This is a genomic window from Sedimenticola thiotaurini, from assembly GCF_001007875.1.
Lineage (GTDB): Bacteria > Pseudomonadota > Gammaproteobacteria > Chromatiales > Chromatiaceae > Sedimenticola > Sedimenticola thiotaurini.
The window spans coordinates 2129525-2185959 of record NZ_CP011412.1 but is presented as its reverse complement, the minus strand read 5'-3'; the positions used below and the strand labels follow the sequence as shown (position 1 = coordinate 2185959).

Below are 56435 nucleotides of genomic sequence, written 5' to 3'. Positions count from 1 at the left end.
CCCGAGGGCGGAATGTTCTTCAGAATCTATGACAGCCACGAAGGTGGTGCGAAAGAGGTGCTGGGCACGGCCCGTCTGATGACCGCCCGTTGAGAGTAACCGTTGTAAAAGCGAGGAGAGTATTTATGCAATTCAGTCCCTGTAAAGGTGGAGATTTTTGTAGCAAGGAGGGTAGCCACTGCTCCGGCTGCGGACGCAGCCATGAAGAGATCGCCAAGACCCGGGATCTGGTCTTTGCCATCACCCGGTTTGCGGTGGAGATGGGCTATGAGAATGTTGAGGATTTTACCGCGTTCGTGGGTGACAAGGCGGCAAAAAATGTGCGCAAACAGCAGCAGTTGGGCCAGATGGGTGGTATTGGTATCCCGGTCGGCAAGTGAGATTGGCAACCGGCCGTGCCGGTGATGCTCCGCGCTTGTCGAACGACCGGTTTGCCCGGCTTGTTCCGCCGCCGTCAGCGTTGGCAGCGGCTGCAGTAGACGCTGGAACGCTGGCCGATACGCTGCTGCTTGAGCGGGTTCCCGCAGCCGGGACAGGGGCTGCCGGCCTTACCGTAAACCAGTAGTTCCTGGGCGAAATAGCCCGGTTTGCCATCCTCCTGCTGAAAATCCCGCAAGGTGGTGCCGCCCTGAATAATGGCGGCCGCCAGCACCTGCTTGATCTCCTCCGCCAGCCGGGCGCAGCGTGCCAGCGAGATCCGGCCGGCCGGCCGGGCCGGATGGATGCCGGCTCGGAACAGCGCTTCGTTGGCGTAGATATTCCCCACCCCCACCACTACCCGGCCATCCATGATCAGGTTCTTTATTGCCACCCGGCGCTGTTGCGCCTGACGGTGCAGGTAGACACCGTTGAACTCTTCCGACAGGGGCTCCGGACCCAGGTGGGCTATCAACGGGTGTTGCTCCACCGGCTGATCGGTCCAGAGTACGGCGCCGAAACGGCGCGGGTCGCGCAGGCGCAGGCAACACTGCTTGAACAGCAGATCGAAATGGTCGTGTTTACCCGGAACGGTGTCCCGGGGCAGGATACGCAGGCTGCCGGACATGCCCAGGTGCAGAATCAGGCTGCCGTTGCTGAGTCTGAGCAGGAGATATTTGGCCCGACGCTCCACGGCACGAACCGTTCTGCCACCCAGCAGGTCGCCCAGGTTGCCGGGAATCGGCCAGCGCAGTCGTGGCTGACGCACCACCACCCCGCTGATGCGCTGTCCCTGAATATGGGGCGCAATGCCGCTGCGGGTGGTCTCGACTTCGGGTAGTTCCGGCATGTCAGGGTCCCTCTCCGGGTGGTTTCAGCAGGTTATCGTTGTCGAGCCGATAGGCTAACCCCAGCACCGGGTTGATCAGCAAAATACCTGACCCCTGGCGGATCAGTCCCAGCCGGATCGGGTGTGGCTGGTTCTGTAGCCGGATGCTGAGCTGCTGTTCCGGGACTGTGTCGGGTGCGCGGCTCACCCCACCGGCCTGGACCTGCTGCCAGTCGGTCACTTTCTGCACCAGCTGTGACGGATCAGTCCCGGTGGGGTCAGGGTCCAGCACCCAGCGCTGCTGTTGCCGGTAGAGGCGCCAGTCGGGCAGGTTGACTTCGCTGATCTGTGCACCCGGCGGAAACAGGTTGGGGCTGATGAACTCTTCCGCCCGGGCGGTGGCATGGTGGGGGAAGATGTCCTTGATCAGGTAGAGCTGGTCATCGATACGCAGATAGCGACGGTGATTGTAGGGATGGGTGCCACCAAAAATGATCCGGGTCTGGTCGAAGGTGAGTTCGGCAAGGGGCTCCTCCAGGCCGAATTCCGCCAGTCGATCGGCCGGCAGAGGGAAGGATTCGATGGCCGGCGTGGTAAGCAGACCCAATAGTTTCTCGATACGCGCTCCATTGGCGGCCACCCGGTAGGGTTCGGTCATCTGCCAGCCGGCGGCCTGCCGTTGCAGGATGAATCGGGGTGCCTTGCCATTGTGGATGGTGATCTGTTGCACAGCGGCCGGATCGAGCCGGGTCAGGGGGCGGGTCGCGGGACCGTCCTGCCGATCCGGGGTCAGCCAGACAGACAGGGCCAGTCCCCCTACCAGCAGCAACAGGAGCAGATTGATCAGACTCGCTCTGCGCATATCGGCATCTCCCTAGGCCTGGCGGCGGCGCCACCAGATCAACAGACCGGTGGTGATGAGCAGTAACGGCACAACAAACAGGAAGCCGAGCCCGATGACAGCGCCGGCGTTCCGGCTCAGGTTAAGACGGGTGTCAGGGGCGGTGCGGGCCGGGATGTCCAGCAGGTTGTGGTCACCACTGAGCCAGCGCACCAGGTTGAGCCCCAGGTCCAGGTTGCCGCCATTGCCCAGGTAGGCGTTGGAGAGGAAATCCCCGTCGCCCAACACGATCAATCTCTGCGTGTGGTCGGACTGTTGGCGACTGAAGGCGTATCCCAGGGTCAGGGGGCCGGGCCGTTCGCCCAGATCGCCATCCCGTTGCAGTTCGCCGACCAGCTCACTGGTTTCGTTCCAGCTGCCGGGGGCGGTCTGTAACAGTGGCGTGGCCTGCCAGTCACCGGTCGGGTTGGCCTCCAGGGCGGCGGCAAACGGATAGATGGTCACCAGTCGGAACTGGTCGGTGGCCGGATGATCCGGGAACTTGCTGACCAGGGCGAAGGCGGGATTATCCAGCCCCAGCCTGGCGGCGTTGGCATCCACCACCGTTCCGGGCAGGATGTTGAGTTGGAGTTCGGACAGCAGATCCGCAATGCCGTGTTGCGGACCGGGGTCGGTGAGCCAGAGCAGATTTCCGCCCCGGGTAAGATAATCCCGGATCAGTGCAGTTTCGCTGGGCAGGTAGTCGATGCGCGGCCCGGCGATGACCAGTAGGGCGGTGTTGCGCGGAATCATCGGTTGTGTGCTCAACTGCAGGGGCTGTATCCGGTAGCCCTTGCGCCGCAGGGCAGTACCGAAATCCCCCAGGTCATGGTTGGCCTTGCCGTTCAGCCGGCGTTCGCCATGCCCTTCGAGGGTGGCGATCCAGCGCTGGCCCTGCTGGATCAGTCGCTGAATGGTGTTGCTGATCTGCTGTTCATTCAGGATGGAGAGGTTCTCGCTGCGGCCCTGGTAGCTGAGGTGCAGCTCACCGGATCGGCGAATCCCCAGCTCCCGGGTCAGTTCCGGCTGCAGTGAGGGGTTGATGAACTCCAGGGTGATATCGGGACGCACCCGTTGATAGGGTTCGATGACCGCCCGGATGCGCTGCCGCAGTTGTGGTTCGTCGGGGGCAAAGGAGCGGATCTGCAGTGGCCCCTCCAGCCGCTCCAGCAGTTGCTGACTGGCACTGGTGAGGCTGTTTCTGGAGCGGTCACTCCAGTCGAACACGGACTGGTAATGTTGGCTCAGCCAGCCGGCCAGGCCGATGGCGGTTGCCAGCAGCAGATAGAACAGCAGTCCCTCCAGGCGCTGCCCGAGGCGTTTGCGAGGTTTCCGGGTGATCGCTTCAGTCACCATGACGCCGACGCTCCAGACGGTGGATGGTCATCAGCAGAGAGCCGATAATCAGCAGCAGGAAGTAGGCTACATCCCCGCTGCGTACCAGGCCATCGAGAAAGGGCCGGTAGTGGCTGGCCAGGGAGAGCCATTCAAACAGGCGACTCTGCTGGTCGGAACCGGACAGGTTGGCGATCCAGAGAAACAGCAGCACACCGTAGGTGCTGACGGCCGCCACCGCGGGTTGTGCGGTCAAGCTGGAGAGCAGCAGCCCGATTGCTCCATAGCAGCCCAGCAGCAGCGCCAGGCCGAGCAGACTGCTGGCCAGCCGGCCCATGTCCAGGGTGCTGCCCAGCAGCAGTGACAGGGGCAGCAGGGCGATCAGCAGCAGCAACAGGCCAAACACACCCATTACAGCCAGGTATTTGCCGAGCACGATACGGGTGCTGGAGAGTGGCGCAGAGAGCAGCAGCCGGATGGTGCCGCTGCGGTACTCGTCGCACAGCAGACGCATGGTCAGCAGGGGTGTCAGCAACAGCAGTATCATGGCACCGGAATCGAACAGGGGGGCTATCACCAGGTCGGTGACACCCAGCTCGGAGGCCCCGGCCACCAGCTTGGGTTGCAGTCGCATGAAGCTCTCAATCTGCACCAGAAACAGCCAGGCCAGAAGCAGCATGGCGATCCCCAGCAGGCTCCAGGCGAGCGGGGAGAGGAACAGGGCGCGCAACTCTCTGCCGGCGACTACCCGGATCATGGCACGCTCTCCCCGAGTGTCACCTGGGTGAAGATCCGCTCCAGATCGTCCTGATCGGTGCGCAGCTCACAGAGTCGATCCCCCTGGCCCACGATGGCCGCGGCGATCTCACCCGGTTGATGGTTGCTGTCCAGAGTCAGGCAGTATTGCTGCGGACCGATTGGTTCCACCTTCACCACATCCGGCAGTGTGGCCAGATAGTCTCTGTCCCGCGACTCCGGGGCCAGGGTCACCAGCAGCCGGTTCTGCTGCTGCCGGCTGACCGGTCCGGAATAGACCAGCCGACCCTGATGCAGGATCAGCACCCGGTCACAGACCGCCTGCACTTCGGGCAGGATATGGGTGGAGAGCAGGATACCGCATTCGCTGGCCAGGCTGCGGATCAGTTGCCGGATCTCCCGCACCTGGTTCGGATCCAGGCCGCTGGTGGGTTCGTCCAGAATAATGGTGCGTGGGTTGTGGATGATCGCCTGGGCGATACCGACCCGTTGCTGGTAGCCCTTGGAGAGGTTGCCGATCACCCGCTTTCCCATGGACTCCAGTCCGCAACGCTGTTTGGCCTGGCGGACCGCCTGGTTCAGTTCGGACGAACCGACCCGGTGCAGCCGGGCGCAGTAGTGCAGGTACTCGTCCACCCGCATCTCCGGGTAGAGGGGGGGTACTTCGGGTAGATAGCCCAGGGCCCGTTTGGCCTGGATTGGCTCTTTCTGCAGATCGAAACCGTTCAGTTGCACCGTGCCGCTGCTCGGGGCCAGGACACCGCTGATGATCTGCATGGTGGTGGATTTGCCGGCGCCGTTGGGGCCGAGAAATCCCAGTACCTCACCCGGTTGCAGATCGAAACTGATGTCCGCCACCGCACAGTGATCGGCGTAGTGTCGGGAGATATTTTCGATGTGGATTAATGCAGCCATTGGGGCTGCAAGGTACAGGAGATCGGGGCCTCAGATCAAGGTATCAGATCCCGTTCCCAGGCGGGAGTGACAGGCCGGCCTGATCGGCGTGGAGACGTCACTCCGGGCGGGTCTCCAGCAGCATGGGTGGGTTCAGAAAGAAACCGGTCGGTCCGCTTCACGAAAGGTCCGGACAAGACCGCTTAATGGTATTGGGCTGCCTCCGGTAACGTGGCGGCTGCTCCCCGGTTTAGCGGGAGAGTTGGTCCGGGGTCCGGGGTTGCTGGCAGATGCAGTTGGCGGTCCAGCGTGCGAAGGTGTGCTCGGACGGCGGTGTGACCCCGATGTAGTCTGCCGAGAGTGCAATAAAGTCGGCTATCCGCTCCCGCTCTTTGCATTGGCTGGTTTGATGTTCCATGGGATCTCCTTCTGTCAAATGGTGATTGGGTAATACCTTACTGTTACGCTTGGTTATTATCAACACACATATTGCGCTGGTATTCACCTGTTAAGCGGATGTGGTTTTCGGTGTCACCCACCGGTCCCGGTTGGACTGTATTGGTGCTTGCTGTGAGTCACTGTCCATCGGAAGGGGGCCGTTCAACCACCCTGCTGTGTGCGGCATCAGTATCGGTGCGCCGTGTTGCACTGATATTAACTATTCGGGAAGCTTCGGTTGCCGTTGCAGGATGCCCGGCGGTCAGGGCTTCTGGGGGTCGGTGTTCTGCTTTATCCAGTCGGGCTCTATCTGGTGCCGGGCCAGCAGATGCCTGAACTCAGCCGCCGGGATCGGCTTGCTGATCAGATAGCCCTGAATCTTGTCGCAGCCGCAATTTTTCAGGAATGTCATCTGCTCTTCCGTTTCCACGCCTTCGGCGATGATGTCCAGTTTCAGACTTTTTGCCATGGCGCCGATGGTGGTGGCGATGGCGCCGTCATCTTCGGAGCGGGTGATGTTACGGATAAACGCCCGGTCGATCTTGATCTTATCGAATGGGAAACGCTGCAGGTAGGAGAGCGAGGAGTGGCCGGTGCCGAAGTCGTCCAGGGCCAGCCGCACATGGAGTCTCTTGAGGGCGTCCAGGGCCTCGATCATCCGCTCCGGGTCTTCCATCATGGTGCTCTCGGTGATCTCAATCTCCAGGGTGGCGGGGTTGATTGCCACCTTGTCCAGTACCCGCTTGATGATCTCGGTCATGTCCTGGCCCTCCAGTTGGCGTACCGAGACATTGACCGCCACCATCAGGTCCGGGTAGCCCTCCCGATGGAACTGTCTGAGCTGTCGGCAGGCGGTCTCCAGCACCCACTCGCCGATCGGCAGGATCAGCCCGGTCTCCTCGGCCAGGGGGATAAAGCGGTCCGGTGTCACCAGGCCACGGCGCGGATGGTGCCAGCGCAGCAGCGCCTCCATACCGATGATCCGTTTCGCCACCTGGTCATACTGGGGTTGGTAGTAGACTTCCAGCTCGCCGTTGCGCAGCGCGTTGCGCAGGTCGTTTTCCATCTCCATGCGCTGCTGAACCTGGTTGCTCAGGGCCTCGGTAAAGAACTGCAGTTTCTCCCCATGGCGCGTTTTTGCCTGGTACATGGCGGCGTCCGCGTTGCTCAGCAGTTTGTCGAGGGTCCTGCCGTCCCGGGGATAGAGCGCAATACCGAGGCTGCAGCTGACGTGCAGCAGTCGTTTATCCACTTTTACCGGCTGGCTGATTGTCCGGCTGATGCGCCGTGCCAGATCGGTGACTGCGTCGACTGATTGCATTTTCGACACCAGAATGACAAATTCAGCCCCGCCGTAGCGTGAAATGGTGTCGTCGGGATGGATCAGCTCTTTCAGGCGGTTGGCAATCTCGACCAGGACCCGGTCACCGGTGTCATGTCCCAGGCTGTCATTGATCAGTTTGAAGCGGTTCAGATCCAGGATCAGCAGGGCGCCCTGGTGAGTACTGGATTGGAGGCGATCGGTCATCTGGTCAAACCGGTCGGTCAACAGCCTGCGATTGGCCAGGCCGGTCAGTTCGTCGTGGTAGGCGAGAAAATTAAGCTGCTGCTCCATCGCCTTGCGGCGGCTGATGTCGTGTTGAATACCGATGAAATGGCTGATCTTACCCTGTTTGTCCCGCACCGGTGAGATGCTGACCAACTCCCAGTAGAGTTCGCCATTGCGTTTCCGGTTGAGCAGCTCGCCTTCCCAGATGTTGCCCGATCTGATGGTGTTCCACATCTCCTGGTAGAGCTCAGGGGGTATCTGCCCGGAACGGGTCTTGTTGAATTTGCGGCCGATGATCTCGTCCTGGCGGTAGCCGGTGGTCAGTTCAAAACGGTGATTGACATACTCGGTAACCCCTTCGGCATCGGTGATCACCAGGGAGCTGACACTCTGCTCCACCGCCTGGTGCAGTTTGCGCAGCTCCTGCTCCGCCAGCTCCCGCTCCTTGCGATCCGCCAGCAGGCTGAGCCGCATGGACTCGAAACTCTGGCCCAGCTGGCCGAACTCATCCTTTGAATGGAGTTTAACGGGTTCCCCCAGATCGCCTGACTCGATGGTGCGGGCTGCCTGCTCCAGCAGCTTGAGGGGGGTGAGAATACGTCGGTAGGTGATGATGTAGGTGGTGGCAAACAGCAGGATAACCAACAGTATGGTGGCCAGCATACTCATGACTGTCTGATCGGCCTTCCGCTGGATGGCTTCAAGATCCTGCAGGTTTTGAACACTGGCCGCCTCAAACAGGGCGGACATGGTTGCGATGGCGCGGGATGCCTCTGAATACCAGGTCAGTTCGTCCACCGGGTAGGGTTTCCCCTGGCTGCTGGCATCCAGAACCTGGTTGCGCAGGTTTTCAAATTCACCGCGGAAGACCTCATGGTAGCGGGTGATGGCGGATTGGATGCCGTCGCTTTGCGGATAGGCGGCGAGGATTTCCAGGCAGCGGTTTTCACCGAACTTTATCGCCTCCCGGTACTTGAGCAGGGTAGGGTGCTGATCCATTCGGATCGGCTTCTTGGATGCGATGATGCTGCCGATGGTGGCTCTTTCGCGCCCGGTATACTCCATCATGGTGGACACCGCATCCCGCAGTATCTGGGCGTGATTCAGCAGGTGTCTGCCTTCTCGGTTGGATACAATAATGGAACGTTGCAGTTTGGCGACCTGTTCAATTTCGTTGGTTATCAGCTCGAACCAACGGGTAGCTGAAAGCCCCTGCTTCCTCTCCATCAGCGCCAGATCGGCATCGGTACGCAGTCGCAGCAGGCGTTGCCAGATCTGCTGCAGGACCGGGTCGGATTGATTGATGGGGATGGTGCTGGTGGGATCCAGGGTGGTGGGCAGTAGCTGTCTGAACAGGTGGTAGCTCTGGTCGGTCTGTTTGCGCTGGTTCTCCAGGAGCAGCAGCTGGGAGGTGGACAGCTGCTTGGATGTGGCCAGGAAAATCCCCGTGAGGCCCCGTTCGGCGGCCAGCTCCGTGTTCAGCTTGAGTGCCCGGTCCGCCAGCAGATTGGCCAGGCCCAGCTGGCTCGCGGTCTGATGTTGTCGTATAACATCGATACTGTTCCAGGCGATGGCGGAGATCGCGATACTGCACAACAGACCCAGCATCAGCAGCAGCAGCTTGCGTATGCGTAGACGGCAGATCAGATTGCGGAACTGGAACAAATTGATCTCTCCTTAGTATTTTGCACCCATATCCCCGGCGTGAAATAATGCCGGCCTGCCGGGTTGAGCTTATTATTCTGATGGTGCAGGTGGGCAGCCTGATGACTGCTATTATGATCATTATTTAACGGCATCGGCACCAACGGGCTATTCTTTAAATCCTTATACAACCGGTTACCTGTTACAGCAGTGTATCTGCGCTATCTCCCCTAACCTCCAACTTTTGAGATTATTCATGCAAATCAGTGATTTTAAAGCGGTTATCCTTGATTATGTGACCCGTGATCAGAGCGGCGAGATCATCGACAGTTCCGCCAACGATGGCTACCTGACCTATATTCACGGCACCGAGAGCCTGATTCCGGCACTGGAGCGGGCCCTCACCGGCCACAGCCAGGGCGAGAAGCTGTCGGTAACCATTCCCTGCGAAGAGGCCTATGGGGAGCGCGATGATAGCCTGATCGAAGGGGTGCCCCGGGAGAACTTCCCGGGTGTCGAGCAGATTGAAGTGGGTATGCAGTTCCAGACCGAAATGGACGAAGGTGTTCCGTTCCTGGTCACCGTGGTGGCAGTGGATGACAAGATGGTCACCGTGGACGGCAATCACCCGATGGCCGGCAAGGAGCTCAATTTTGATCTGGAGATCATCCAAGTGCGGGATGCCAGCGCGGAAGAGATCGAACATGGCCATGTCCACCACGACATGGACCATAGCCATACCCACTGAGTCGCCCCCTGTCCGATGGATTACCGGATTCCCCAGCGCCTGGAGACGCAGCGGTTGACGCTACGCACATTCCGGGAGGCGGACTGGCGTGATCTGCACGCCTACTACTCCGATCCCGAGTGCACCCGGCACACCGTGGGCAAACCGCTCAGGGAAGCGGCCACCTGGCAGGTGCTGGCGAGCATGATCGGCCACTGGGAGATGCGCGGCTACGGGCCTTATGCGGTGGTGGAACGGGCTTCCGGTCGGGTGATCGGTCCGGTCGGGCTCTGGTATCCCCTGGACTGGCCGGAGCCGGAGATCAAATGGGCTCTGGCCCGGGACTACTGGGGGCGGGGCTATGCTCTGGAGGCGGCCCTGGCGGTGCGGGAGATGGCCGCTGAGCAGCTGCCTGACATCCGCCTGATCAGTCTGATCCAGGCGGAGAATCGGGCCTCTATCGCCCTGGCGGAGCGGATCGGGGCAATGTTTGAGCGTACGCTGGCGTTTCGGGGTGGAGTATGGCACCTCTATCGGCATCAACAGCAGACAGCAGGGGAGGATAGCTGCAATGGCAGTGGAGCCACAGGAGATTATTGACTTCTGGTTCAGTGAGCCGGTTTCCCGCTACTGGTTTTCTGCACCTCCCGAGCTGGATCAGGAGATCGGCGACCGCTTTCAGGTACTCTGGGGGCAGGCGTGCACCGGACTGCTGGATCACTGGATGACCAGTGCCGACGGCTGCCTGGCGCTGGTGATCCTGCTGGACCAGTTCCCCCTCAATATGTTTCGCGGCCGGCCCGACAGCTTCCGGACCGAGGCCCAGGCCAGAGAGGTGGCTGGATTCGCCATCAAACGCCAGTTTGATCAGTGCCTGGAGAGTGGCCAGCGGGCTTTTCTCTATATGCCCTATATGCACAGTGAGGATCTGCAGGATCAGGAGCGGTCCGTCGCTCTCTATGCACAGGATGGTCTGCAGACCAGCCTCACCTTTGCGCGTCATCACCGGGAGATAGTGCGCCGGTTTGGCCGGTTCCCCCATCGGAACGCCATCCTGGGTCGTGCCAGCAGTGCGGCGGAGCTGGCCTACCTGGCCTCGGACGGCGCTTTTACCGGCTGAGTTTCCGGCAGGGCAGGCGGGCGCGTTTCACTGTCGGCTTATTCGTAGGTGCAGAGGTAGGCGGTCTCCACCGCCACCTTGAGTTGGAATTTCTCCCCCGCCTCCACCACGAACTGTTCACCCGCCTGATAATCCCGCCAGCTGTCACTGTCCGGCAACTTCGCGGTGAGGCAACCACTGACCACCGTCATGGTCTCCTTCTGGCTGGTGCCGAACTCATACTCACCCACTGCCATGACGCCGACTGTGGCCGGCAGGGTAGCGGTCTGAAAGGCGATAGAGGCGACTTTGCCGTCGAAGTACTGGTTGATCTTGAACATGGGGGTGACTCCCGGGATTGAAAAAAGGCGCTAAAGGTGACCCGATCCGTTGCCGGCGTCAACCCCTGATTGGAGCGCTGCCGGGTGGTGTGATGGGCCGTTCGCCGCTGCCGTGCGGGGCGGTCCGGTTCAGATCAGGAACAGGGTGGCCAGCCCCAGGAAGGCGAAAAAGCCGACAATATCGGTGACGGTGGTGAGCAGCACCGAACCGGCCAGTGCCGGGTCGATCCCCAGCTTGGCCAGGGCCATTGGCAGCACGGTGCCCACCAGGGCGGCCAGCAGCAGGTTGATACACATGGCAGTGGCGATCAGCAGGCCGATATTGGCATCGTGGAACCAGAAGCCGGCAATGACCGCCATCACCCCGGCCCAGATCAGGCTGTTCAGGCCGCCCACCGCCATTTCCTTGAGAATCAGCCAGCGGGTGTTCTTGGCGGAGAGCTGCCCCAGGGCGATACCGCGAATGGTCAGGGTCAGGGTCTGGCTGCCGGCGATGCCCCCCATACTGGCGACAATGGGCATCAGTACCGCCAGCGCCACCACTTTTTCAATGGTCGCCTCGAACTGTCCGATCACCCAGGAGGCCAGCAGGGCGGTGATCAGGTTGATACCCAGCCAGAGCGCCCGGCGCCGGGTGGAGATCATGACCGGGGCAAACATGTCCTCGTCTTCCGACAGGCCGGCCTGTCCCATGAACTGGTGCTCCCCCTCTTCACGGATGACATCGACCACGTCGTCGATGGTGATACGGCCGACCAGCTTGCCGGCCTCATCCACCACCGGGGCGGAGATCAGGTCATGCTGCTCGAAGCGGTTGGCCACCTTGCCGTCATCCCAGGTGGCGGGAATGCCCCGTACATCCAGGGACATCACCTCCGCCACGGTCTCGTCCAGGCCATGGGTCACCAGCACGGTGAGCGGCAGTACGCCCAGGTACTTGCCGTCCCGGTTGACCACCATGAGGATGTCGGTCTGGGGCGGGATCTTGTCTTTCAGGTGGCGCAGATAGCGCATCACCACGTCCAGGGTCACCTCCGGACGCACGGTGATGGCATCCGGATTCATCAGGCCGCCGGCAGTGTCCTCCGGGTAGGAGAGGACAGCCTCAAGCCGCTCCCGGCGCTGGTGATCCAGTGAATCGAGGATCTCATCGGTGATGGCCCGGGGCAGATCCTGGACCAGGTCTGCCAGGTCGTCGGTGTCCAACCCCTCGGTGGCGGCCAGCAGCTCTTCCGTGTCCATCTTGCTGATCAGGTCCGCCCGAACCTCGTCGGCAACCAGGATCAGCACCTCACCACCGTTCTCCTCGTTCACCAGCCGCCAGGCGATATCGCGCTGGGCCAGCGGCAACGACTCCAGCAGGTGCGCTATCTCACCCGGGTGCAGGGCGTTGAGCATGCGCCGGGATTGCTGCAGCGTACCGCTCTCCAGGGCCCTCTGCATACGGTCCAGGCGGGTACTGTCGTTGTGTTCGGGTGCCTGGTCAGACATGGCCGATAGGGTTCCTCGCCGGATGATGGGTCAATTGTGTGGACGGGGCCGATTCTAACAGCTGAAGATGACAAGCGGGAGACACCCGGTGTGAAAAATCGTTGTCAGGCTGGTGACCTTCAGGGTCGTTCCGCCGCGGTAATTCCTTTTGCCGGTATGGCCGGCTCAGTGCCGGGTACAGATCTGTTCCAGCAACGGTTCGTAGTCGCTCTCGCCGAGCCGCTTCATCAGTTTGCGGGTCTGTTTGGCCAGTTTATCCGCCTCCAGTTCTAGCAGTCGCTCCTTGGCAATCAGCAGTGAGCCCGGTTGCATGCTGAACTCCCGCAGCCCCATGCCGATCAACAGCGGGATGTAGCGGGGGTCGCCAGCCATCTCCCCGCACATACTGATCGGGATGCCGGCTCGCTGGCCGGCGTCGATAACCATCTGGATAAGACGCAGGATGGAGGGGTGCAACGGGTCATAGAGATAGTTGACCTCGTCGTCCACCCGGTCAATGGCCAGGGTGTACTGGATCAGGTCGTTGGTGCCGATAGAGAGAAAATCCAGTTCACGGGTAAAGGCGTCAGCAGCCAGCGCGGCGGCCGGTACCTCGATCATGCCGCCGATCGGAATATTTTTCGCAAAGGGTATCCCTTCCGCGCTCAGGGCCGCTTCCGTCTCCGCCAGTATGGCCTTCAGTTTGCGCACCTCCTGGAGCGTGGAGAGCATGGGGATCATGATGCGCACCGGACCGTGAACGGCGGCGCGCAGAATGGCCCGCAACTGGGGCTGAAACATTCTCGGCTCCTTGAGACAGAGCCGTATGGCGCGCAGGCCGAGAGCGGGATTGCAGCTCAGGGTGGTGCAGCCATCCACCTGTTTATCGGCCCCCAGATCCAGGGTGCGAATAGTGATCGGGATCCCGTCAAGACCCTCCACCACCTGGCGATAGGTCTGGTAGTGCTCCTCCTCGTCCGGCATCCCCTGGCGGTTCATATAGAGAAACTCGGTGCGGTAGAGCCCTACCGCGTCGGCCTGTAGTTGACGGGTGGTTTCGATATCCTCGGGCAGTTCGATATTGGCCATCAATTGTACCCGCACCCCTTCCCGGGTGGTGGCGGCCCGGCCGATCAGGTTGCGCAGCTGGATGGTCCGGTTGCGGGTGGCGTTGATGCGTCGTTGGTAATGGGCCAGGGTGTCCGGGTCGGCGTCCGCCAATACCACCCCCTGCTCCCCATCCACCACCAGGGTTTCACCCTGACGTAGCAGCCGGGTGATGCCGTGCACCCCGACAATGGCCGGGATATCGAGGCTGCGGGCCAGAATGGCGGTGTGGGACATAGGGCCGCCGAATTCGGTGATAAAGGCGGCGATTCCCTGGTGACGCATCACAATGGTATCCGCCGGGGTGAGGTCCTGGGCCAGGATCACCTTGCCTTGCAGGTCATCGCTCTCTTCCTCATCCAGCTCCTGCAGGGCAATCTGGATCTGGTTGACCACATGTTCCACATCATCCTTGCGGGTGCGCAGGTAGGGATCATCCATGGTATCAAACACCTGCACCAGGGACTCCCGCTGCAGTTGCAGTGCCCATTCAGCGGCGTAGGCGTGGCGACGAATCAGCTGGATCGGCACCTCCACCAGGGCGGCGTCATTCATCATCAGCAGGTGGGTGTCGATGAAGGCGATAATATCTGAGCGGGTGTTGTCGGGGATCTTTTTACGGGTCTGCTGAAGTCGTCCCCTGGCCCCGTTTACCGCCAGCTGGAAGCGCTGCACTTCGGCCGGAATATCGGCCGGGTCGATCTGGCGTGGGCCGATTTCCAGCAGGCCGGGGCGCAGAATATGGGCTTCGCCGATGGCGATACCCGAGGTTATGCCGATGCCGTTGCCGGCAAAGGTCATTCAGGTTCTCCGAAGCGGTCGTTGACCAGGGCTTCCAGGGCATTGGCGGCCTCGATCTCATCTTCTCCTTCGGTTGTCAGCGTCAACTCGGTTCCCTGGCTGGCGGCCAACATCATCACCTCCATGATGCTCTTTCCATTGGCAGGCTGACCATTGCGGATCAGCTGGATAGTGCTGCTGTATTGCCCTGCTTCGGTAATAAACTTGGCGGCGGCCCGGGCGTGCAGGCCCAGACGATTAATAATGGTTATCTGTTTGGTGACCATAAAAAAGCTCACATAGCCCCTGATCTGGAGAAACAATATCGCACAATGCACGCCAGTGACAAAATGCCCCGTCCGCACTTGGTGCAGGCCCCGGTTGCGGTAGTCACTGCCGGAAACGGAAGTTCTTTTCCTAATTCGTTACAGCTTAACCGGAATCGGCCGAGGCCACCCGGGGCAGATCCCGATGGCGGATCTGGCTCTGCCGGCCACAGGTACGGAAGTGGGCGGCCAACTGCTCCACCAGATAGACCGACCGGTGCTGTCCCCCGGTACAACCGATAGCGATGGTCAGATAGCTGCGACCCTCGGCTTCAAAGCGGGGTATCCACTGCTCCAGAAAGCGCACCAGATCCTCCTTGTAGCGTTGAACGTCGCTGTTTTCCCCGAGAAAGTGCTGTACCGGGCTGTCCCTGCCGGTGAGTGGGCGCAGTGCCGGCTGCCAATGGGGATTGGGCAGGCAGCGGGCGTCGTAGATGAAGTCCGCGTCCCGGGGAATCCCCTGTTTGAAACCGAATGATTGAAACAGCAGGGATATATTGGCGTCCAGCCGTTCCGTGATGCGGGAGCGGATCAGATCACGCAGTTCGTGCAGATTGGTCTCGCTGGTGTCGATGCGGATATTGGCGATGTTGAGAAATGGCGCCATTATCTCCCGTTCATAGCTGATCGCCTCCGCCAGGGGCCGCCCTCCACCGGTCAGTGGATGCCGTCGGCGGGTTTCGCTGAAACGCTTGATCAACGTCTCGTCCCGCGCCTCCAGGAAGATAACCTCATAGCGGATCTTCTTGGCCTTAAGGGGGTGGAGCAGGGTGGAAATGTTCTCGAACTCGGCCGGCGTGTTGCGTGAGTCGATACTGATGGCGACCAGTTGGAACCGTTTGTCCTGATCCTTGACCAGTTCACCGGCCAGGGCCGGCAGCAGGAACACCGGCAGATTGTCTATGCAGTAGTAGCCCTCATCTTCCAGGGTATGCAGGGCGACACTCTTTCCGGAGCCGGAGAGTCCGGTGATGATTGACAGCTTCATGGGGTCTCCGTTACCTCCGGTCAGATGCACAAAAGGGGTCAATCGTATGGGCCTTGAAGCGAACTGCGTCGTCGGCCCTCCGGGTCAGCCGCTGGCGCTGATAGGCATGGGTTCCTGCAGAATGAACTCCTGTAGCAGGCTGGCGCTGTCCCGGGCCTTTCTGAGCCGCTGACAGAACGCTTCATCACTGAACAGGGTGGCCAGTTTGGCCAGCAGTTGCAGGTGCTCTTCGGTGGCCTCTTCCGGTACCAGCAGTCCGAATACCAGGTCGACCGGTTGTTGGTCCAGGGCGTCGAAATCCGCCCCTGACTGCAACTGGACAAAGGCACCGCGGGCTTCCGTGACGCCGGCAACGCGGGCGTGGGGCAAGGCGATGCCATGCCCCAGCCCGGTGCTGCCCAATCGTTCCCGCTCAAGTAGTTTGTCGAATACATTGCCCTGGGTAAGCTCATCTGAAGCAGAGGCCAGCAGTCCGGCTACCTCTTCGAGTACGCGCTTTTTACTGGCCGCCGGGTTGGCGACACTGATGCGTTCGACGCTAATGAAATTTGCGGGAAACATGATTGTGGTGCCTTTTGGGTTAGATTTCGGCGTTGGCAGGGTCAATGCCCTTCATACCTGCACCATTGCGGTGATTAGTGCTTTTCTCCTTGAGTTTTTTGACCTGGCGGTCGATCTTGTCCACCAGGCCATCAATGGCTGCATACATATCCTCCTCTTCACACTCGGCGAAGACATCGGCACCATTCACATGCAGTGTTGCTTCCGCTTTCTGACGCAGTTTCTCAACACTCAGGATGACGTGGATTTTGGCAACATGATCAAAGTGCCGTTCCAGGCGCTCCAATTTTGTATCCACGTAGTTGCGCATGGCTTCGGTGATGTCCACATGATGACCGGTGATGCTGATTTGCATGGTTTGCTCCTTGGTTACGGGCCTCTAGACGAGGCGCTTGCGCTCGTTGGATGGCGGAATCGCCATGGACTCGCGATATTTCGCTACTGTTCGCCGCGCGACCTGAATGCCCTGATCGGCAAGTATACTGGCCAGTTTGTTGTCGCTTAGCGGTTTGTTGGGTTTTTCGGCAGCGATCAGTTTTTTGATCAGTGCGCGTATCGCCGTGGCGGAACACTCTCCCCCTCCGGCGGTACTGACATGGCTGGAGAAGAAATACTTGAACTCCAGCGTACCCCGCGGGGTATGCATGTACTTTTGGGTCGTTACCCTGGAGATGGTCGATTCATGCAGGTCCAGGGCCTCGGCAATGTCCCGCAGCACCAGCGGTTTCATCGCCTCTTCACCGTGCTCGAAGAAGCCGCGCTGCAGCTCGACGATTTTGGTGGCCACCCGCAACAGGGTCTCGTTGCGGCTCATCAGGCTTTTGATAAACCAGCGCGCCTCCTGCAGGTGGTTTTTCAGGCAGGTGTTGTCTTCACTGTTGTCGGCGCGCCGGATCAGCCGGGCGTAGTCCGGGTTGACCCGCAGTTTGGGCGCGGCCTCGGCATTCAGATCCACGTGCCAGGTGCCATCCCGACGGGTCACGAACACATCGGGGATGACATATTGGGCCTCAGTTTCAGCCACCAGGCTGCCGGGCCGCGGAATCAGTGAGCGGATCAGTTGGTTGATCGATTTCAGGGTGTCGTCGTCGATCTTCAGCTTGCGTTTGATCTGGTTGTGGTCCTGCTGGGCCAACAGGTCAAAATGGTCATCCACCAGCCGCAGGGTAAGTTCCATGGCCGGATGGGGTTCGGTGTACTGGCGCAGCTGAATCAGCAGGCATTCGCGCAGATCCCGGGCACCCACACCGGGTGGATCAAACTGCTGGATCCGGTGCAGCACCGCTTCGATCTCATCCAGTTCGATCTCGTCGGCCTCCATGTCGTCGAGAATCTCATTCAGCTCCATCCGCAGGTAGCCGTCTTCATCAATACCGTCGATGATGGCAACCGCTATCTGACGGTCGAGATCGCTGAACGGGGTCAGGTTCAGCTGCCAGGTGAGGTAGTCATAGAGGGTTCGGGCGCTACGGCGCTGGGCCAGGTAGTCACTGTCTCCGGAGTCCCGTGAGGCCATCCCGGAGGAGGGCGGCAGGGTGCTGTCGTAGACATCGTCCCAGCCGCTGTCCACAGGCAGCTCTTCCGGCATGGAACTGGCCTCGCCATTGATCTCTTTCTCGTTATTGAGATCGTTGCTGTTGGCCTTGTCAGCTTTCAGGTTTTCGCCGTTCAGTCCATCGATTACGCTCTGCTGCTCCTGTTGGCGGGCCTCTTCGCGGGCACTGTTATCCTCCTCGGTCTCCAGCATCAGGTTGGAGTCGAGGGCCTCCTGGATCTCCTGTTTGAGATCCAGCGTCGAAAGTTGCAGCAAGCGGATAGCCTGCTGCAATTGCGGCGTCATGGTTAGATGTTGGCCAAGGCGAAGCTGGAGCGTCTGCTTCATGCGAATATCTGAATCTGGTACGTAATTTGTATAGTTTTCACAGTTTCATTCTAGCGTAAAAACTGCACAGGCGCACAAGGGGAAAAAGTGTTAATTGTCATCGGTCAAGCTACAGACTGAACTCTGTTCCCAGGTAGACCGAGCGTACCTCCTGGTTGGCCAGAATCTGTTCCGGCTCACCCTCAGCCAGGACCTGTCCCTCGCTGATAATATAGGCCCGTCCGCAGATTCCGAGGGTCTCCCGCACATTGTGATCGGTAATCAGCACGCCGATACCCCGGGAGGAGAGGGAGCGGATAATATTCTGGATATCCTTGACCGAGATCGGATCGATGCCGGCGAAGGGTTCATCCAGCAGGATGAAGCGGGGTTCCATCGCCAGTGAGCGGGCGATCTCCAGCCGGCGACGTTCGCCCCCGGACAGGCTCATCGCCAGATTGTTCCGCAGATGGGTCAGGTTAAAGTCCACCAGCAGCGCCTCGCAGGCCTCGATCTGTTCCGGACGCCGTAGGTCCTTGCGAGTCTCCAGGATGGCAAAAATATTGTTGAATACCGATAACTTACGGAAAATCGATGGCTCCTGGGCCAGATAGCCGAGGCCGAGCCGGGCCCGGGCATGCATCGGCAGGCCGGTGATGTCGTGACCATCAATGCTGATGGCGCCCTTTTCCGACGGCACCAGCCCGGCGATCATGTAGAAACAGGTGGTCTTGCCGGCACCGTTGGGTCCGAGCAGCCCAACCACCTCGCCAGCGGCTACCTTCAGGGAGACCCCGTTGACCACCGCGCGACGGCGATAGTGTTTTACCAGCTTGTCAGCTACGAGCACACTCATGGGCGGGTTACTTTTTGCCACCGATAGTGACCCGGACCCGTTCCTTGCCCTTGGCGCTGGCACCGGCCTTTACAATGGCCCGGGCGCGGTCGTAGACGATCCGGTCACTCTTGAAGGTGTCCTTGCCCTGGATCAGGATTGCGTCACCGATCATATTGAGGGTCTCGCCGTTGGCCGAGTACTCGGCCTTTTTGGCACGGCCCTTGATGGTGCCCTTGCCATTGTCGGTATCCTGCTGGAATGTAACCGGACTGCCGATCGCTTCGATCTGGTCGGTCTGCTCCTGGTGCTGGGTCACGGTCACCTGGTCCGCCGTCATCACGATGCTGCCCTGGGTCAGTACCACATTCCCTTTATAGATGCTGGTGCCGTTCCGATCGTCGATATCCACCGCATCGGCCTCGATGTAGATCGGCTGGTCCTTGTCCGACTGCAGGGCGGGGGCTATCCCTGGAAACAGCAGCAGTAACAGGGTAATGGCGAACCAGCGGGCCCTGTGTTGGTGCTTAGGGTTCGACTTCATAATGTCCTCGTACATTGGCTAGCAGTTTGATGCGGATCGGCTGCTGGAGCCAGATCTGCATGCCCTTGGCATCGATACGGTCCTGGTTACTGCGCGCATGCACTTCAGCATCGGTTTCCACATAGTTGTCTCTTGGCTGTACCCGCAGATCCCGGGTGGTTATGTGCATGGGCCGGACCCCGGGCGCCGCAAAGCGGTCGATTTTAACCTCACCTTGCAAAAGAAGCACCTCCCCATCACCCGAGAGCCAACCGGTCTCCGAGCGGACATGCCAGGGCGGACGGTCCAGGTCGTACAGGGTCATCCGCGGTGACTCCAGTTCAGTGCTGTCGTCATCCATGAAATGGGTCATGCGATTGGCCACCAGTCGCTTACTGGGTCTCCCGCTCAGATCCATCAGGGTGGAGTCGACCCCTTCCAGATAATAGTCTACCCGGTGTTGTGGAGTTGTGCGTTCCGCCTCCTCCTGCATGCTTTGGCGGGCTATCCAGAGGGTGACCACCACGAGCAACAACAGCATGCCGCCGATTATCAGGTTTTTCTGTTCAGTCATGGTTGATGTCCTGCCCGGATACTTTGAAGGGTCAGTCGAGATACTTCCCAAAAGCCTGTTCCAGGGTCCCTTGCGCCTCCATCAACAGTTCGCAGATTTCCCGCACGGCACCGCGACCGGCTCCTGCCTGGGCCTGCCAGTGTGCATACTGCCTGACCAGGGGATGGGCGTCCCGCACTGTCATGGCCAGACCGACCTGGCGCATTACCGGCAGATCCACCACGTCATCACCCACGTAGGCGATCTGTTCATTCGTCAGTCCCAGTTTGTCGCGCAGTTCCCGAAATGCCGGTACTTTATCCTCTTGTCCCTGGTAGACGTGCCGGATACCCAGACTCTCCATCCGCAGCGCCACCACGTTGGAGGTGCGACCGGTGATAATGCCGATCTCCAGGCCGCTTTTCTGTAGCAGCTTCATGCCGAGACCATCCCGGGAGTTGAACGCCTTGTACTCCTGTCCGTCATCACCCAGGAACAGGCTGCCATCGGTCAGCACACCATCCACGTCAAAGATAACCAGACGGATCTGTTTGGCTCGCTTCAAGATCTCCTGCATCTTAGGCATCCTTTCTGCTGAGTCAGGGTGAGTCGCTACGGGCAGTGGCCGGTCAGACGATGCCCGCCAGCAACAGGGTGTGCATGTTCAAGGCGCCAATGGGCATCTGTTGATCGTCGACGATAAACAGGGAGTTGATCTTCTTCTCCTGCATGATCTTGAGTACTTCCGCCGCCAGCATGTCTGCACTGGCGGTGGTGCTGCCCCGGGTCATCACTTCGGCGATTTTGCAGTTGCGGATATCCACCGGTCGATCCAGGGTGCGGCGCAGGTCGCCGTCAGTATAGATGCCGCTGAGGCGGCCCTGGTCGTCGATAACCCCGGTCATGCCCATCCCTTTCCGGGTCATCTCCAGCAGTGCATCCTTGAGGCTGGCCTGCTCCGGCACCCGGGGGATCTGTTCGCCGGTCACCATCACATCACTCACCATCAGCAGGAGTCGCCGGCCCAGGCTGCCGCCGGGATGGGAGCGGGCAAAATCCTGCTCGGTGAAGCCCCGGGCCTCCAGCAGGGCAATCGCCAGTGCATCCCCCATTGCCAGGGTGGCGGTGGTGCTGGAGGTGGGGGCCAAGTTGAGGGGGCACGCCTCCTGTTCGACACTGACGTCGATATGCACGTCTGCCTGCCGGGCCAGATTGGAATTCGGGTTGCCGGTCATGGCGATCAGGGGCACCCCAAGACGCTTGATCAGCGGCAGTATGGTCAATAGTTCGCTGGTCTCGCCGGAATTGGAGAGCGCCAGCACCACGTCCTTGGCCGTGATCATGCCCAGGTCGCCGTGGCTGGCTTCGCCCGGGTGGACAAAAAAGGCCGGGCTGCCGGTGCTGGCCAGCGTAGCAGCGATCTTGCTGCCGATATGGCCCGATTTGCCCATGCCGGTGACCACAATACGGCCTTCGCACTTGAGCATGAAGCCGCAGGCACGGGCGAAGTCCCCATTTATCCGGTCGGCGAGCGCCTGGATGGCGGCGGCCTCGTTATGGATGACAGCCAGGCCCAGTGCCTGGAGTTTTTTGGCCTCTTCAGGAGAGGGGGTGCAATCCTTGTTCATGTACTTTGCTGCTCGATTGTCTGTTGATAGGCGGTGGGCTCGACGACCGTGGCGGCCCCCCCTTTCTGGGTGAAAAGCACGCCCTGATAGGCGATAAAGGCGGCTAACAGCAGGAATCCCTCAGTCCGATTGATACGCCCGTTTCCGCCGAAGCCGTAGCTGATGACAAACAGGGCCAGGGTCAGGCCGAGCATCATCGGCATATCCCGGGTCAATACCAGGGGATCGAACGGCCCGGGCGCGATCAGCCCCGGTACTGCCATAACCGCCAGCAGGTTATACATATTGGAGCCGATGACGTTGCCGATGGCAATATCGTGTTCATTTTTGAGCGCGCTGGCGATACTGGCTGCCAGTTCCGGCAGGCTGGTGCCCAGGGCCACGATGGTGAGGCCGATGACCAGGTCGCTGACTCCGTAGGAGGAGGCGATGTTGACCGCGCCCCAGACCAGGATCCGGGAGCTGAACAGCAGCAGGGCCAGACCCAGACAGAAGTTGAAAACCGCCTTGCCGGTGCTCATCGATTCCGGCAGTTCGTCCAGGATTTCAGCGGTGATCGGGTCGGGTGCACCGGACAGACTGCGCATGCCGATACGCACCATGGCGTACAGCATCCCCACCAGTCCCAGCAACAGGATCATGCCGTCAACCCTTCCCAGCACACCGTCCAGCATCAGTACCAGGGTGCCCAGACTGACCGCCAGCAGGATCGGGTACTCCCGGCGCAGGGTGTTAGATCGGACATTCAGGGGGGCGATCAGGGCGGTAACGCCGAGAATCAGGCCGATATTGGCGATATTGGAACCGAGTGAGTTGCCGATAGCCAGGCCGCTATTGCCCTGAATGGCGGCCACACCGGAGACCAGTATTTCCGGGGCCGAAGTGCCGAATCCAACGATAGTGAGTCCGATAATCATCGGTGGCAGGCCCAGGTTGCTGGCGATTCCGGACGCGCCGATGACAAAGCGGTCGGCTCCCCAGACCAGCAGGGTAATACCGGCGATGATGGCAGCAATATCTAGCAGCATAAAGTGATTCGTGGGGGATGGTAGAGTTAAATTTCAACGGATTCTTAGTGGCGCAGGCATTGTTTCAGACCTTGCCGGGATTGTCCAAGTTTCTTGGCGCCTGCGCCGGTGTGGCAGGGTGCCCTCTGGCGCTCCGACTATTCGGCCCGGTTGCGGGTGGCGTTGCAACGGCTGCAGCGATAACGGCTGACCAGTCTGCCCTGTTTCACGTCAAACACCTGGGATTGATCGAGTACCCACTTATGGTGGCCGTGCCGGCACAGGGTGTTGCCCTTGTGGCGTTGACTGGCGGTGATCTTTTTGAATGGTAGAACGTTACCCATCTCAGTCGATGTAGAAATCCTGGCTCAGTGATGCAGTTATCGACCTGGTGGCGCCTTCAGGGGTCACTTCCAGGGTGAACTTCAGGGTCTCCCCATCAACGATAGGGAAATCGCCGATGTAGTAGATGGCATCACCCTCCCGAATCTCCCGGAGTTCGATATTGTGCCGCCGACCGATCAGGTTCAGGGCATAAGCGGTCACTTTGGCGGTCACCGGCTGGCCGGTTGTACCCGGAATGTCCCGGATAACGCTAACGTTCAGCAGTCCCCGGTATTTACTGCGCACAATGCGGTAATTACTGGCTACCTCCGGTGCCAGAAGGGCGGTTGGGATGGCGTTGTGATGGATGGTGTAGCCATCAGCCTGGGTGCTGTTTTCAGCGCTCGCCAGGCTGCTGATAAACAGCAGTATCAGGGGTAAAGCGATGGTGGAGATTCGGACTTGCATGGTGCTGCCTCAGTTCTGTACCCGTGGGATGGAAGAAGGTCCATACCTCTTTGAAAGGATAGCGCCAAAGGCCGGATTATGAAAATCCCTCTGCAACGGAGGCAGGGTGCCTCAGCCGGCGGTTTTCCTGGCGGCCACCAGCTTGGGCTTGGGGCGGGTCTCGGCCGTGAGCGGATAGCTGCTATTGAGCGTGTTGTGAATATTACGCAGGATGGTTAACTGCTTGGCCACGGCAGCGTGCTGTGCCTTCAGCTCCCCCACCCGTGCATCCAGGGTGTCCCGGGAACGGCTGATCTTCTGCAGATCCACCAGGCGGCGCTCCATCTGCTCTTTGTGCTCACGGATCTGGAATGTGAGGGGTTCCAGGGCCGTGCTAAGCCAGCTGTCCACCTCCTGTCTGGCCTGGAAGAAGATATCCCGGGCCCGGCTCACCATGGCGACGAAGAAGCGTTTCACCACGAAGTGCTTCTCGGTCATGGCGGTAACCGGGCTTTTACGGAAGATCTCCGCCTCCTGGTAGAGCATCTCCAACTCCACCCGGTAGCGCATGATGGAGAACATCTTCGGTTGCACTACAGAGAAGCCGTGCTCGTTCTGGAAGCGTCGGTAGATACTGCGGATCAATTTGCGCGCCTGTTCGCTCTGATCCACCACGATCTGCATATTGGCGCGCATGTCGTCGAACAGGGTGCGCATGCTTGACTGCAGGCCGAGGGTGGTCCAGTTGTCCGCCATGGCGTTATGGGTGGCGGTGATGGAGCGCTCCAGCTTTTTCAGATCCAGTGCGTCCCGCAGGGTGGTGGCCTGCTCCTTCAGGATCTTGCGGCTGGCCTGGAAGGAGTTGACGTTCTGCATGTATTCGGCCTGTTCGGTACGGGTCTTGGCCATCATATGCTCGATCATTTCCAGACTCTTGCCACTGAGCTGGCGCAGTTCATCCAGTTGGGTCTGGATGCCGTTCAGTTTGGTGGCGACGATGCCCTGGGTATTCTCCACCATCTGGCTGATTTCGGTGGTCACGGTATCCCTGATGATCTCCTGTCGCGCGTCGAGGATGTCGTGCGCCAGATAGTGTTCCAGGGTAGGTAGCCGGCTCTGTTCCATCAGCTGCTGATCGTCCTTGATTTTTCCCAGCAGCCCCTTGTGGGCCGAGACCGGAAAAATCGCCTTCAGGTCAATGCCGAGAATCTGGGCTGTGTGATTGCGCTGGCGGTTGATGGCATTATTGATGTCGACCTCGTCCTGCAATTCGTCCCAGAGCGTATCGATTTTGTTCAGCACCACGATCAGGCCCCGTTGACGGCTGCGCTGGAAACCCTTGATGTGGTTCTGCCACATCTCCAGGTCGCTGCGGGTGACGCCAGTGTCCGCGCCCAGCACAAACAGCACCGCCTGGGCCGAGGGGAGCATCTTCAGGGTCAGCTCAGGCTCACTGCCCAGGGCATTGAGGCCCGGGGTGTCAAGAATGGTCAGCCCCTGTTTCAGCAGTGGGTGGGGGAAGCTGATCATGGCATGGCGCCACTTGGGGATTTCGACAAAATCGGGTGGCTGGTTCTGGGTGGGGTGCTGCTGGGGGTCATACATGCCCAGCCGCACCGCCTCGGCCAGGGTCACCTTACGGGTCTTGATTACCTCCCGCAGACACTCTTCGATCTGATCGGCGGACTCCAGGTCCAGGGGATAGGTGACCCAGAGCGCCGGTTTGCGCTTCAGATCACGAATACTGGTCTCCTGCAGCCGGGTCTCGATCGGTAGCAGACGGACGTAGGATTGGCCCGCCTGCTGATCATAGAACAGCTCGGTAGGGCACATGGTGGTGCGCCCTGCGGTTGAGGGGAGCAGGCGCCGACCGAAGTCGGAGAAAAATATGGCATTGATCAGTTCGGTCTTGCCACGGGAAAATTCAGCCACGAAGGCGATAGTGAGTCGATCACTACTGAGTGAATCGAGAGACTCCCGGATTCGTTTCACGCTGTCGTCCGTTGCCAGGCGATGCTTGCTCAGCCAGCGGTAGTAGAGCTTGACCGTACGAATGATATCCGCCTTCCATTGCTCGTACGCCTTCAGCTGTGTTTCCAGACGCGATCGCTCCACGGGACGCTCCTTCTGTAATTCTTATGGGCCGATCTTACTACAGGGCCAGATGATAATTCGAGAAATTATAGGCAGTTTGGCCCCTACTGCTTTGAAATTATAGAGAAACGGGGAGTTTTTCTTACGGTTTTGTGAGGGAGATTGGGAATTTACGTGGTGCTTCGATGCGGAATCCCTTGTTTTTGCAGCTGTCGCCGTTGATCAGGCTGACCTGGTCCCTTCCGACCCCGAATGCCTTGGCCAGGAAGCGTATCAGGTGCGCATTGGCCTTGCCGTCCACGGGCGGGGCGGTAATGCGCACCTTGTACTGGTCCCCATAGGGCCCGACAAACTGATCCTTGCCGGCGCGGGGCTGAACCCGCAACTGCAGCAGCAGGTCGTCACCGTCCCAGCGATACCAGGTGTCACTCAAAGTGGCTCTCCAGGCTCAGAGCAGCAGGGTTGCAGTGAGCATCTGCAGCGGGGGGATCAGCAGCATTTTGAGCAGTTGCAGCCCCACCAGGACCGCCATGGGGGAGAGGTCGATGCCGCCGATCGGGGGGATCAGGCGCTGCGCCGGTCTCAACAGGGGCGCGGTGATGCTGTCGATCAGTTCGGTTGCCGGGCTGTAACTGCCCGGGTTGACCCAGCTCAGAATCACCTGGATCAGGATGGCGATCAGGAAGAAGTTGATTGTCAGACTGATCAGTTCAGGCAGTGCGATGGCGACGGCGGCCAGGGGTTGCACCCCACTGCCTGTCACCAGCATGATCAGAATCAGCTCCAGGCTCTTGAGCAGGATCATCAATATGATTGAGGCGATATCGATACCGCCCACGCCGGGAATGATCCGGCGCAGCGGGCGCAGCAAGGGCGTGGTCATCTTGACCGCGAACTGGGAGATCGGGTTGTAGAAGTTGGCCCGCACCAACTGGAGGATGAAGCGCAGCATCACCACCAGTATGATCAGGTCAAAAACTACCTGGATCAGAAACGCCAGTGGATCGGTCAGATAGTTGCTGCCCATTACTGTTTTCCCAGCATGTTTGACAGCTCCCGGGAGCGTTCGCAGGCGCCGCTGATGGCCTGCTCAAACAGGTTCCTGATATTGCCCTGCTCCAGGATCGATACGGCACGTTCGGTGGTGCCGCCGGGTGACGTCACCTTCTGTCTCAGGGTGGCAGGGCTGTCGCTGCTCTCGATCGCCATGCGGGCTGCGCCGAGCGCGGTCTGGATGGTCAGCAGACGCGCCGTGTCGGCGGGCAGGCCGTTGCCGATCGCAGCGGCTTCCATTGCCTCCATGACCAGGAAAAAGTAAGCCGGGCCGCTGCCGGAGAGCGCCGTGGCGGTATCCAGCAGTGCCTCGTCATCGACCCAGCGGGTCAGGCCTACGGCGCGCAGAATCGATTCGGCCAGATCCCGCTGGGCCGTTGAAACCTTGTCGCCGGCGTGGAGCACGGTGGCACCGGACTGCAGCATGGCGGGTGTATTGGGCATGGTACGCACCAGGGTGACGTCGCCCCCCAGCCAGCGCTGTATGTCGGCCTCCCGGATACCGGCGGCAATCGATACCAGCAGCGGCTGGCGCTGTTGCACCGTTTCCCGGATCTCTGCGCAGAGTTGCTCCAGTATCTGCGGTTTGACCGCCAGCACCACCACGTCGGCCTGCTCGATGGCGCTGCGGTTGTCTGCCGCCTGGCGGATGCCAAAGCGGGCGGACAGGTCGGTCAGCTTGCCTTCGTCAGGATCGCTGGCAATGATGCTTTTGGGTTCATAGCCGTCGGCGACCAGACCGCCAATCAGACTGGTGGCCATGTTGCCGGCGCCGATAAATGTGATGGTATTACTGCTCATGTCGCTCATGGTGATCTGTAATCTTGGCTGGTTAAGCACTATATCGTAGCGCATTCGGTTCGCCTGTTATACGCCGGATCACTTCTGGTCGGGATAGTGCCTCGGGCCAAAGATGGCGGTACCGATGCGAACGATGGTGGAACCCTCGGCAATCGCGGCCTCCAGGTCGCCGCTCATCCCCATGGAGAGGGTCGGCAGGGGCAATGCCTCACTGGCCAGTTCATCCCTGAGTTCCCGTAGTCGTCGGAATGGTATGCGCTGGGCTTCCAGATCCACCGCCGGCGCCGGCAGGGTCATCAACCCCTGCAGGGTGAGTCGTGGGTAGTCGGCCATGCTGTTGATCAGTTCCCGGGCCTCCCGGGGTGTTATCCCCGCCTTGCTCTCCTCATCGTCTATCTTGATCTGCAGACAGATGTTCAGGGGGGGTAAATTGTCCGGTCGCTGGTCATTCAGCCGTCGAAGCTGCTTGGCACTGTCAATACTGTGAACCCAGTCGAAGTTTTCCGCTATGGCTCGCGTCTTGTTTCCCTGTATCCTGCCGATATAGTGCCACTCAATATCCAGGTCGCGCAGTTGCCCGATTTTGTCCAGGGCTTCCTGGATGTAACTTTCGCCAAACCGGCCTTGCCCGGCGGCGGCAGCCTGGCGTATCGCCTCTGCGGGGTGGGTCTTGCTGACCGCCAGCAGTTGCACTGAGTCGGCTCTGCGATGGTATCTCTCTACGGCCTGTTGGATCTGTTGTCTGACAGTTTCGAGCCGGGATTGGATAGCGGGCATGATATTGATAGGCCTGTGTGTCTATAATAGGTTGTCGGAGGCGGTCGCCGCCCGGGTTATTAAAACAAAAAACACCAGTTTCCCCAATAATGGCCGCTATTCCGTAAACGGAAGGTGTCATCGGGGCAGTGGGGACGGTGTCACGGTGCACCCTAAGCGATAACAAGATTATGGGAGAAGGGTTGTATGGATATTGCTGAACTGCTTGCTTTTAGCGTCAAGCATGAAGCTTCGGACTTACACATTTCGGCCGGTTTGCCACCCATGATTCGGGTGGATGGGGATATCCGCCGGATCAACGTGCCGGCGCTGGATCACAAGATCGTTCATGGCCTGGTCTACGACATCATGAACGACAAGCAGCGAAAGGATTATGAGGAGTTTCTGGAGACCGACTTCTCTTTCGAGATACCGGGGCTGGCCCGTTTTCGTGTCAACGCCTTTAATCAGGATCGTGGCGCCTCCGCAGTGTTCCGTACCATTCCCTCCAAGGTACTGACGCTGGAGGATCTGGGCTGTCCCGAGACCTTCAAGGATATCGTCAACGTGCCCCGGGGATTGGTGCTGGTGACCGGGCCGACCGGTTCGGGTAAATCCACCACCCTGGCGGCGATGATGGATTACAAGAATGACAACGAGTACGCCCATATCCTCACCATTGAGGATCCCATCGAGTTTGTTCACACCAGTAAAAAGTGTCTGATCAACCAGCGCGAAGTGCATCGGGACACCCTGGGCTTCGCCGAGGCGCTGCGCTCGGCACTGCGTGAGGATCCGGACATCATCCTGGTGGGCGAGTTGCGTGACCTGGAGACGATCCGGCTCGCGCTGACCGCGGCCGAGACCGGCCATCTGGTGTTCGGTACCCTGCATACCAGCTCGGCTGCCAAGACCATCGACCGTATTATCGACGTGTTTCCGGCCGGTGAGAAATCCATGGTCCGCTCCATGTTGTCCGAGTCGCTGCGCTCGGTGATCGCCCAGACCCTGCTGAAAAAGGTCGGCGGCGGTCGGACCGCGGCTTGGGAGATCATGGTGGGTACGCCGGCCATCCGTAACCTGATCCGTGAGGATAAGGTGGCGCAGATGTATTCTGCCATCCAGACCGGCCAGGCGCACGGTATGCAGACCCTGGATCAACATCTGCAGGAGCTGGTGAAGAAGGGTGTCATCAGTCGGCTGGATGCACGTTCCAAAGCGATGAACAAAGAGATATTCAGTAGTTAATGCATGCGTGAATCATGGAGCCGATAAAAATTCGGCAGCGAGGAAAAAGTGGACTTTAACGCAATCTTGAACCTGATGGCCCAGAAGAAGGCCTCTGACCTATTCATCACCGCGGGTATGCCACCCTGCATCAAGGTCAATGGTCGTATTATGCCGGTGGCCAAGACCAAGTTTAACGATGTGCAGGCCCGGGAGCTGGTGATGAGTATCATGTCGCCGGCGCAACGGGAAGAGTTTACCCAGACCAACGAGTGTAACTTCGCGGTCAGTTCCAAGGGGGCGGGCCGCTTCCGGGTCAGTGCCTTCGTGCAGCGCGACTCCGTGGGCATGGTGTTACGGCGAATCGAGACCCGTATCCCGGAGATTCAGGATCTGCTGTTGCCGCCTATTCTGAAAGAGCTGGCGCTGGCCAAGCGGGGCATTGTGTTCTTTGTCGGCGCCACCGGCACCGGTAAATCCACCTCCCTGGCCTCCCTGGTGGGATACCGCAATCGCAACAGTTCCGGTCACATCATCACCATTGAAGATCCGGTCGAGTTTATCCATAACCACGACGGCTGCATCATTACCCAGCGGGAAGTGGGCATCGATACGGAGTCCTATGAAGTGGCGCTGCGGAACACCCTGCGCCAGGCGCCGGATGTGATTCTGATTGGTGAGATCCGTACCCGTGAGACCATGGAGCACGCTATCGCGTTTGCCGAGACCGGCCATCTGGTGCTTTCCACCCTGCACGCCAACAATGCCAACCAGGCGCTGGACCGGATGATCAACTTCTTCCCGGAAGATCGCCGGGATCAGGTGTTTATGGACCTGTCGCTGAACCTGCGTGCGGTGATTGCCCAGCAACTGGTGCGACGTCCGGATGGCAAGAGCCGGCGGCCGGTGGTGGAGATCCTGGTCAACACGCCGTTGGCGGCTGATCTGATCCGCAAGGGCGAAGTGCACAAACTGAAAGAGCTGATGAAACGTTCCACCGAACACGGCATGGTGACCTTCGATCAGGCTCTGTACAAGCTCTACACGGATGGCGAAATCACCTACGAGGATGCCATTCTGTATGCCGATTCGGCCAACGAAGTGCGCCTGATGATCAAGCTGGGTGGGGGTGATGCGGAGCGTCATGCCGCCCGGATGAGCACCGTCTCGCTGCTGGACGAGGGCGAGATATAGAGGGAAACTCCGGTCACCCGAGAGCGTCAAGCGAAGTCACCTGCCAGGGGTAATCAGCGGGTTGCCCCTGGCAGGTCTCTTTCTCAGGCAGGGAAGACGGCGCGTGAATCAAACACCGGTCCATCCACACAGACCCGTTTCATTGCCGGGCCCTGATCAGTCTTCACCTCCACTACGCAACCGGCGCAACCACCGACGCCACAGGCCATGAACTCCTCCAGTGACACCTGGCAGGGCAGACTGAATTCGCTTGCCAGCCTGGCCACGCTCTCCAACATCGGGTGGGGGCCGCAGGAGAATATCTCCACCTGGGCCAGTTGCTCTGGGGGTAGTGCCTGCAGCCAGTGCCGGGCCAGATCGGTTACGTAGCCTTCGTGGCAACCGGGAAAACCCTGCAGGCTGGCCAGGCGGCTCGGTATCTGCCAGTCATCCATAAGCGGCATGCTGGCGATTACCCCGTCCGGCATATCGGGTAGCAGCAGGCTGGAAGGTTGGGGTTTGAAGGGGAACGGTACTTCCGAACCCAGGATTACCAGGGGTTTGAAGTTGCGGTTTCCGGCCAGCGTCTGGGCGATAAATACCATCGGCGGCATGCCGACGCCACCACCTATCAGTAGCGGGCGGGAGCGCTCGGGATTGAATCGGAACGGAACGCCGATGGGCCCCAGAACACTGATCTTTTCCCCCGGTTGACGCTGGGCCAGCAGGCGGGTGCCTTCACCCACCGCTTTGTACAGAAACTCCACCCAACCCTGGGTTGCCGATGTGCGCATGATGGAGATGGGTCGGCGCAGGGGTTTGGATCTGTCGCACTGGATATGGGCAAAACTGCCGGGTTGGGCGGACTCTGCGCAACGGGGTGCCTGTAGGCGAAGGATGTATTGATCACCCTCAAACGCCTGGTGGGAGAGAATCTCCCCATCTTCCAGAAATATGGTGTCTCTATGGGGTCTGTTGTCTGTCATGGCTGGCTCAGGCATGGGTTGAATGGTCGGGTTGGAATACCGGGCGGCCCTCAAACAGGGTATGGGTGACCTGGCCCTGGAACTCCCAGCCGATAAACGGGGTGTTGCGTCCGGAACTGGGCATATTTTCCGCCTCCAGTACCCAGTGCGCCCGGGGATCGAAAATGCAGATATCCGCGCTGCTGCCCGGCTGCAAGCGGCCGTAGGGGAGGCCCAGTATATCTGCCGGTCCGCAGGTGACCCGGGCGATCGCCTCGGAGAGACTTAACACTCCCTCGTCCACCAGCCTGAGAGTCAGCGGCAGCAGGGTCTGCAGCCCGGACATGCCGGTGGCGGTGGAGGGGAAGGGTGCCTCCTTGGCATCTGCTTCGAGTGGTTGATGATCCGAGCAGATGGCCCCGATGACGCCCCGGGCGACGGCACTGCGCAGGGCATCCCGATCCGCCAGACTGCGCAGGGGCGGATTCAGGTGGCAGTTGCTGTCAAAGTCCTCGATATCCATTTCGGTCAGATGCAGCTGGTGGGCGGCGACGTTGGCCGATACCTTGAGGCGCTGCTGCTGCGCCTGTTCGATCATGCGCGCCGCGGTGCCGCTGGAGAGCAGGTGGAAATGGATACGGCAGCCGGTGTGCTCGGCCAGCGCCAGATCCCGCGCCACCGCCACCGACTCCGCCGCCTCCGGGATGGCCGGCAGTCCCAGGCGGGCGCTGACCGGTCCTTCGTGGGCATAGCCGTTGTTACGCAGGTGACGATCTTCCGGGCGCAGGATGGCCATAATATCGAATGTCGCGGCATACTCCAGGGCCCGCCGCTCCACCAGGGTGTTGGCGAGCGGTGCGTAGCCGTTGCTCATGGCGACACAACCGGCCCGTTTCAGGGCTACCATCTCGCTCAGGTATTCGCCCGCCAACTGCTGGGTCATGGCGCCGATCGGCAGCAGCCGGGCCCGCGCTGAACGTTTGGCGCGTCGCAACAGCAGGGTGACCACGGCGGGTGTGTCGATGACCGGATCGGTGTCCGGTGGGCAGCAGAGGGTGGTAATGCCGGAGCGGGCGGCCAGGGCCGTCTCGCTGGCAATGGTGGCAATATGCTCCTGGCCCGGTTCCCGCATGCGGGCGCTCAGATCAACCAGCCCGGGACAGACGATCTGGTTGCTGGCATCAATAGTGCGCTGGGGTGTAAATTCTTCCGGCGGCTCGCCGATAGCGGCGATCTTGCCATGCTTGATGAAGATGTCCGTAACCCGGTCGATACCGTTAGCCGGATCAATCAGGCGACCACCGAGGATCTGGGTGCTGTTGGGGTTCTTCATCGTGCGGCTGCTCCCTGGGCCTGGGTGCCCATGGCGATGGACATCACCGCCATGCGCACCGCAATACCGAAACTCACCTGTTGCAGAATCACCGAGCGCGGTCCGTCGGCTACCTGGGAATCCATCTCCACACCGCGGTTGATAGGGCCGGGATGCATGACGATGGCGTCCGGTTTGGCCGCTTTAAGCCGTTTTTCGGTGAGTCCGTAAAGCTGGAAATATTCATGTTCACTGGGTAGCAGGGCGCCGGTCATGCGCTCTTTCTGCAGCCGCAGCATGATCACCACATCCACATCCCGAATACCCTCTTCCAGGTCGTGAAAAACATGCACACCCAGGGTGCGCAGGTCGGCGGGCAGCAGGGTTCGTGGGGCGATCACCCGAACCTCCGATGTGCCCAGGGTATTCAGCGCCAGGATTTGGGAGCGGGCTACCCGGGAGTGGAGGATGTCACCCACGATGGCGACCCGCAATCCAGTGAACTCCTGCTTGTGACGCCGGATGGTGAACATGTCCAGCATCGCCTGGGTGGGGTGGGCGTGCTGTCCGTCACCGGCATTGATGACGCTGATATGGGGGGCCGCGTGGGTGGCGAAAAAGTGTGCCGCCCCGCTGTCTGAATGGCGAATGACAAACATGTCCACATGCATCGCCTCCAGGTTACGCAGGGTGTCCAGCAGGGTCTCGCCCTTCTTGGTGGAGGAGGTGCTGACATTGAGATTGAGCACATCGGCCGAGAGGCGCTTGGCGGCCACCTCAAAGGTGGTGCGGGTGCGGGTGCTGTTTTCAAAAAAGAGATTGCAGATGGTCTTGCCGCGCAGCAGGGGCACCTTCTTGACCACCCGTTCCGACACCCCGGTGAAGGATTCCGCGGTGTCGAGTATCTCGGTCAGCATCTTCCGGTTGAGGCCGTCGATAGTGAGGAAGTGCTTGAGTCTGCCTTGGCTGTCGAGTTGTATATTGGGCTTGCTCACGATGTTTCCCTGGTCTCCTGTTTGGAGGTGCCGATGATCAGCTTGAGGGGGTCCGGCCCGGTCAATGTGATCTGCTGCTCGTTGGTCAGCGGTGGTCGCACACCGACCACGCTGGGCTGAATCGGGAGTTCCCGGCCACTGCGCTCTACCAGCGTGGCCAGGATGATTGAAGCGGGTCTGCCGTAGTCGAATATTTCGTTCATGGCAGCGCGAATGGTCCGGCCGGTCTGCAGCACATCGTCCACCAGGATGATGTGGCGGTCCTCCACTTCAAATGGGATCTGCGAGGGTTTCACCTTGGGATTCATACCGATACGGGTGAAGTCATCCCGGTAAAACGAGATGTCCAGGGTGCCCAGGGGTTGTTGGATAGCCAACTGACTGTGCAACCGTTCCGCCAGCCAGACACCACCGGTATGGATGCCGATCATGACCGGGTCTTTAACTTGCTGCACCTCAAGGCGGGTTTTAAGGGCCTGCACCATCTCCCCGATCAACCCGTCAATCGCTTCGGCCTGCATATAGATTTTATCGTCGTTCACTTAGCCAGGTTTCCAGTATTAGTTTTGCCGCGATGGCGTCCAGTTCTGCGTAATTTTTTATCCTGCGTCCCAGCTCCTGACGGGCCACCTGGGAAGTCAGGCGTTCGTCAGCCATGTGCACCGGCAGGCGGTAACGTCCTTCCAGCTGCCGGGCAAAACGGCGCGCCAGGGGCGCTATTTCCGTCTCGGTGTCATCCATGTCGAATGGCAGGCCGACCACCAGCGCTTCCGGCTGCCATTCATCGATCAGTCGGCTGATCGCCGCCCAGTCAGGTTTCTGCCGGATGGCCCGCAAGGTGGTGAGCGGATTGGCAGTCCCGGTCCCGGTCTGGCCGACGGCGATGCCTATCTTGGCGGTGCCGTAGTCAAAGCCCAGTAGTGTACCCATTTTTGGCAGTCGGTTCAGTGTTGTTGTGCCAGGCCGGCAGCGTCCGATCGATAGTCCATCGGGTGTTGTCCGGGGTCTGGGAAGATGGGTGCGAAACCGTAATCTGAGTGCGGCAGCAGCGCAGCGGTTCCGGCCGGGTTCCTAGGCATGTCCGGCCTCTCCTGACAGCAGGTTGAGGTCGACGCCGAGAGCTTTTGCCGCCGCCTCCCAGCGAGCTTCCGGCGGCAGATCAAACAGCACCTGTTCCGGTGCCGGTCCGTTCAGCCAGGCGTTGGCGCTCATCTCCTGTTCCAGCTGTCCCTCACCCCAGCCGGCGTAGCCAAGGGCGATCAGGGACTTTTCCGGTCCTTCTCCCCGGGCGATGGCAGCCAGGATATCCCGTGAGGTAGTGATGCTGATGGTGGGGGTGATCTGTAGGGTTGAATCCCACTCGGTGCCGCCGGTGTGCAGGACAAAACCACGGTCGGTCTGTACCGGTCCGCCTACATAGATCAGTTGTTCGGCGTCGGGAAGGGGAGTGTCGCTGATCTCCAGCTGTTCCAGAATATCGTTCAGCCGCAGGCCGGATGGACGATTGATCACAATGCCCATGGCCCCCTCTTTACCGTGTTGGCAGAGATAGGTCACGGTATGGTGGAAGTTGGCATCATTCAACCCCGGCATGGCGATCAGGAACTGGTTGGTCAGGGATTCAGGATCGTTCATATCTGCATAGTATCGGTCGCGGGCGGTGGCACCGCAACTGCTGGCGGCTATTTGGAGAAAAGTTGATCGTTGTTACGGAACTGCCAGGTCCGGATGATATCCAGGATATCGGTCTCCTTTCTGATCTCCGCCGGAAATGGGGCGAACGGGGCGGAGAGCTTGACGATACGGATGGCGGCATCATCCAGTAACTTGTGGCCGGATGATTTGCGCACATTGATCGACCGGACACTGCCGTCGGGCCGGATGGCTACATGGAGTACCAGATTGCCATACAGTTTGCGGCGTTTGGCTTCATCCGGATAGTTCAGGTTGCCGACCCGCTCCACTTTGCGTCGCCAGGCGTCCAGGTAGCTGGCGTATTTGTACTCCTGGGTACTTGCCATCAGGGTTTTACGTCGGGGGCGCTTGGCATAGGCCTTGGTTTTCTTGTCCAGTTCGGCGGTCAGCCGGCTGATCTCCTGATTGGTGCTGGCCAGCAGCTGCGCCGCCGTGATCCGTTTCTTTTCCGGTTGTGGCTGCTTTTTCGGTTCAGTCTCTATCTTGCGGCGCTCCGGCTGCTGCTGGGTAAGCACTTTTTTGGGCTGCTTGGCCGCGGCCTGGGCCGCCTGAGGCGGTGTGGGCGCGGTGGTCTGGACCTGTTTAGGTTGCTGCGGTGGTGTCGGTGGCGTCACCTGGGTCTTCGGGCGCACCTTGTCAGGCTGGTTTCCCCCTCCTACCTGGGTAGCCTGGGCGAGGAAATCGGCTTTCTCCAGCGGCTCCTTGGGCGGGCTCTTTTTCGGGTTCTGCACCACCATGATCTCCAGCGTGCGGTCAGGCGTGGGGAGTTTTTCGGGTGTTTCCAGGGTGAAACTGACACCCAGAATTCCTACCGCATGCAGGGTGACTGCTACGAACAGGGTCAGGCCTAAACGGTCGATCGAGGTGACTATGCCGGAACGCTTCATATTTGATCGGCTGCTCAATCCGCCGGTGCTACCCTGAGCGGTGGGCTCAGCTTGATGGTGTGATTGGTATCGGTCAGGGCGACCCGGGTCTGCATCGCCGGGTTCATATGCAGGGTGCCCTCAGTGTCCACCAGCAGTACATAACCGACTCCCATGCGTTGGGCGATCTCATACCAGCGCGAGGGTCCGGCAATGAACAGTGCCGTGGCGGCTGCATCGGCCGTGGTGGCGTCATTATGGATCACGGTGACCGATCGAGTGCCAACCGCGGGATAGCCGGTTCGGGGATCGATTATGTGGTGGTACCGTTTACCCTCCCAGGTGAAATTGCGTTCGTAGTCGCCTGAGGTAAAGATGCTCTCATTTCCCTGGGTCTCGATAACGCCCAGAACGCCTTCGCCACTGGGGTTGCGGATAGCGATGCGCCAGGGCTGGCCATTATGACTGCCGATGGCACGCAGATCGCCGCCCGCATTCAGGATCGTGTTCTGGATACCCAGATCTTTCAGGTGCTCCACTGCCAGGTCGATACCGTAGCCTTTGCCGAAGGCACCGAAATCCAGTTTTACCGCCGGGTTGCTGCTACGCATCCGAATACCGTCAATATGCAGATCACTCATGCTGGGCGCGTCGGCCAGAAACTGGTCGATTGTTGCTTGAGGCGGTGGTCGGTGCCCGGCAGGATCGTTGCTGTGAAATCCCCAGGCATCGATCAGGCGTCCGATGGCCGGATTGAACAGACCGTCGCTTTTCTCCGATAGTTCGGCGCCACGTATGATCAGTGGCAGCACGGAGGGCGGGGCAGAAAATGTCCCGCCGGTCTCCAGCAGTTTGTTGACACGTCCAAGCGGACCCGGATCCCAGGCGTGCCAGGAGCGATGCATGCGTTTGAAGTCATTTTCAATAATATCCGTAGCCGCCTGCGCTTCCTGCTGGGAGACTCCGGCTATGGAGATATCCACCAGGGTGCCAAAAGCGAGAAATTTGCCTTTAAAATCCGGTGGGGATTGGTCGCAGCCCGCCAGGAACAGCAGCAGGGCCAGCCAGGAGAAAATTTTAAGATACTTCATTGCGCCAGTTTCTCTTCAATACAATCCAACAGTTGAGCGCTGATATTGAGTCCGAACTGGCTATCCAGTTCCCTGATGCAGGTTGGACTGGTGACGTTTATTTCGGTGAGATAATCGCCGATCACATCGAGTCCGGCAAATAGTATACCCCGTTGCCTCAGGCTCGGACCCACCTGCAGGGCGATCCAGCGATCCTGCTCTGACAGCGGAATCCCCTGGCCGGTAGCGCCGGCCGCCAGATTGCCCCGGGTTTCACCTGGCTTGGGAATGCGCGCCAGCGCGTAGGGCACCGGCTCTCCGTCCACCATCAGGATACGTTTGTCCCCCTGGCTGATTTCGGGCACAAAACGCTGTGCCATGATCAGTCGCTTGCCCTGGCTTGTCAGGGTCTCGATAATCACGTTGATATTGGGGTCGCCCTGGCGTACCCGGAAGATGGAACTGCCACCCATTCCATCCAGGGGTTTCAATATCATGTCCTTGTGCTGGTCCATGAACTGCAGGATGCGCTCCCGATTGCTGGTCACCAGCGTGGGCGTGCAGCACTGGGGAAACCAGGCAGTAAACAGCTTTTCGTTGCAATCCCGCAGGCTGGCTGGATGGTTTACGGTCAATACACCACGCTCCTCAGCTTTCTCCAGCAGGTAGGTGGTATAGATATAGTCCATGTCAAAAGGGGGGTCTTTACGCATCAGGATGACATCCAGTTCATCCAGAGCGATGGTCTCCTCAGCGACAAAGCGGAACCACTCCAGGGGATTCTCTTCCACTAGCAATGTTCGGACCCGGGCACAGGCACGGTCATTATCCAGGAACAGATCCTGCTGCTCCATGTAACGCACACCCCAACCGCGCCGCTGGGCCTCCAGCAGCATGGCGAATGTGCTGTCCTTTTTTATGTTGATGGACTCAATCGGATCCATCACAACACCGAGAGTAATAGTCATTTTTCAATCATACCGGAGGATGTTCGGTTTGTCGGCGTTCCGGCCGCAACTTTCCATATTCATGGTTGCAGTTAGGGTTATCTGTTGTTATTTTCTCTCAGGTTGTGGTCGTAATAAAGCTCCATTATTAGAAAAAACCAGATTCACACAGTAACCTGATTTTAAAATTCCACCTCCAGGGATCAGGTGTTTGGAAACGGCGAAAATGTGTTGAACGCAGGATCAAGGATCTGGCGTACAGGTTTGGGTCGGGACGTGAGGTGTGTTTATGAGGATGTGGCGATCTCGGTTTAACAGAAGTGGCTTTGCCCGGCTGTCGGGCGTATTCGGTGGAGTGATTATCGGAATTGTGATCTCGTTCTCGGTGAATGGGGCGGAAGAAGATGATTATCTCAGCGCGCTCAAGGCGGAGGCCAGCAAAGTCGGAGTGCCGGCAACCGGTGGCTCAGCGGGCGATCGGCTCTCCCGTGAATCTTTTGAAAATGAGTTGAAAGACAGGTATGCCGGCAGCGCGGTGTTCTACAGCAAGCTGGATGCGGCCAACCAGGAGGAGATATACCAGGAGTATCTCTCCGGCGCGACGATTTCTGAGCTCAGGAAAAAGATCATGGATCGGTTTCTGCACCGCTGATCGAAAAAAATTATAGATATCGCTCAGGTTGCGCGGCTTTCGGACGATATATCTGGGAGTGACAGTGGTGTGCCACTAACGAAGCTACGTCAGATAGCGTTTTTTTATGGGGGTTAGTATGCGGAGACTAATGGTCTTTCTGACCGTTTTTTCTATCCTGTTGACGGCCGGACCCGGGTTTGGGGCAGAAGAAGAGGGCCAGGCCGGCAAGGATGACGTGATACCGTTGTACGAGGGGAAGCCCTATCTGCACGTGATGCATAAAGGTCGTTCGGTAAAGGTGCAGCGGGTCCAGGATCCCGATTTCGAACTGCACGGCTATTACGCCAAGACCAGTCGACACTGTCCGCCGTTCTGTATCGGACCTATGGATGCCGATCCGGCCGTCAAGACGATCGGTGAGGTTGAAGTGTTTAATTTTATGGAGAATCAACTGCGGGATGGCAACGGGCTTTTGATAGACGCGCGGACACCGGAATGGCATGCCAAGGGCACGATCCCGGGATCAATCAATGTCCCGTTTACCGATCTGACAAAAAGCGCTGATGATCCTGAGATGATCGAGGCGCTGCTGCTGTTCGGTGCCAAGCAGCGGGAGTCGGTCGGGGCGATGACCCAAAAGCTGGAAGAGTGGGGCGTCCTGGATGCCAAGTACATGACGGACCAGTGGGATTTCAGCGACTGCAAGGAGTTGGTGCTCTGGTGTAATGGCCCGGCCTGCGGGCAATCTCCCAGAGCAATTCGTGGCCTCCTTGCCGTTGGCTATCCAGCGGAAAAGTTACACTATTATCGTGGCGGAATGCAGGTTTGGCAGCTGTTTGGCCTGACGACGGTGCATTGAGCTGCCCGGCCGGATGCCGGGGCAGGTAGACTTACCCCGGCTCAGAGTTGCTAGCAGTACTGCATCTTCCATATTGAGAGGTTGTATGAATCAGAGGAAGCTGGGCAATGAGTGAAGATGTCGATATCTCCGGTCGGAAGGTGATGGTCGTCGACGACAGCAAGACGATCCGCAGGACTGCTGAGAGTTTGTTGAAAAAGGCCGGGTGTGAGGTATTTACTGCCAATGATGGTTTCGAGGCGTTGTCAGTAATTGCCGATTCGAACCCGGATATTATTTTTGTGGATATTATGATGCCGCGGCTGGATGGTTATCAGACCTGCGCCCTTATCAAACACAACAGCGAGTTCAAGAACACGCCTGTCATCATGCTCTCCTCAAAAGATGGCCTGTTTGATCGAGCTCGCGGACGCATTGTTGGTTCGGAGGAGTACCTGACCAAACCATTTACCAAGGATGAACTGCTTGGGGCTATTCGGAAACATATAGCCCGGGCCGCCTGATGAGCGGCATCTGAAATTGTATCCCATAGCTACAGAGACTAGATTATGAGACGTTTCTTCAAGAAAAACAGCGCAGGACAATCCGATGGAAGCAACGCGGCGGATGTCACCATTCTGATCGTCGATGATTCGCCAACAGAGACACACATCCTTAAAGGGATTGTTGAAAGTGGCGGTTATAAGGTGATTACCGCGTCGGATGGTGAGTCCGGTGTTGCAACGGCTAAAGAAGCAAAACCGGACCTGGTGCTGATGGATGTGGTGATGCCGGGGTTGAATGGGTTTCAGGCGACCCGACAACTCAGCAAGGCACCGGAGACCCAGGATATTCCGGTCATTGTAGTAACCACCAAGGACCAGGAGACAGATCGGGCCTGGGGATTAAGGCAGGGGGCCAAGGAGTACGTGGTCAAACCTGTGGCGGCTGCCGATCTGCTGGCTAAAATCGGAGCCGCTCTGGCGGGCTGATTGAATCGTTATGACAGAAACTACATCGGCCGATCTGCTGCATCTGTTACAGGATATTGAAAACAGAAGTCAACGGAATGCGGCGGGCCTGCCTCAACAGAAGACACAGCAGTACTGGGAAGCGGTGTTGTTCAACATTTCCGGCCTCGGGGTAATGGCCCCGCTTCAGGAGGTCAAGGAAATCCTCAACTATCCGGATGGAGTGACCCGGGTGCCGGGAACCCAGTCGTGGTTGCTCGGTATGGCCAATATCCGTGGCAATCTGTTACCGATTATCGACCTTCAACAGTTCCTCGGCGGCGTGCCGGTGGTTATCGGGCGACGTAGCCGGGTGTTGGTGATCAATCATCAGGGGATCTATGCCGGGCTGCTGGTGGGCGACGTCCAGGGTATGCGGCATTTCCTGGACGAGCAGCGCACCGGTGTGCCGGCTCTGCCGGAACATATCCGGCAATTTGTTCATGGCGCCTATGAGGCCGAGGGAGCTGCCAGACCGGTATTCAGTCTGAATCTTCTGGCAGAAAATACCGAGTTCAGAGTGGCATCACTCTAGAGCTTGCAAAGATGAATTTTTAAGCGTTTTCCGTGGGTGCATCAGCACATTTTGTGAACGTGGAAACATTACAAGAACAGGCCTCTTGCGGGAGAGAGACTCAATGAAAACGAGGGATTCCAGACGTACAGGTGGGGCGGCCTCAAACAGGTTGGTCGTCGTATTGTCGATTGGCTTGCTGGTCACGCTATTGGCCACACTGCTGGCGTTTGCCAATGTGGTGAAATGGTCCGCCAATGATGCTATCTACATTATCCGTGCGGAGGAGCAGCGGGTGGTTTCGCAAGAGATCGCCAAGAGTGCCCTCTCGGCAGCGGCCGGTAACAAGGAGGCTTTTGGTCAGCTATTGACCTCCCGGGATACATTTGAACGGATCATGACGGAGTTGAAAGAGGGTGATCCAACGGTGGATCTGCCGCCGTCGCCCGAGCCTGTGGCGGAGCCGTTGCGGGAGGTGGAAAACGCCTGGATGGAACTGCGTCAGAACGCCGATGACATTCTCTCCAACCGGGACGCCATTCTGGCGGTGCAGGAGTTTATCGGTGTCATCACCGAGTTCATGCCCCAACTTCAGGAACTCTCGGAACAGGTGGTTAACGATCTGGTGAAGGCCAACGCCGACCCGGTGCAGATCTCCATCGCCTCGCGCCAATTGATGCTCTCCGAACGTATCGATAAGAATGTGAAGAAAGTGTTGGCCGGTGGTCAGGCGACAGCTGCAGCCATCGATCAGTTCAGCCGGGATGCGGATCACCTGGGACGGGTGCTTGAAGGTATGCTGGAGGGGAGCCGGTCGCTGGGTATCACCAAGATTACCGATGCCCGGATTGTGCAGAAGCTGCGTGAAGCGGCCATGCTTTTCAGCACCATTAACGACCATGCCAACGAGATTATCGAAACTGTCCCTTCCGTGTTGCCGGCACTGGAAGCGGCAAGTCAGGTTACATCCGTATCTGACCGGGTGAACCAAGCGGCCAACAACCTGGTGCAGGCTTACGGAGACAGCCCGGGATTGGTCCGTATCATGGGAATCAAGGCCGGACCTGTATTGATCGCGGTGCTCGGTATTATTGCCGTTGCCCTGTTGATCTCACTCGGTTACGCACTGTTGCTTACCTCCCGGCGCCGCGAAGTGGAGAGTAACCAGCTCAACGAACGAAACCAACAGGCTATTCTGCGCTTGCTGGATGAGATGGGTGACCTGGCGGATGGTGACCTGACGGTGACGGCGACGGTGACCGAGGACGTGACCGGCGCCATTGCCGACTCCATCAACTACGCCATTGAAGCACTACGTAGCCTGGTAACCACCATTAACGAGATCTCTGAACAGGTATCCAGTTCGGCCCAGGAGAGTCGCGCCACAGCTATGCACCTGGCGGAAGCGAGTGAGCATCAGGCCGACCAGATTACCTCGGCCACCACGGCAATCAAGCAGATGGCCACAACCATTGACCAGATGTCCCAGGAGGCGACCGAGTCCGCCACGGTGGCACAGCACTCAGTGGGGATCGCTGCCAAGGGTAACGAAACCGTGCGCCGAACCATTCAGGGCATGGACACCATTCGTGAACAGATCCAGGAGACCTCCAAGCGAATCAAACGACTGGGTGAAAGTTCGCAGGAGATTGGTGATATCGTGGAGTTGATTGACGATATTGCTGACCAGACCAACATCCTGGCGTTGAACGCGGCCATGCAGGCGGCCATGGCAGGTGAGGCTGGTCGTGGTTTTGCGGTGGTTGCGGACGAAGTGCAGCGACTTGCAGAACGTTCCGGTAATGCAACCAAGCAGATTGAAGCGCTGGTTAAGACTATTCAGGCGGATACCAACGAGGCGGTCTCCTCCATGGAAGCCACCACCACGGAAGTGGTTGCCGGTGCCCAGCTGGCGGAGGACGCCGGTGAGGCCCTGAAGGAGATTGAGAGCGTATCAAATCATATCTCCGAGCGTATTCAACGTGTTGCCGATACGGCGCAAACCCAGTCCGAAGAGGCTGCGCGGGTGAATGACACTATGAGTGTTATCCAGGAGATCACCACCCAGACATCGGATGGTACGAATCAGACTGCCGCGGCTATTGGCACCTTGGCGGATATGGCTGACGAACTGCAACGTTCAGTGGCCGGTTTCCGCCTCCCTGAAGACGACAACTAACGGATCCCCGGTTTGATCGAAGGGTTCGACGACGGGACGTTGTCAACGATAAACGACCACTGGCGTATATGAAGGCCTGGTATGAGTGATGTCCAAGATCATAGTGTGCTGAAATGGATCAGGGTGGAGCTTGATTCGTCTCTCGAAGCAGCTCGCCATGCACTCGAGTCCTACGTGGACGAGTCCGGTCCGGAAACGGATCTGGAAAACTGCATTACCCATCTGCATCAAGTACGCGGAACCCTGCAGCTCATGCAGCTGTATGGCGCTTCCATGCTGGCGGAAGAGATGGAATTGGTTGCCAAGGCCCTCAGCTCGCTCGGTGAGAAGCGACGCAGGGAGTCTGCCGAGGCGCTGATGGTGGGCCTGGCCCAACTGCCGGAATATCTGGAACAGATTGAATCCGGCTCAGCCGATAGTCCGGTCCTCCTGTTACCCCTGATGAACGAACTGCGGGCGGCGCGGGATGCTGCCCTGTTGTCAGAGGTAACCCTGTTTGCACCGGATCTGGACAACAAGCTGCTACCCGCCGACGGCAGCCAGAGTGCCAATCCCGAACTACCGGCGATTGCCCGGAAACTCCGCTACAAGTATCACAAAGCCCTGCTCGATTGGTACAAGGGGGCGGATAGTGTCGGTGGCCTGGAACGGATCGCCGGTATTTTTCGAGACCTTGAAGAGGCCGCCTGGACCGACCCGGTCAAACGGCTGTTTCGGATCGGGCACGCGCTGGTCAATGCACTGCATGATGGCGGACTGGAGTCAGGCATCGCCACCAAGTTGCTGGTGGGCAAGATAGACCGTGAGATCAAGCGGATTATCGATGACGGAGAACAGCCGGTTGCCCAGGCGCCCGCCAATGATCTGGTCAAGAACCTGCTCTACTATACTGCCCGTTCAGATTCGTCCGATCCGGTGGTGTTGCAGGTGCGGCAGGAGTTTGACCTGGTGGCCGGGCCCCATAGTGAAACCGACCAGGCGGATCTGCACGCCCCCGGCAGGGAGCTGCTGGACTCACTTCGTAGCGCCATCAGTGCCGATCTGACCACCATAAAGGATCAGCTCGATCTGTTTATCCGCGGTAAACGCACCGATCTCAGCCGTCTGCAGGCCCAGCAGGAACCGCTGAAAAAGCTGGCCGATACGCTGGGTATGGTCGGTCAGGGTGAGCTCCGTTCCCGTCTGATGCGTCAGGCCAACAAGATCGGTGAGATTGTTGCCGCCGGTGACGAGCCTGATGAGCAGGATCTGATGGCCATGGCCGGGGATATCCTGTTCATCGAGACATCGCTGAACAACCTCTCGGTGGTCAGGCGTTACGTCCAGACGAAGGATGAACGGGAGCAATCCAGCCTGCCGGAAGGTGAGTTTGAGCGTCTGGTCGACTCGGTTATGCATGAGGCCGGGATCGACATGGCCCGGAACAAAGAGGCCATCATTAACTATATAGGGGAGCCGGGCAATCGGGATCTGCTGGCCGATGTTCCCCGTCGGTTTAAGGGTATAGCCGGCGCCTTCAGCGTACTCTCCCTGACCGATGCTGCCGCCCTGATGGGGCGCCTGAATCTCTACGTTGAAAAGAATCTGCTGGCGGGGGACGGTGTTCCCGATACTGACCAGCTGGATGCCTTCGCAGATGCGGTGACCGGCATTGAGTACTTCATGGAAGCAGTCACCGAGGGGCGTGGTATACACCCGGAAATTCTCGATGTTACCCGGGATGCCCTGGCAGTTCTCGGTGTGCCTGAATCGACACAAATCGAGGAAGAGGCGCCGGTCGATATTGAAATCGAACCACCCGCTGAGGATCGGCAGGAGGAACCACCGACATCTGCGGCGGAGCCTGAGCCTGCAGAAACGGTTGTTAAAACCCCATCGCCCGATCGCACGGCCTCCGTTGACAAACCGGCCCTTGAGGATATCGATGATGAGATCCTGGAGATCTTCATCGAAGAGTCGGAAGAAGAGCTGGCGGTTATTCAGGAGTATCTACCCAGATGGTGTAAAAACCAGGATGACCGGGATGCCCTGACCACGTTCCGGCGCTCGTTCCACACCCTGAAAGGGAGTGGTCGGCTGGTTGGTGCGAAAGTCATTGGTGAGTTCTCCTGGGCGATTGAAAACCTGCTGAATCGGGTCATAGATCAGACCATCGAAGTGTCGCCGCAAGTGATTGAACTGCTGAATGAGACACTGGACATACTGCCTGAGCTGATCGACTGCCAGAAGCGGGGAGTGGCGGCCACGGTTGACACACAACCCCTGATAGAGCGGGCCGAAGCGCTGGCCCAGCCGGATCGCACTCCGGCCGCCTCCAGTACTGCCGACAAAACCTCTGCGCCTGCGGAAACCCTCTCCACCGAAGCACAGCTGGAAGCGCTTGAAGATGAGGTCAGCGCCGATGAATCGATGGAGTTTGTGGCCACCGATGACCTGGATGCCGAACCTGTCGTCCAACAGCTGGATGAACCCGAACACCCGGTAGCTGATCTGCCCGATGAGAGTGCCACTGAAAGTGAAGCGGTTGAGGTAATCGAAGAGGATATAGAGATCCAGACTGTGAATAGTGCTGATGAGGGCGACGAGTCCGCCGAAGCACTACCGGGCGCTCCCATCAATATGGATGAGACGCTGCTGGAGATATTTGAAGCCGAATCCAGAACCCATATCGAGACCTTGTCCCGCTTCCATGAGGCTTGCAGCGGTAATCCACTCGTCTGCCGGATCGACAAAGAGATTGTGCGGGCGCTGCACACCCTGCACGGCAGTGCCGAGATGTCCGGGGTCGACCCGATTGCCCAGGTCAGTACTGCCCTGGAATCCCTGGTGTCGGAACTGAAGGGGATGAACCGCTCTGCCGATCCTGTCACCCTGGAGTTGATCGGTCGTGGTGTTGAACTGTTCAACACGATTCTGGGTGTGATTAATGTCCCAGGAGCAGAATTGCCGGATTGGCAGGGGCTGGTGGCCGATATCTATGACCAGAGCCGGGCGGCTCTGGCCGCTCAGGTGACGGATGAGCCCGATTCCGGTTTTGTCGAATCACCCGACCCGGCGACGGATGAGCAACCTGCATCCGCAGAAACAAGCGCTGAAGATCTGGATCAACAGGCGGTCCTGCCGGAAGCAGTCGATACCGATGCGCTGGCGGAAACCGTAACGATTGAACCACCGGAAGTAGTGGAAGATGCGGAGCCGGCGCCTGCCGAAACGGAGCTGGCTGCTGAACCGGTGGAACTGGTGATCGAAGCGCCTGCATCTGCCGACGAGCCTGGGGATCAGCCGGTTACGGAAGAATCCCCTCCAGCGCAGATTGAGGATCAGCCGCCCGCCCCAACCGCATCGCCGACCGCTTCCGATCAAGCAGCGAAAGTGGTCAGTGGACCGGTTATGGTGGATCTGGAAGGTGATCCGGAGTTGGTGGATATCTTCCTGGAGGAGGCGAGAGAACTGCACGAGTCTCTGGAAGGTGCACTGGAGTCAGGTGATTTTGATCTGACCAACAAGACCCTTTCAGAAGATCTGCAACGCACCCTGCACACCCTCAAGGGCGGTGCGCGCCTGGCCGGGGCGATGCCGATTGGTGATCTCAGCCACGCCTTTGAATCACTCCTGACCGCCATCGACCAGGAGCGGGTCAGTGGTGGGGATGAACTGATCCACCTGACCCACGAGGTGGTAGATCGCCTGGCGGAGCAGATAGACGATCTGTCGGCCGCTCCCCGACTGCGTTCGGCGGACGATCTGGTGCAACTGCTGGAGGCCTGGCTCGCCGCCGGTGGGCCACCGGAGGTGGTTGCCGAGTCCGCAGCCGCCGATGCCGCTAGGGAGCCTGAAGCCGCCCCGCCAGCGGAGGAGCCCGGAGAAGAGATCGCGGTAACTGCACCGCTCCCCCAGGAGCCGGCCAGTGAACCGGAAGTTCAGCCGGTCGAAGCTGAAATTCCCGAGGTGGTGGCGGAATCGCATGAACCGGAAGCCGATCAGGTAACGGTTACGGACACTCCCATACCTGCCGCTCCGGAGCCCGAGGTCACTCCACCGACGCCGATCGACACTGCCACCAGTGTCAGTGCTGAAACCACCGGCTCGGTGGCCAGTCGCGGTCAGCGAGAGCAGGTGCGGGTTCGTTCCGACCTGCTGGACCGGCTGGTTAACTACGCCGGTGAGGTGAGCATCTACCGAACCCGTCTGGAGCAGCAGAACGGACAGTTGAAATTCAACCTGTCGGAGATGGAGCAGACCGTCAGTCGTCTGCGTGATCAGCTCCGCCAGCTGGAGATTGAAACAGAAGCACAGATTCTGTTCCGCTACGAACAGGATCGCGACGACGAACAGGCGCTGGACGCCTCATTCGATCCGCTGGAGCTGGACCGTTTCTCCGCCATGCAGCAGGTCTCCCGAAGCCTGATGGAGACGGTCAACGATCTGACCAACATCAACAGCTTCCTGGAGGAGTTGCAGTCGGAAACCGATACCCTGCTGCTGCAGCAGTCCCGTATCACCACCGACCTGCAGGACGGCCTGATGCGCACCCGGATGGTGCCGTTTTCCCAGGTTGTACCACGGCTGCACCGGGTGGTCAGACAAACCAGTAACCAACTGGACAAGCGTGCCGAACTGGTCATCCAGGGCGGTGACAGCGAGATCGATCGCGGTATCCTGGAGCGGATGATTGGCCCGCTGGAGCATATTCTGCGGAATGCCATTGCCCACGGTATTGAGTCACCCGATCAGCGCCAGGCCGCCGGCAAGCCGAAGACCGGAAAGATCAGTCTGCTCCTCTCCCGAGAAGGATCAGATGTGCAGATCGTCGTCTCCGATGACGGTGCCGGAGTGAATATCGAAAAGATCCGGGCACAGGCGATCAAGAGTGGTCTGTTGGATCCCAACGCGGAAGTGGCGGATTCAGATGTGCTGCCGTTTGTACTGGAACACGGATTCAGCACCGCCAGCAAAGTGACCCAGATTGCCGGGCGCGGCGTGGGACTCGACGTGGTGGTGGCCGAGGTCAAACAACTGGGTGGTTCGCTGGATATCAAGTCCCAGGCGGGCCAGGGCGTCAGCTTTATTGTCCGCCTGCCCCTGACACTGGCGATCACCGATGCACTGCTGGTGGAACTTGCCGGGGAGATCTACGCCATTCCGCATACCAGTGTGGAAGGTGTGGTGCGGGTGGCGCGGCAGGAACTTGAAGCCTGTTACAGTGGCCAGCAGACCGTCTATACCTATGCCGGCCAGGACTACCAGGTCCGTTACATGGGCAGCATGCTGAATGTCAGTCAGGTCAATCTTTCGGATCAACGCAAGTGGTATCCCCTGTTGCTGGTACGGGCAGGCGATCATCATGTGGCCATGCAGGTAGACGGCCTGTTGGGTAACCGCCAGATCGTGGTCAAGTCGGTGGGGGTACAGGTCTCAACCGTACGCTGGATCTCCGGCGGCACCATTCTGGGTGACGGACGGGTTGCCCTGATTCTGGATGTGACAGCGCTGGTACGTTCCGATGTGGCCCAGACCGCAGCTCCCCATCCCGAGATCGCCAGGGTCGATATGACCGAGCCGGAACCGGGCATCGGCCGCACGGTAATGGTGGTGGACGATTCCATTACGGTGCGCAAGGTGACCGGCCGACTGCTGGAGCGGCATGGTATGAACGTCATCACCGCCAAGGACGGTGTGGACGCGGTGGCCCTGCTGCAGGAGCAGCGGCCCGATATTATGTTGCTGGATATCGAGATGCCGCGTATGGATGGCTACGAGCTGGCCCGGCATATGCGCAATTCGGATGAGTTGAATATGATTCCCATCATCATGATTACCTCCCGTACCGGTGAAAAGCACCGTAATGTGGCGATGGAACTGGGTGTCAGGCGTTATCTGGGTAAGCCTTACCAGGAGAATGAGCTGCTTGATAATATCTATGCCGTATTGAAAGAGGAGGCACTATGAGCAGCAAACAGACCTCTACCGAGGTGCGGGGAGTGTTGCTGCCCATGCGGGAAGGGCGGCTATTGCTGCCCAATGCGGCAGTCTGTGAAGTGGTCAGCTTCAGAACGCCCGATAAGGCGCCGGAAGGCGCGCCAAGCTGGGTGCTGGGCACCTTCAGGTGGCGGAATCATGTGTTGCCTCTGATCTCTTTTGAGCAGTTGCAGGGAGGGATCTCCGGGGAGATTGGCAACCGTGCCCGGGTTGCCATTTGTAATACCCTGAACGGCAGCGAACAGCTACCCTATATCGGTATACTGCTGCATGCCGCGCCCCATCTGACCCTGGTCTCGCAGGAGTCCCTGACCCCCTTCCTGGATGATGAGCCGCTGCACGAGATGGTTGCCAGTCGGGTGATTGTCAACGGGGTGGACGCCTTGATCCCGGATCTGGACGCCCTGGAGTCGGCCTTGTCCGGAGTTCCTCTTTAAGGTTATGGTCCGGGTGGATGGGGCAGCTCCGGCTGGCCACCACACCCCGCTGGTTTTTTTCGGCCTGCCCGTATAATATCCTCGGTTTTGCTCCCCCACTGCGATCAATCCCATGTCAGCACTCCCGGAAAAGACCAGAAGCTCCAATAATTTCAATAAATTGAAAAAACGGCTGGAGCGTGAGGTCGGCAAGGCGATCGGTGATTTCAATATGATCGAGGAGGGCGACCGGGTCATGGTCTGTCTCAGCGGCGGGAAAGATTCCTACACTCTGCTGGATATTCTGTTGACCCTGAAGGCCCGGGCGCCGATCGACTTCACCTTGATCGCCATGAATCTGGACCAGAAACAACCCGGTTTTCCGGCCGAGGTGCTGCCGGAATATCTGCAGCGCCTGGGTGTGGAGTACCGGATTGTGGAGGAGGACACCTACTCGGTGGTGCGGGAGAAGATACCGGTGGGAAAAACCACCTGTTCGCTCTGTTCCCGCCTGCGGCGTGGCATTATCTACCGGGTAGCCAGTGAGCTGGAAATCACCAAGATCGCCCTGGGCCATCATCGGGACGATATAGTGGAGACCCTGTTCCTGAACATGTTTTTTGGCGCCAAGCTCAAGGCGATGCCGCCAAAGCTGCATACCGACGATGGTCGGCATGTGGTGATCCGACCGCTGGCCTACTGCGCGGAGAAGGATATCGCCCGCTACAGCCGAGCCCGGGAATTCCCCATTATTCCCTGTAATCTCTGTGGCTCCCAGGAGAATCTGCAACGTAAGCAGATCAAACAGATGCTGGCGGAGTGGGAGCAGCAGTATCCGGGCCGTACCGCTAACATCTTCACCGCCCTGACCAGCGTGGTGCCGTCCCATCTGGCGGATACCGGATTGTACGACTTCAACAATCCCGGCGGCGACATAGGCGAAGGGGATACAGTGTTCGATCCACCCCAGATTGCCGGTCCCGGGCTGATCAGGTAAGCGCGAAACAGAGCCCGATCTGTCCCACAGAAGCTGTTGTCGTGGGCGGGGCTACTTGCCGGACTTCCCGATACAGGCCGAGGGTGGATATCCGAATGCCCGTTGAAATGCCGTAGAGAAATTTGCGGTACTCGAGTAGCCGGCGCAATGGGCCGCTTCTCCCACGGTAATTCCATCCTCCAGCAGTTTCTGTCGGGCCTGTTCCAGCCGGCGGGTCCGGATAAACTCCATGATGGTAGATCCATAAGCCCGTTTGAACAGGCGCTGCAGGGTGCTGGGGCTCATGCTGCTGTTCCTGGCCAGTGTCTCCACGCTTAATGTCTCTTCAATATGCTCCAGAATGAAGTCCCGCAGCATACGGGCTCTTTTCGCATCCCGTGAATTAAGTGTCTGCCCCTGTGTATCCGGGCTATCCGGTTCACTCTGCATCAGGGCCTGGCGTAATAGTCCCAGGGCAGCCATCCCGCCGGTCAGCCTGCCGATAGCGGAATGTTCCAGATCGGAAGCGAAAATCTCCTCTGCGAAACGCAGGGATTGGGCATTGGGCTTCCACCTCAGTAACTGCACGTCGGCAAGCGCTTCATCCGACAGGTTTACCAGACAGGTTTCGGATAGATCCACGAACTGCAATAACTGGGCAAAGGGCAGGCTGATGTTTATCTTGCGTATTCGCTGGCCGGCTCGGGTCCAACGATCCAGCCTGGCCTCCCGGCTGTTTATCCAGAGGTATCCACTGGGGCCGTCGTGACTCGTCATGTAGACCGGGTGGCCATTTATAGTGGCTTCCAGGTCGCCCTCCAGCATCAGGGCGACCGTTATTTTGGGTGGAATGGAGAACTGTTGATGGCCGGTCAGTCTTTCCAGGCTGTCATTGGTATGGATGCTGAGATCCAGACCAAGATTGCTGAAGGAGCATCTGCCCTCGATATAGTCGATGACCGACGTGCCGTGGTCGATCGGATGGGCTGGGTCTCTATTCCGAAGTGGGTGTAGCTCTCTCATGACTTAACTCGATCAGTCGGACCGCAACCGGGTCCGTTTGGTGTTTTCTCAAAACGCATTGAACTTTGCTCAAAAGCAAATACAGTTGAGAATCATTATCATATGCATCTCACAGATTTTCAACAGTTCAGGCTGAGTGCAGCCATTTTGGGTGATAACAATGCAATACGAACGAGTAATGGACGGAGTGCGACAACTGAAACAGGTTAATCGTTTGATGAGCCAACCTGGCCGGCAGCGGTGTTCATTGCTGAGAAGTAGCATCCTGTTGGCGCTGTTGGCACCGTCCGGCCTGGTTGTTGCCGATCAAGCCGATGAAGTGCAGATGCTCGATGTGGTACGTGTGCTTGGCCAGGCGGAAGAGGGTTTCAATGTCGCTGTTACCGATGACATGATCGAGGCCCGCCAGGCGTCCGATCTGGAGGATCTGTTGGGTCACGACCCATCAATCACCGTGGGTGGCGGGGCACCTGTTGCACAGAAAATCTACGTGCGTGGTCTGGAAGATACGTTGCTGAATGTAACCATTGATGGTGCGACCCAGGCCGGTTATCTGTACCACCACCAGGGGCGGGTCAATGTAGAGCCGGAATTGATCAAAAACGTAGTGGTCAAAGCCGGCGCCGGTAACGCGGCAGATGGTGCCGGGGCCCTGGGTGGCGCCATTCACTTTCAGCTCAAGGATGCGGCGGATATGCTGGCTCCGGGTGAAACCGCCGGTGCACTGATCAAGGGCGGGTTCTCCAGCAACAACAGCGCCTGGAAAAAACATGCGAGTGCCTATGGTCTGTTAACTGAGGATTTTGGGGTGCTGGTGAGCGGTACGCACCTGAAGTCGACTAAAGACTATAAAGCCGGTGATGGTAACCGGGCCTCCGAAACCAAGCAGCTGCAGCAGGATTTTCTGCTGAAGCTTAGCGGTAATCTGGCAGACAACCATTATGTATCCCTCAGTTACGAGAACTATCTCGATGAAGGGCGGCGCTACTCCCGGGCCAACATGGGGGCGCTGTTTCATCCGATCTATCCCAACCTGCCGGTGGATCAGCGAACCGAGCGCCAATCCTGGATCGGGAAATACGGATATAACCCGAACAGTGAGCTGGTGGATCTGTCGGCAACCCTGTATCACAACGACAGCACGATTCAGAAACGGGGCGACCTGTGGGCGGCAGCCTGGCCACCGGCTCCGCCATTCCCAACCGCCGACTATTACAATGGCGATTACCACGGTGGCGGTGTGAAGAGCCTGGGTTTCGACCTGCGTAATATCAGCAGACTGGGGGCGCATCAGTTCGAATATGGATATGAGTACCGCACGGATACCGCCTATCTGGTCAACCCGGTGGTGAACGGCTTTAATGATGAAGAGACCGATATCCACGCCCTGTTTCTGCAGGCTGATCTGCAGATTTTTGACAACCTGCGCCTGAGCACCGGCGTCCGCTACGATGATTACGACTATACCGATAACAATGGTCTGAATATCAGCGACAGTGGTGTGAGCCCGAACGCCACCCTGAGTTTCGATGTGACCGACGCCCTGGAACTAAGCGTCGGCTATGCCCGGGCATTCAAGGGGGTGAGCAGTCCCGAGGTGTTCTTCCTGGAGTTCCCCCCGACAGGTGGCACACTGTCCAGCTACACCGGTCCCAACAGCAGTGTGGTGCTCCCCGGCTTCACGGTCGGTGCCCTGCAGGCGGAGGAGTCTGACAATGTGGAACTGGGCTTCAAATACCGGGCAGGAGATTTTGCGGCGAGCGGTGAACTCTACCGGCAGACCATCGAGCATGCGCAGTACACCTCTTCAACCACCCGCTACAGCTACGTGGATGATGTGAAGGTTAAGGGCTACGCATTACGTATGGCCTACTACATGGATGATGTGTCGATCAATCTCGGTGTGGCACACAGCAAACCGGAAATTGGCGGACAGCCGCTCTCCAGTGGTGATATGGGTCTGGGTACCGCCTACGGACGAAGCTGGACCCTGGGCCTGGAGTACGACTACAGCGCCACTATCGTACTGGGTTGGGATGCCCGTTTTGTCGAACGCCTGACCGATGTCCAGGCCGGACAGGATGAGAAGGCCGGCTACGGGGTCCATGACCTGTTCGCCCAGTGGCAGCCCAATGACCAGCTGAGCGTCGGCATCGCCATTAATAACCTGTTCGACAAATTCTATTACGACCAGGGTACTTACTATTCGCGTGACAGCACAACAGACCCTTATGGCTTGCCCGAACCTGGACGCAACTTCAGGTTGTATGCCAGCTACCGATTCTGATTCGGCGTAAAACGCAGGGCAAATCATGTTCAAGTATCTGTGGTTGAGTGTTTTATGTTTACTGGCTCTGCCGGCTGGTGCGGAAATTCGCATCACCGACATTGCCGGTCGTACGGTGGTTCTGGAGGCCCCCGCGGAAAGAATTATCCTCGGTGAAGGACGGTTCCTGGCGGTGCTGGGTGTTCTCGGAGTGGAGCAACCCCTGTCCCGGGTGGTCGGCATGATGAATGAATTCCGGCGTTTTGATCCGACCGGCTTCAGCCGTTACCGGGAGGCGTTTCCCGAAATCGATCAGGTGGCCACTTTTGGTCAGACATCGGAGCAGACGGTCAGTATAGAGCAGGCGATTCTGGCCCAACCGGAGGTGGCTATCTTCGGTCTTCAGGGCCATGGACCCGGGGTTCGTTCCCGCCATATTGTTGAGCGGCTGGAGGCAGCCGGTATCAAGGTAGTGTTCATCGACTTTCGCCAGAAGCCCCTTGAGCATACAGCCCGTAGTGTGGAGATAGTTGCCCGGGTTCTGGGGCTTGATCAACGTGGCCGGGAGTTTGCCCAGCGTTACCAGCAGGAGTTGCACAGGGTCATTGACCGCCTGAAATCATCACCGCCGGAACAGTGTCCTTCGGTGCTGCTGGAGGTTCGGGTGGACCTGGAACAGCCCTGTTGCCTGACGATCGCCAGCGGGATGTTTGCTGACATGATCGATGCGGCCGGGGGGTGTAACGTGGCCCGAGGCCTGCTGTCCGGACCGACCGGGCAGTTGAGCATGGAACATGTGATTGCGACTGCACCGGAGGTGTATATCGGTACGGCTGTCGGCCAGGCGGTGCCGGACCAGCGTTATCGCCATATTGTATTGGGCGCCGGCAGTGACCGGGAGAGTGCGCGCCACTCCCTGGAAGCGATGTTGACACGGGATGGTTTTGCCGGTCTGCCGGCCATGCAAAACCATCGTGCACACGGCTTATGGCACCATTTCTACAACTCTCCGTTAAACATCTATGCCCTGCAGAAGATTGCCCAATGGCTGCATCCCAAGTTGTTTGAGGATCTGCAACCGGAGCAGTTGCTGCAGGAACTGCTGCGCGGATTCCAGCCTGTCGATCTGAACGGCGTTTACGCCATTACACGGGATTAATACTCCATGCTATCAGCCAATCTGAGCCTGCGGGCCGATAAGAGTCAAGCGTACTTCGATTCCCTCTGTAAGCACTTTGCACGCAAAGTTGAAGTCGAGCGTGTTGGTAATCAGGCCAGCGTCGCTTTCCTGCAGGGTAGTTGCAGCATGTCGGTTGAAGATGACCTGCTGATGTTTGTGGTGCACGCCGGGGATAGCGCTTCGCTTGAGACGGTGAAGACGATCATCACCACCCATGTGGTGCGTTTTTCGGCATTTGATGATGGGGATATGAACTGGTGTGCGGCCGACTCGGTTGTCGTGGGAGCACAGTCGTGACCACTGAGGCTCTGGTTGGCATCCGGTATCGCAAACGATCCCGCAATCGACTGCTGTTGCTGGTGCTGGTTTCTGTCGCACTGTTGTTGAGCCTGACGCTGGATGTGGCCAGCGGTCCGGGCAACTATCCCATTGATCAGGTGCTGTCGGTACTGTTCAGTGCCGAATCTCAGGGTACCCAACTGAAGGTGGTGATCTGGGACCTGCGTCTCCCTGTGGCACTGATGGCGGTGGCAGTGGGGGTGATGCTGGGTGCTTCCGGTGCGGAGATGCAGACCATTCTGAATAACCCCCTGGCGGAGCCATTTACGTTGGGTATATCTTCTGCAGCTGCTTTCGGGGCGGCGCTGGCAATCGTGTTCGGGGTGGAACTATTGCCGTTCGGTCATAGCGCACTGATCAGTGTGAACGCATTTTTGTTCGCCCTGTTAACGGCCTATCTGTTGTATCTGTTCACCCGGCTGCGTGGTGCCTCCAGTGAAACCATGGTATTGATCGGTATTGCACTGCTGTTCACTTTCAACGCCCTGCTGGGGCTGTTGCAGTACACCGCAAACGATGCCCAGTTGATGCAGATTGTATTCTGGATGATGGGCTCCCTGTCACGGGCAACCTGGGAAAAACTGGCCATCTGCGGCCTGGTCATGGGGCTGGTATTGCCATTTTTTATCTACCGGAGCTGGATGCTCACCGCATTGCGCCTGGGCGATGACCGTGCTGCAGCCCTGGGGATTGATATCCAGCGTCTGCGTATGCAGGTGTTGGTCGCGGTTTCGCTGCTGGCCGCCACTGCGGTGGCGTTTGTCGGGACGATCGGATTTGTCGGCCTGGTGGGCCCCCATATTGCCCG

58 protein-coding genes (2 of these 58 running past the window's edge) are annotated in these 56435 nt (G+C 59.0%); 20 read left to right on the top strand and 38 right to left on the bottom strand.

Features of this window, described 5'->3' with window-relative positions; genetic code table 11:
• Nucleotides 1–93, top strand: partial view of a hypothetical protein gene (locus AAY24_RS09960; protein ID WP_046859559.1) — the final stretch only. The gene continues 348 nt to the left of window position 1, outside the view; only the last 93 of its 441 coding nucleotides appear in the window; its start codon lies beyond the left edge, outside the window; it ends in the stop codon at nt 91–93.
• A 32-nt stretch (nt 94–125) separates the two neighbouring features.
• Nucleotides 126–380 carry a DUF1289 domain-containing protein gene (locus AAY24_RS09955; RefSeq protein WP_046859558.1) on the top strand — a complete coding sequence of 85 codons (255 nt, stop codon included), beginning with the start codon at nt 126–128 and terminating at the stop codon, nt 378–380.
• 74 nt (nt 381–454) lie between these two features.
• Here the strand turns inward: AAY24_RS09955 and mutM are convergent, their stop codons facing one another.
• From mutM to AAY24_RS18500, 7 genes are all read right to left on the bottom strand, one after another.
• A complete protein-coding gene (gene mutM, locus AAY24_RS09950; RefSeq protein WP_046859557.1) occupies nt 455–1267 on the bottom strand; it encodes a bifunctional DNA-formamidopyrimidine glycosylase/DNA-(apurinic or apyrimidinic site) lyase in 813 nt (270 codons plus the stop codon).
• 1 nt (nt 1268) lies between these two features.
• The gene (locus AAY24_RS18510; RefSeq protein WP_052761169.1) at nt 1269–2108 is read right to left on the bottom strand and encodes a DUF4340 domain-containing protein; all 840 of its coding nucleotides are present in this window, start codon (nt 2106–2108) and stop codon (nt 1269–1271) included.
• A 12-nt stretch (nt 2109–2120) separates the two neighbouring features.
• Complete coding sequence (locus tag AAY24_RS09940) at nt 2121–3482, bottom strand: GldG family protein (RefSeq protein WP_046859556.1); 1362 nt, start codon at nt 3480–3482, stop codon at nt 2121–2123.
• Nucleotides 3472–4218, bottom strand: a complete 747-nt coding sequence (locus AAY24_RS18765) for an ABC transporter permease (protein WP_046861188.1) — start codon at nt 4216–4218, stop codon at nt 3472–3474. Before AAY24_RS18765 ends, AAY24_RS09940 begins: the two co-directional genes overlap by 11 nt.
• Nucleotides 4215–5132: an ABC transporter ATP-binding protein gene (locus AAY24_RS09930; RefSeq protein WP_046859555.1), complete on the bottom strand. Its 918-nt coding sequence runs from the start codon at nt 5130–5132 to the stop codon at nt 4215–4217. Before AAY24_RS09930 ends, AAY24_RS18765 begins: the two co-directional genes overlap by 4 nt.
• 229 nt (nt 5133–5361) lie before the next feature.
• Nucleotides 5362–5529: a hypothetical protein gene (locus AAY24_RS19200; RefSeq protein WP_199930337.1), complete on the bottom strand. Its 168-nt coding sequence runs from the start codon at nt 5527–5529 to the stop codon at nt 5362–5364.
• A 282-nt stretch (nt 5530–5811) separates the two neighbouring features.
• The gene (locus AAY24_RS18500) at nt 5812–8763 is read right to left on the bottom strand and encodes an EAL domain-containing protein (protein ID WP_052761167.1); all 2952 of its coding nucleotides are present in this window, start codon (nt 8761–8763) and stop codon (nt 5812–5814) included.
• Between the two features lie 235 nt (nt 8764–8998).
• Between AAY24_RS18500 and AAY24_RS09920 the strand changes: the two genes are divergently transcribed.
• Genes AAY24_RS09920 through AAY24_RS09910 form a run of 3 tightly spaced genes read left to right on the top strand, consistent with a single transcriptional unit; the run spans nt 8999 to nt 10589 of the window.
• Nucleotides 8999–9490, top strand: a complete 492-nt coding sequence (locus tag AAY24_RS09920) for an FKBP-type peptidyl-prolyl cis-trans isomerase (RefSeq protein WP_046859554.1) — start codon at nt 8999–9001, stop codon at nt 9488–9490.
• Between the two features lie 54 nt (nt 9491–9544).
• On the top strand, nt 9545–10069 hold the full coding sequence (locus AAY24_RS09915) for a GNAT family N-acetyltransferase (RefSeq protein WP_234422154.1): 525 nt from the start codon (nt 9545–9547) through the stop codon (nt 10067–10069).
• On the top strand, nt 10041–10589 hold the full coding sequence (locus tag AAY24_RS09910; protein ID WP_046859552.1) for a DUF924 family protein: 549 nt from the start codon (nt 10041–10043) through the stop codon (nt 10587–10589). The genes AAY24_RS09915 and AAY24_RS09910 overlap by 29 nt, the downstream gene beginning before the upstream one ends.
• A gap of 38 nt (nt 10590–10627) precedes the next feature.
• Here the strand turns inward: AAY24_RS09910 and ppnP are convergent, their stop codons facing one another.
• The 21 genes from ppnP to AAY24_RS09805 all read right to left on the bottom strand — a co-directional run bounded on the left by ppnP (nt 10628) and on the right by AAY24_RS09805 (nt 28044).
• Nucleotides 10628–10909, bottom strand: coding sequence for a pyrimidine/purine nucleoside phosphorylase (gene ppnP / locus AAY24_RS09905; RefSeq protein ID WP_046859551.1), 282 nt, complete (start codon nt 10907–10909; stop codon nt 10628–10630).
• 129 nt (nt 10910–11038) lie between these two features.
• Nucleotides 11039–12400, bottom strand: a complete 1362-nt coding sequence (mgtE, locus tag AAY24_RS09900; RefSeq protein WP_046859550.1) for a magnesium transporter — start codon at nt 12398–12400, stop codon at nt 11039–11041.
• A gap of 165 nt (nt 12401–12565) precedes the next feature.
• Nucleotides 12566–14287, bottom strand: coding sequence for a phosphoenolpyruvate--protein phosphotransferase (ptsP, locus tag AAY24_RS09895; protein WP_046859549.1), 1722 nt, complete (start codon nt 14285–14287; stop codon nt 12566–12568).
• A complete protein-coding gene (locus tag AAY24_RS09890; RefSeq protein WP_046861186.1) occupies nt 14284–14553 on the bottom strand; it encodes an HPr family phosphocarrier protein in 270 nt (89 codons plus the stop codon). Before AAY24_RS09890 ends, ptsP begins: the two co-directional genes overlap by 4 nt.
• Nucleotides 14554–14698: 145 nt before the next feature.
• A complete protein-coding gene (rapZ, locus tag AAY24_RS09885) occupies nt 14699–15580 on the bottom strand; it encodes an RNase adapter RapZ (protein WP_046859548.1) in 882 nt (293 codons plus the stop codon).
• A gap of 84 nt (nt 15581–15664) precedes the next feature.
• Nucleotides 15665–16141: a PTS sugar transporter subunit IIA gene (locus tag AAY24_RS09880; RefSeq protein WP_046859547.1), complete on the bottom strand. Its 477-nt coding sequence runs from the start codon at nt 16139–16141 to the stop codon at nt 15665–15667.
• A gap of 19 nt (nt 16142–16160) precedes the next feature.
• Nucleotides 16161–16496 carry a ribosome hibernation-promoting factor, HPF/YfiA family gene (gene hpf / locus AAY24_RS09875; protein ID WP_046859546.1) on the bottom strand — a complete coding sequence of 112 codons (336 nt, stop codon included), beginning with the start codon at nt 16494–16496 and terminating at the stop codon, nt 16161–16163.
• Nucleotides 16497–16520: 24 nt separating this feature from the next.
• Entirely contained in the window at nt 16521–18023 is a 1503-nt protein-coding gene (locus AAY24_RS09870) for an RNA polymerase factor sigma-54 (RefSeq protein WP_046859545.1), read from the bottom strand.
• Between the two features lie 109 nt (nt 18024–18132).
• On the bottom strand, nt 18133–18858 hold the full coding sequence (gene lptB / locus AAY24_RS09865; protein WP_046859544.1) for an LPS export ABC transporter ATP-binding protein: 726 nt from the start codon (nt 18856–18858) through the stop codon (nt 18133–18135).
• A 7-nt stretch (nt 18859–18865) separates the two neighbouring features.
• A complete protein-coding gene (lptA, locus tag AAY24_RS09860; RefSeq protein WP_046859543.1) occupies nt 18866–19381 on the bottom strand; it encodes a lipopolysaccharide transport periplasmic protein LptA in 516 nt (171 codons plus the stop codon).
• The gene (lptC, locus tag AAY24_RS09855) at nt 19365–19934 is read right to left on the bottom strand and encodes an LPS export ABC transporter periplasmic protein LptC (RefSeq protein WP_052761166.1); all 570 of its coding nucleotides are present in this window, start codon (nt 19932–19934) and stop codon (nt 19365–19367) included. Before lptC ends, lptA begins: the two co-directional genes overlap by 17 nt.
• A gap of 31 nt (nt 19935–19965) precedes the next feature.
• Nucleotides 19966–20490: a 3-deoxy-manno-octulosonate-8-phosphatase KdsC gene (gene kdsC / locus AAY24_RS09850; protein WP_046859542.1), complete on the bottom strand. Its 525-nt coding sequence runs from the start codon at nt 20488–20490 to the stop codon at nt 19966–19968.
• Between the two features lie 52 nt (nt 20491–20542).
• On the bottom strand, nt 20543–21541 hold the full coding sequence (locus tag AAY24_RS09845) for a KpsF/GutQ family sugar-phosphate isomerase (RefSeq protein WP_046859541.1): 999 nt from the start codon (nt 21539–21541) through the stop codon (nt 20543–20545).
• Nucleotides 21538–22569, bottom strand: a complete 1032-nt coding sequence (locus tag AAY24_RS09840; RefSeq protein ID WP_046859540.1) for a calcium/sodium antiporter — start codon at nt 22567–22569, stop codon at nt 21538–21540. The genes AAY24_RS09845 and AAY24_RS09840 overlap by 4 nt, the downstream gene beginning before the upstream one ends.
• A 137-nt stretch (nt 22570–22706) precedes the next feature.
• On the bottom strand, nt 22707–22892 hold the full coding sequence (locus AAY24_RS09835) for a hypothetical protein (protein ID WP_046859539.1): 186 nt from the start codon (nt 22890–22892) through the stop codon (nt 22707–22709).
• A 1-nt stretch (nt 22893) separates the two neighbouring features.
• The gene (locus tag AAY24_RS09830; protein ID WP_046859538.1) at nt 22894–23340 is read right to left on the bottom strand and encodes a DUF4426 domain-containing protein; all 447 of its coding nucleotides are present in this window, start codon (nt 23338–23340) and stop codon (nt 22894–22896) included.
• A gap of 111 nt (nt 23341–23451) precedes the next feature.
• Nucleotides 23452–25434, bottom strand: coding sequence for a dynamin family protein (locus AAY24_RS09825; RefSeq protein WP_046859537.1), 1983 nt, complete (start codon nt 25432–25434; stop codon nt 23452–23454).
• 121 nt (nt 25435–25555) lie between these two features.
• Nucleotides 25556–25846, bottom strand: a complete 291-nt coding sequence (locus AAY24_RS09820; protein WP_046859536.1) for a DUF167 family protein — start codon at nt 25844–25846, stop codon at nt 25556–25558.
• Nucleotides 25847–25861: 15 nt separating this feature from the next.
• The gene (locus tag AAY24_RS09815) at nt 25862–26440 is read right to left on the bottom strand and encodes a YggT family protein (RefSeq protein WP_046859535.1); all 579 of its coding nucleotides are present in this window, start codon (nt 26438–26440) and stop codon (nt 25862–25864) included.
• Nucleotides 26440–27321, bottom strand: a complete 882-nt coding sequence (proC, locus tag AAY24_RS09810; RefSeq protein WP_335337165.1) for a pyrroline-5-carboxylate reductase — start codon at nt 27319–27321, stop codon at nt 26440–26442. The genes AAY24_RS09815 and proC overlap by 1 nt, the downstream gene beginning before the upstream one ends.
• 24 nt (nt 27322–27345) lie before the next feature.
• The gene (locus AAY24_RS09805; protein WP_046859534.1) at nt 27346–28044 is read right to left on the bottom strand and encodes a YggS family pyridoxal phosphate-dependent enzyme; all 699 of its coding nucleotides are present in this window, start codon (nt 28042–28044) and stop codon (nt 27346–27348) included.
• Between the two features lie 186 nt (nt 28045–28230).
• Between AAY24_RS09805 and AAY24_RS09800 the strand changes: the two genes are divergently transcribed.
• Entirely contained in the window at nt 28231–29271 is a 1041-nt protein-coding gene (locus AAY24_RS09800) for a type IV pilus twitching motility protein PilT (protein ID WP_046859533.1), read from the top strand.
• Nucleotides 29272–29319: 48 nt separating this feature from the next.
• Complete coding sequence (locus AAY24_RS09795; RefSeq protein WP_046859532.1) at nt 29320–30444, top strand: PilT/PilU family type 4a pilus ATPase; 1125 nt, start codon at nt 29320–29322, stop codon at nt 30442–30444.
• An 83-nt stretch (nt 30445–30527) separates the two neighbouring features.
• Here the strand turns inward: AAY24_RS09795 and AAY24_RS09790 are convergent, their stop codons facing one another.
• The 9 genes from AAY24_RS09790 to gshB form a co-directional block, all read right to left on the bottom strand.
• A complete protein-coding gene (locus AAY24_RS09790) occupies nt 30528–31409 on the bottom strand; it encodes a dihydroorotate dehydrogenase electron transfer subunit (protein ID WP_046861183.1) in 882 nt (293 codons plus the stop codon).
• 7 nt (nt 31410–31416) lie between these two features.
• Nucleotides 31417–32721 (bottom strand): dihydroorotase, encoded by a 1305-nt coding sequence (locus tag AAY24_RS09785; RefSeq protein ID WP_046859531.1) that lies wholly within the window; start codon nt 32719–32721, stop codon nt 31417–31419.
• Nucleotides 32718–33695, bottom strand: coding sequence for an aspartate carbamoyltransferase catalytic subunit (locus AAY24_RS09780; RefSeq protein WP_046859530.1), 978 nt, complete (start codon nt 33693–33695; stop codon nt 32718–32720). The genes AAY24_RS09785 and AAY24_RS09780 overlap by 4 nt, the downstream gene beginning before the upstream one ends.
• Nucleotides 33692–34216: a bifunctional pyr operon transcriptional regulator/uracil phosphoribosyltransferase PyrR gene (pyrR, locus tag AAY24_RS09775; protein ID WP_046861182.1), complete on the bottom strand. Its 525-nt coding sequence runs from the start codon at nt 34214–34216 to the stop codon at nt 33692–33694. Before pyrR ends, AAY24_RS09780 begins: the two co-directional genes overlap by 4 nt.
• 7 nt (nt 34217–34223) lie before the next feature.
• Nucleotides 34224–34625, bottom strand: a complete 402-nt coding sequence (ruvX, locus tag AAY24_RS09770) for a Holliday junction resolvase RuvX (RefSeq protein ID WP_046859529.1) — start codon at nt 34623–34625, stop codon at nt 34224–34226.
• A 141-nt stretch (nt 34626–34766) separates the two neighbouring features.
• Nucleotides 34767–35330, bottom strand: coding sequence for a YqgE/AlgH family protein (locus tag AAY24_RS09765; protein ID WP_046859528.1), 564 nt, complete (start codon nt 35328–35330; stop codon nt 34767–34769).
• A gap of 47 nt (nt 35331–35377) precedes the next feature.
• Nucleotides 35378–36277 carry an energy transducer TonB gene (locus AAY24_RS09760; protein ID WP_046859527.1) on the bottom strand — a complete coding sequence of 300 codons (900 nt, stop codon included), beginning with the start codon at nt 36275–36277 and terminating at the stop codon, nt 35378–35380.
• A gap of 14 nt (nt 36278–36291) precedes the next feature.
• Nucleotides 36292–37347 (bottom strand): FAD:protein FMN transferase, encoded by a 1056-nt coding sequence (locus tag AAY24_RS09755; RefSeq protein WP_046859526.1) that lies wholly within the window; start codon nt 37345–37347, stop codon nt 36292–36294.
• On the bottom strand, nt 37344–38294 hold the full coding sequence (gene gshB / locus AAY24_RS09750) for a glutathione synthase (RefSeq protein WP_046859525.1): 951 nt from the start codon (nt 38292–38294) through the stop codon (nt 37344–37346). Before gshB ends, AAY24_RS09755 begins: the two co-directional genes overlap by 4 nt.
• A gap of 274 nt (nt 38295–38568) precedes the next feature.
• Between gshB and AAY24_RS09745 the strand changes: the two genes are divergently transcribed.
• The 9 genes from AAY24_RS09745 to ttcA all read left to right on the top strand — a co-directional run bounded on the left by AAY24_RS09745 (nt 38569) and on the right by ttcA (nt 50840).
• Nucleotides 38569–38925, top strand: a complete 357-nt coding sequence (locus AAY24_RS09745; protein ID WP_046859524.1) for a hypothetical protein — start codon at nt 38569–38571, stop codon at nt 38923–38925.
• Between the two features lie 130 nt (nt 38926–39055).
• Entirely contained in the window at nt 39056–39766 is a 711-nt protein-coding gene (locus AAY24_RS09740) for a rhodanese-like domain-containing protein (RefSeq protein WP_046859523.1), read from the top strand.
• Nucleotides 39767–39873: 107 nt separating this feature from the next.
• Entirely contained in the window at nt 39874–40269 is a 396-nt protein-coding gene (gene pilG, locus AAY24_RS09735; RefSeq protein ID WP_046859522.1) for a twitching motility response regulator PilG, read from the top strand.
• A 45-nt stretch (nt 40270–40314) separates the two neighbouring features.
• Nucleotides 40315–40737: a response regulator gene (locus tag AAY24_RS09730; RefSeq protein WP_082117105.1), complete on the top strand. Its 423-nt coding sequence runs from the start codon at nt 40315–40317 to the stop codon at nt 40735–40737.
• 10 nt (nt 40738–40747) lie between these two features.
• Nucleotides 40748–41290 (top strand): chemotaxis protein CheW, encoded by a 543-nt coding sequence (locus AAY24_RS09725; protein WP_046859521.1) that lies wholly within the window; start codon nt 40748–40750, stop codon nt 41288–41290.
• Between the two features lie 163 nt (nt 41291–41453).
• Entirely contained in the window at nt 41454–43448 is a 1995-nt protein-coding gene (locus AAY24_RS09720; RefSeq protein WP_335337164.1) for a methyl-accepting chemotaxis protein, read from the top strand.
• Nucleotides 43449–43529: 81 nt separating this feature from the next.
• Nucleotides 43530–49397, top strand: coding sequence for a hybrid sensor histidine kinase/response regulator (locus tag AAY24_RS09715; RefSeq protein WP_046859519.1), 5868 nt, complete (start codon nt 43530–43532; stop codon nt 49395–49397).
• Complete coding sequence (locus tag AAY24_RS09710; RefSeq protein WP_052761165.1) at nt 49394–49864, top strand: chemotaxis protein CheW; 471 nt, start codon at nt 49394–49396, stop codon at nt 49862–49864. Before AAY24_RS09715 ends, AAY24_RS09710 begins: the two co-directional genes overlap by 4 nt.
• Before the next feature lie 112 nt (nt 49865–49976).
• A complete protein-coding gene (gene ttcA / locus AAY24_RS09705; protein ID WP_046859518.1) occupies nt 49977–50840 on the top strand; it encodes a tRNA 2-thiocytidine(32) synthetase TtcA in 864 nt (287 codons plus the stop codon).
• Between the two features lie 51 nt (nt 50841–50891).
• Here ttcA and AAY24_RS09700 read toward each other — a convergent pair whose 3' ends face one another.
• Entirely contained in the window at nt 50892–51842 is a 951-nt protein-coding gene (locus AAY24_RS09700; protein WP_046859517.1) for a helix-turn-helix transcriptional regulator, read from the bottom strand.
• A gap of 247 nt (nt 51843–52089) precedes the next feature.
• On the opposite strand from AAY24_RS09700, the gene AAY24_RS09695 reads away from it, so the two are divergent.
• The 4 genes in view from AAY24_RS09695 to AAY24_RS09680 are tightly spaced (at most 25 nt apart) and all read left to right on the top strand, a layout consistent with a single transcriptional unit that may run on beyond the window.
• Entirely contained in the window at nt 52090–54129 is a 2040-nt protein-coding gene (locus tag AAY24_RS09695) for a TonB-dependent receptor domain-containing protein (protein ID WP_199930336.1), read from the top strand.
• A 25-nt stretch (nt 54130–54154) separates the two neighbouring features.
• Complete coding sequence (locus AAY24_RS09690) at nt 54155–55267, top strand: ABC transporter substrate-binding protein (RefSeq protein WP_046859515.1); 1113 nt, start codon at nt 54155–54157, stop codon at nt 55265–55267.
• Between the two features lie 6 nt (nt 55268–55273).
• Nucleotides 55274–55585: a DUF2218 domain-containing protein gene (locus AAY24_RS09685; protein ID WP_046859514.1), complete on the top strand. Its 312-nt coding sequence runs from the start codon at nt 55274–55276 to the stop codon at nt 55583–55585.
• Nucleotides 55582–56435, top strand: partial view of a FecCD family ABC transporter permease gene (locus AAY24_RS09680; protein WP_046859513.1) — the 5' portion only. It continues 199 nt past the right edge of the window; 854 of the gene's 1053 nt are visible here — the first part of the coding sequence; the start codon lies at nt 55582–55584; its stop codon lies beyond the right edge, outside the window. The genes AAY24_RS09685 and AAY24_RS09680 overlap by 4 nt, the downstream gene beginning before the upstream one ends.

What these genes read in the sequence shown, in the direction of transcription:
- AAY24_RS09955 (WP_046859558.1), top strand. Translation starts at nt 126, where the DNA reads ATGCAATTCAGTCCCTGTAAAGGTGGAGATTTTTGTAGCAAGGAGGGT.
- mutM (WP_046859557.1), bottom strand. Translation starts at nt 1,267, where the DNA reads ATGCCGGAACTACCCGAAGTCGAGACCACCCGCAGCGGCATTGCGCCC.
- AAY24_RS18510 (WP_052761169.1), bottom strand. Translation starts at nt 2,108, where the DNA reads ATGCGCAGAGCGAGTCTGATCAATCTGCTCCTGTTGCTGCTGGTAGGG.
- AAY24_RS09940 (WP_046859556.1), bottom strand. Translation starts at nt 3,482, where the DNA reads ATGGTGACTGAAGCGATCACCCGGAAACCTCGCAAACGCCTCGGGCAG.
- AAY24_RS18765 (WP_046861188.1), bottom strand. Translation starts at nt 4,218, where the DNA reads ATGATCCGGGTAGTCGCCGGCAGAGAGTTGCGCGCCCTGTTCCTCTCC.
- AAY24_RS09930 (WP_046859555.1), bottom strand. Translation starts at nt 5,132, where the DNA reads ATGGCTGCATTAATCCACATCGAAAATATCTCCCGACACTACGCCGAT.
- AAY24_RS19200 (WP_199930337.1), bottom strand. Translation starts at nt 5,529, where the DNA reads ATGGAACATCAAACCAGCCAATGCAAAGAGCGGGAGCGGATAGCCGAC.
- AAY24_RS09920 (WP_046859554.1), top strand. Translation starts at nt 8,999, where the DNA reads ATGCAAATCAGTGATTTTAAAGCGGTTATCCTTGATTATGTGACCCGT.
- AAY24_RS09910 (WP_046859552.1), top strand. Translation starts at nt 10,041, where the DNA reads ATGGCAGTGGAGCCACAGGAGATTATTGACTTCTGGTTCAGTGAGCCG.
- ppnP (WP_046859551.1), bottom strand. Translation starts at nt 10,909, where the DNA reads ATGTTCAAGATCAACCAGTACTTCGACGGCAAAGTCGCCTCTATCGCC.
- mgtE (WP_046859550.1), bottom strand. Translation starts at nt 12,400, where the DNA reads ATGTCTGACCAGGCACCCGAACACAACGACAGTACCCGCCTGGACCGT.
- ptsP (WP_046859549.1), bottom strand. Translation starts at nt 14,287, where the DNA reads ATGACCTTTGCCGGCAACGGCATCGGCATAACCTCGGGTATCGCCATC.
- AAY24_RS09890 (WP_046861186.1), bottom strand. Translation starts at nt 14,553, where the DNA reads ATGGTCACCAAACAGATAACCATTATTAATCGTCTGGGCCTGCACGCC.
- rapZ (WP_046859548.1), bottom strand. Translation starts at nt 15,580, where the DNA reads ATGAAGCTGTCAATCATCACCGGACTCTCCGGCTCCGGAAAGAGTGTC.
- AAY24_RS09880 (WP_046859547.1), bottom strand. Translation starts at nt 16,141, where the DNA reads ATGTTTCCCGCAAATTTCATTAGCGTCGAACGCATCAGTGTCGCCAAC.
- hpf (WP_046859546.1), bottom strand. Translation starts at nt 16,496, where the DNA reads ATGCAAATCAGCATCACCGGTCATCATGTGGACATCACCGAAGCCATG.
- AAY24_RS09870 (WP_046859545.1), bottom strand. Translation starts at nt 18,023, where the DNA reads ATGAAGCAGACGCTCCAGCTTCGCCTTGGCCAACATCTAACCATGACG.
- lptB (WP_046859544.1), bottom strand. Translation starts at nt 18,858, where the DNA reads ATGAGTGTGCTCGTAGCTGACAAGCTGGTAAAACACTATCGCCGTCGC.
- lptA (WP_046859543.1), bottom strand. Translation starts at nt 19,381, where the DNA reads ATGAAGTCGAACCCTAAGCACCAACACAGGGCCCGCTGGTTCGCCATT.
- lptC (WP_052761166.1), bottom strand. Translation starts at nt 19,934, where the DNA reads ATGACTGAACAGAAAAACCTGATAATCGGCGGCATGCTGTTGTTGCTC.
- kdsC (WP_046859542.1), bottom strand. Translation starts at nt 20,490, where the DNA reads ATGCAGGAGATCTTGAAGCGAGCCAAACAGATCCGTCTGGTTATCTTT.
- AAY24_RS09845 (WP_046859541.1), bottom strand. Translation starts at nt 21,541, where the DNA reads ATGAACAAGGATTGCACCCCCTCTCCTGAAGAGGCCAAAAAACTCCAG.
- AAY24_RS09840 (WP_046859540.1), bottom strand. Translation starts at nt 22,569, where the DNA reads ATGCTGCTAGATATTGCTGCCATCATCGCCGGTATTACCCTGCTGGTC.
- AAY24_RS09835 (WP_046859539.1), bottom strand. Translation starts at nt 22,892, where the DNA reads ATGGGTAACGTTCTACCATTCAAAAAGATCACCGCCAGTCAACGCCAC.
- AAY24_RS09830 (WP_046859538.1), bottom strand. Translation starts at nt 23,340, where the DNA reads ATGCAAGTCCGAATCTCCACCATCGCTTTACCCCTGATACTGCTGTTT.
- AAY24_RS09815 (WP_046859535.1), bottom strand. Translation starts at nt 26,440, where the DNA reads ATGGGCAGCAACTATCTGACCGATCCACTGGCGTTTCTGATCCAGGTA.
- proC (WP_335337165.1), bottom strand. Translation starts at nt 27,321, where the DNA reads ATGCGCTACGATATAGTGCTTAACCAGCCAAGATTACAGATCACCATG.
- AAY24_RS09805 (WP_046859534.1), bottom strand. Translation starts at nt 28,044, where the DNA reads ATGCCCGCTATCCAATCCCGGCTCGAAACTGTCAGACAACAGATCCAA.
- AAY24_RS09800 (WP_046859533.1), top strand. Translation starts at nt 28,231, where the DNA reads ATGGATATTGCTGAACTGCTTGCTTTTAGCGTCAAGCATGAAGCTTCG.
- AAY24_RS09790 (WP_046861183.1), bottom strand. Translation starts at nt 31,409, where the DNA reads ATGACAGACAACAGACCCCATAGAGACACCATATTTCTGGAAGATGGG.
- AAY24_RS09785 (WP_046859531.1), bottom strand. Translation starts at nt 32,721, where the DNA reads ATGAAGAACCCCAACAGCACCCAGATCCTCGGTGGTCGCCTGATTGAT.
- pyrR (WP_046861182.1), bottom strand. Translation starts at nt 34,216, where the DNA reads ATGCAGGCCGAAGCGATTGACGGGTTGATCGGGGAGATGGTGCAGGCC.
- ruvX (WP_046859529.1), bottom strand. Translation starts at nt 34,625, where the DNA reads ATGGGTACACTACTGGGCTTTGACTACGGCACCGCCAAGATAGGCATC.
- AAY24_RS09765 (WP_046859528.1), bottom strand. Translation starts at nt 35,330, where the DNA reads ATGAACGATCCTGAATCCCTGACCAACCAGTTCCTGATCGCCATGCCG.
- AAY24_RS09760 (WP_046859527.1), bottom strand. Translation starts at nt 36,277, where the DNA reads ATGAAGCGTTCCGGCATAGTCACCTCGATCGACCGTTTAGGCCTGACC.
- AAY24_RS09755 (WP_046859526.1), bottom strand. Translation starts at nt 37,347, where the DNA reads ATGAAGTATCTTAAAATTTTCTCCTGGCTGGCCCTGCTGCTGTTCCTG.
- gshB (WP_046859525.1), bottom strand. Translation starts at nt 38,294, where the DNA reads ATGACTATTACTCTCGGTGTTGTGATGGATCCGATTGAGTCCATCAAC.
- AAY24_RS09745 (WP_046859524.1), top strand. Translation starts at nt 38,569, where the DNA reads ATGTGGCGATCTCGGTTTAACAGAAGTGGCTTTGCCCGGCTGTCGGGC.
- AAY24_RS09740 (WP_046859523.1), top strand. Translation starts at nt 39,056, where the DNA reads ATGGTCTTTCTGACCGTTTTTTCTATCCTGTTGACGGCCGGACCCGGG.
- pilG (WP_046859522.1), top strand. Translation starts at nt 39,874, where the DNA reads ATGAGTGAAGATGTCGATATCTCCGGTCGGAAGGTGATGGTCGTCGAC.
- AAY24_RS09730 (WP_082117105.1), top strand. Translation starts at nt 40,315, where the DNA reads ATGAGACGTTTCTTCAAGAAAAACAGCGCAGGACAATCCGATGGAAGC.
- AAY24_RS09725 (WP_046859521.1), top strand. Translation starts at nt 40,748, where the DNA reads ATGACAGAAACTACATCGGCCGATCTGCTGCATCTGTTACAGGATATT.
- AAY24_RS09715 (WP_046859519.1), top strand. Translation starts at nt 43,530, where the DNA reads ATGAGTGATGTCCAAGATCATAGTGTGCTGAAATGGATCAGGGTGGAG.
- AAY24_RS09710 (WP_052761165.1), top strand. Translation starts at nt 49,394, where the DNA reads ATGAGCAGCAAACAGACCTCTACCGAGGTGCGGGGAGTGTTGCTGCCC.
- ttcA (WP_046859518.1), top strand. Translation starts at nt 49,977, where the DNA reads ATGTCAGCACTCCCGGAAAAGACCAGAAGCTCCAATAATTTCAATAAA.
- AAY24_RS09700 (WP_046859517.1), bottom strand. Translation starts at nt 51,842, where the DNA reads ATGAGAGAGCTACACCCACTTCGGAATAGAGACCCAGCCCATCCGATC.
- AAY24_RS09690 (WP_046859515.1), top strand. Translation starts at nt 54,155, where the DNA reads ATGTTCAAGTATCTGTGGTTGAGTGTTTTATGTTTACTGGCTCTGCCG.
- AAY24_RS09685 (WP_046859514.1), top strand. Translation starts at nt 55,274, where the DNA reads ATGCTATCAGCCAATCTGAGCCTGCGGGCCGATAAGAGTCAAGCGTAC.